Origin of the sequence: Xanthomonas sp. PPL134, assembly GCF_040595915.1 — a bacterium.
GTDB lineage: Bacteria > Pseudomonadota > Gammaproteobacteria > Xanthomonadales > Xanthomonadaceae > Xanthomonas_A > Xanthomonas_A indica.
Window position 1 is genome coordinate 1 of the sequence record NZ_JAMDLL010000018.1, and the last position, 57,671, is coordinate 57,671.

At 70.2% G+C, this 57,671-nt stretch carries 42 protein-coding genes (1 of these 42 running past the window's edge); 17 read left to right on the top strand and 25 right to left on the bottom strand.

Features of this window, described 5'->3' with window-relative positions:
- Window positions 1-510: 510 nt before the first annotated feature.
- Window positions 511-1,284 carry an SDR family oxidoreductase gene (locus tag M3U25_RS19130; protein ID WP_355503523.1) on the bottom strand — a complete coding sequence of 258 codons (774 nt, stop codon included), beginning with the start codon at window positions 1,282-1,284 and terminating at the stop codon, window positions 511-513.
- 87 nt (window positions 1,285-1,371) lie between these two features.
- Here M3U25_RS19130 and M3U25_RS19135 point away from each other — a divergent pair, with 87 nt between their 5' ends.
- A complete protein-coding gene (locus tag M3U25_RS19135) occupies window positions 1,372-1,578 on the top strand; it encodes a hypothetical protein (protein WP_355503530.1) in 207 nt (68 codons plus the stop codon).
- Between the two features lie 80 nt (window positions 1,579-1,658).
- Here the strand turns inward: M3U25_RS19135 and sppA are convergent, their stop codons facing one another.
- The 3 genes from sppA to M3U25_RS19150 form a co-directional block, all read right to left on the bottom strand.
- Entirely contained in the window at window positions 1,659-3,557 is a 1,899-nt protein-coding gene (gene sppA, locus M3U25_RS19140) for a signal peptide peptidase SppA (protein WP_160945578.1), read from the bottom strand.
- Window positions 3,558-3,633: 76 nt separating this feature from the next.
- A complete protein-coding gene (locus M3U25_RS19145; RefSeq protein WP_242160007.1) occupies window positions 3,634-5,004 on the bottom strand; it encodes an MATE family efflux transporter in 1,371 nt (456 codons plus the stop codon).
- A gap of 158 nt (window positions 5,005-5,162) precedes the next feature.
- Window positions 5,163-6,626 carry a hypothetical protein gene (locus M3U25_RS19150; protein ID WP_355503520.1) on the bottom strand — a complete coding sequence of 488 codons (1,464 nt, stop codon included), beginning with the start codon at window positions 6,624-6,626 and terminating at the stop codon, window positions 5,163-5,165.
- Window positions 6,627-7,236: 610 nt separating this feature from the next.
- Between M3U25_RS19150 and M3U25_RS19155 the strand changes: the two genes are divergently transcribed.
- The gene (locus tag M3U25_RS19155) at window positions 7,237-9,426 is read left to right on the top strand and encodes a primosomal protein N' (protein ID WP_355503518.1); all 2,190 of its coding nucleotides are present in this window, start codon (window positions 7,237-7,239) and stop codon (window positions 9,424-9,426) included.
- 353 nt (window positions 9,427-9,779) lie between these two features.
- On the opposite strand, the gene M3U25_RS19160 is transcribed toward M3U25_RS19155, so the two are convergent.
- Window positions 9,780-11,513 (bottom strand): VanW family protein, encoded by a 1,734-nt coding sequence (locus M3U25_RS19160; RefSeq protein WP_355503516.1) that lies wholly within the window; start codon window positions 11,511-11,513, stop codon window positions 9,780-9,782.
- A 195-nt stretch (window positions 11,514-11,708) separates the two neighbouring features.
- Between M3U25_RS19160 and M3U25_RS19165 the strand changes: the two genes are divergently transcribed.
- Window positions 11,709-13,013 carry an NAD(P)/FAD-dependent oxidoreductase gene (locus M3U25_RS19165; protein ID WP_355503514.1) on the top strand — a complete coding sequence of 435 codons (1,305 nt, stop codon included), beginning with the start codon at window positions 11,709-11,711 and terminating at the stop codon, window positions 13,011-13,013.
- A gap of 58 nt (window positions 13,014-13,071) precedes the next feature.
- On the top strand, window positions 13,072-13,689 hold the full coding sequence (locus M3U25_RS19170; protein ID WP_355503512.1) for a trimeric intracellular cation channel family protein: 618 nt from the start codon (window positions 13,072-13,074) through the stop codon (window positions 13,687-13,689).
- Window positions 13,690-13,815: 126 nt separating this feature from the next.
- Here the strand turns inward: M3U25_RS19170 and rpoH are convergent, their stop codons facing one another.
- From rpoH to rhlB, 6 genes are all read right to left on the bottom strand, one after another.
- The gene (gene rpoH, locus M3U25_RS19175; protein ID WP_355503510.1) at window positions 13,816-14,694 is read right to left on the bottom strand and encodes an RNA polymerase sigma factor RpoH; all 879 of its coding nucleotides are present in this window, start codon (window positions 14,692-14,694) and stop codon (window positions 13,816-13,818) included.
- Between the two features lie 220 nt (window positions 14,695-14,914).
- Complete coding sequence (gene ung / locus M3U25_RS19180; RefSeq protein WP_019796062.1) at window positions 14,915-15,646, bottom strand: uracil-DNA glycosylase; 732 nt, start codon at window positions 15,644-15,646, stop codon at window positions 14,915-14,917.
- Window positions 15,647-15,674: 28 nt separating this feature from the next.
- Window positions 15,675-16,517: a response regulator gene (locus M3U25_RS19185; RefSeq protein WP_160965925.1), complete on the bottom strand. Its 843-nt coding sequence runs from the start codon at window positions 16,515-16,517 to the stop codon at window positions 15,675-15,677.
- A 7-nt stretch (window positions 16,518-16,524) separates the two neighbouring features.
- Window positions 16,525-17,469 carry a permease-like cell division protein FtsX gene (gene ftsX / locus M3U25_RS19190; RefSeq protein ID WP_254460239.1) on the bottom strand — a complete coding sequence of 315 codons (945 nt, stop codon included), beginning with the start codon at window positions 17,467-17,469 and terminating at the stop codon, window positions 16,525-16,527.
- A complete protein-coding gene (gene ftsE / locus M3U25_RS19195) occupies window positions 17,466-18,152 on the bottom strand; it encodes a cell division ATP-binding protein FtsE (protein ID WP_242159999.1) in 687 nt (228 codons plus the stop codon). The genes ftsX and ftsE overlap by 4 nt, the downstream gene beginning before the upstream one ends.
- Before the next feature lie 73 nt (window positions 18,153-18,225).
- Complete coding sequence (gene rhlB / locus M3U25_RS19200; RefSeq protein ID WP_355503507.1) at window positions 18,226-19,983, bottom strand: ATP-dependent RNA helicase RhlB; 1,758 nt, start codon at window positions 19,981-19,983, stop codon at window positions 18,226-18,228.
- A gap of 202 nt (window positions 19,984-20,185) precedes the next feature.
- Here rhlB and trxA point away from each other — a divergent pair, with 202 nt between their 5' ends.
- The 3 genes from trxA to M3U25_RS19215 all read left to right on the top strand — a co-directional run bounded on the left by trxA (window position 20,186) and on the right by M3U25_RS19215 (window position 23,483).
- A complete protein-coding gene (gene trxA, locus M3U25_RS19205) occupies window positions 20,186-20,527 on the top strand; it encodes a thioredoxin TrxA (protein WP_017908556.1) in 342 nt (113 codons plus the stop codon).
- A gap of 242 nt (window positions 20,528-20,769) precedes the next feature.
- The gene (rho, locus tag M3U25_RS19210) at window positions 20,770-22,557 is read left to right on the top strand and encodes a transcription termination factor Rho (RefSeq protein WP_355503504.1); all 1,788 of its coding nucleotides are present in this window, start codon (window positions 20,770-20,772) and stop codon (window positions 22,555-22,557) included.
- Between the two features lie 125 nt (window positions 22,558-22,682).
- Window positions 22,683-23,483: a hypothetical protein gene (locus M3U25_RS19215; protein WP_355503528.1), complete on the top strand. Its 801-nt coding sequence runs from the start codon at window positions 22,683-22,685 to the stop codon at window positions 23,481-23,483.
- A 65-nt stretch (window positions 23,484-23,548) separates the two neighbouring features.
- On the opposite strand, the gene M3U25_RS19220 is transcribed toward M3U25_RS19215, so the two are convergent.
- The 7 genes from M3U25_RS19220 to M3U25_RS19250 all read right to left on the bottom strand — a co-directional run bounded on the left by M3U25_RS19220 (window position 23,549) and on the right by M3U25_RS19250 (window position 33,094).
- The gene (locus M3U25_RS19220) at window positions 23,549-24,457 is read right to left on the bottom strand and encodes an energy transducer TonB (RefSeq protein ID WP_355503502.1); all 909 of its coding nucleotides are present in this window, start codon (window positions 24,455-24,457) and stop codon (window positions 23,549-23,551) included.
- 61 nt (window positions 24,458-24,518) lie between these two features.
- Entirely contained in the window at window positions 24,519-26,258 is a 1,740-nt protein-coding gene (aceK, locus tag M3U25_RS19225; protein ID WP_355503500.1) for a bifunctional isocitrate dehydrogenase kinase/phosphatase, read from the bottom strand.
- A 297-nt stretch (window positions 26,259-26,555) separates the two neighbouring features.
- A complete protein-coding gene (locus M3U25_RS19230) occupies window positions 26,556-28,787 on the bottom strand; it encodes an NADP-dependent isocitrate dehydrogenase (RefSeq protein ID WP_242159993.1) in 2,232 nt (743 codons plus the stop codon).
- A gap of 490 nt (window positions 28,788-29,277) precedes the next feature.
- Window positions 29,278-29,802, bottom strand: a complete 525-nt coding sequence (locus M3U25_RS19235; protein ID WP_355503497.1) for a hypothetical protein — start codon at window positions 29,800-29,802, stop codon at window positions 29,278-29,280.
- Window positions 29,803-29,856: 54 nt separating this feature from the next.
- Window positions 29,857-30,150, bottom strand: a complete 294-nt coding sequence (locus tag M3U25_RS19240) for a LysM peptidoglycan-binding domain-containing protein (RefSeq protein WP_355503495.1) — start codon at window positions 30,148-30,150, stop codon at window positions 29,857-29,859.
- A 257-nt stretch (window positions 30,151-30,407) separates the two neighbouring features.
- Window positions 30,408-31,226 carry an NADPH-dependent 7-cyano-7-deazaguanine reductase QueF gene (queF, locus tag M3U25_RS19245; RefSeq protein ID WP_242159990.1) on the bottom strand — a complete coding sequence of 273 codons (819 nt, stop codon included), beginning with the start codon at window positions 31,224-31,226 and terminating at the stop codon, window positions 30,408-30,410.
- Between the two features lie 551 nt (window positions 31,227-31,777).
- Entirely contained in the window at window positions 31,778-33,094 is a 1,317-nt protein-coding gene (locus M3U25_RS19250) for a M20 family metallopeptidase (protein WP_355503493.1), read from the bottom strand.
- 288 nt (window positions 33,095-33,382) lie between these two features.
- On the opposite strand from M3U25_RS19250, the gene M3U25_RS19255 reads away from it, so the two are divergent.
- The 3 genes from M3U25_RS19255 (at window position 33,383) to M3U25_RS19265 (ending at window position 41,302) form a co-directional block, all read left to right on the top strand.
- Complete coding sequence (locus M3U25_RS19255) at window positions 33,383-34,621, top strand: efflux RND transporter periplasmic adaptor subunit (RefSeq protein ID WP_355503491.1); 1,239 nt, start codon at window positions 33,383-33,385, stop codon at window positions 34,619-34,621.
- A 188-nt stretch (window positions 34,622-34,809) separates the two neighbouring features.
- A complete protein-coding gene (locus tag M3U25_RS19260; RefSeq protein WP_355503489.1) occupies window positions 34,810-38,043 on the top strand; it encodes an efflux RND transporter permease subunit in 3,234 nt (1,077 codons plus the stop codon).
- Window positions 38,044-38,191: 148 nt separating this feature from the next.
- Complete coding sequence (locus M3U25_RS19265) at window positions 38,192-41,302, top strand: efflux RND transporter permease subunit (RefSeq protein WP_355503487.1); 3,111 nt, start codon at window positions 38,192-38,194, stop codon at window positions 41,300-41,302.
- A 154-nt stretch (window positions 41,303-41,456) separates the two neighbouring features.
- Here M3U25_RS19265 and M3U25_RS19270 read toward each other — a convergent pair whose 3' ends face one another.
- On the bottom strand, window positions 41,457-42,131 hold the full coding sequence (locus M3U25_RS19270) for a lectin (protein WP_355503485.1): 675 nt from the start codon (window positions 42,129-42,131) through the stop codon (window positions 41,457-41,459).
- Window positions 42,132-42,357: 226 nt separating this feature from the next.
- Between M3U25_RS19270 and M3U25_RS19275 the strand changes: the two genes are divergently transcribed.
- Window positions 42,358-42,864 (top strand): hypothetical protein, encoded by a 507-nt coding sequence (locus M3U25_RS19275; protein ID WP_355503483.1) that lies wholly within the window; start codon window positions 42,358-42,360, stop codon window positions 42,862-42,864.
- A gap of 87 nt (window positions 42,865-42,951) precedes the next feature.
- On the opposite strand, the gene hmgA is transcribed toward M3U25_RS19275, so the two are convergent.
- From hmgA to hppD, 3 genes are all read right to left on the bottom strand, one after another.
- Window positions 42,952-44,253, bottom strand: coding sequence for a homogentisate 1,2-dioxygenase (gene hmgA, locus M3U25_RS19280; protein ID WP_355503481.1), 1,302 nt, complete (start codon window positions 44,251-44,253; stop codon window positions 42,952-42,954).
- Window positions 44,250-44,663 (bottom strand): endonuclease domain-containing protein, encoded by a 414-nt coding sequence (locus M3U25_RS19285; RefSeq protein WP_355503479.1) that lies wholly within the window; start codon window positions 44,661-44,663, stop codon window positions 44,250-44,252. Before M3U25_RS19285 ends, hmgA begins: the two co-directional genes overlap by 4 nt.
- A gap of 96 nt (window positions 44,664-44,759) precedes the next feature.
- Window positions 44,760-45,827 (bottom strand): 4-hydroxyphenylpyruvate dioxygenase, encoded by a 1,068-nt coding sequence (hppD, locus tag M3U25_RS19290; RefSeq protein WP_242160115.1) that lies wholly within the window; start codon window positions 45,825-45,827, stop codon window positions 44,760-44,762.
- Between the two features lie 180 nt (window positions 45,828-46,007).
- Between hppD and M3U25_RS19295 the strand changes: the two genes are divergently transcribed.
- The gene (locus M3U25_RS19295) at window positions 46,008-46,490 is read left to right on the top strand and encodes a MarR family transcriptional regulator (protein WP_242159982.1); all 483 of its coding nucleotides are present in this window, start codon (window positions 46,008-46,010) and stop codon (window positions 46,488-46,490) included.
- A gap of 48 nt (window positions 46,491-46,538) precedes the next feature.
- On the opposite strand, the gene M3U25_RS19300 is transcribed toward M3U25_RS19295, so the two are convergent.
- The 3 genes from M3U25_RS19300 to M3U25_RS19310 form a co-directional block, all read right to left on the bottom strand.
- Window positions 46,539-47,138: a thioredoxin family protein gene (locus M3U25_RS19300; protein ID WP_242159981.1), complete on the bottom strand. Its 600-nt coding sequence runs from the start codon at window positions 47,136-47,138 to the stop codon at window positions 46,539-46,541.
- 10 nt (window positions 47,139-47,148) lie between these two features.
- Window positions 47,149-48,672, bottom strand: coding sequence for an oligopeptide:H+ symporter (locus M3U25_RS19305; RefSeq protein WP_355503476.1), 1,524 nt, complete (start codon window positions 48,670-48,672; stop codon window positions 47,149-47,151).
- A gap of 282 nt (window positions 48,673-48,954) precedes the next feature.
- Window positions 48,955-49,869, bottom strand: a complete 915-nt coding sequence (locus M3U25_RS19310) for a tryptophan 2,3-dioxygenase family protein (protein WP_355503474.1) — start codon at window positions 49,867-49,869, stop codon at window positions 48,955-48,957.
- Window positions 49,870-50,050: 181 nt separating this feature from the next.
- Here M3U25_RS19310 and M3U25_RS19315 point away from each other — a divergent pair, with 181 nt between their 5' ends.
- From M3U25_RS19315 to M3U25_RS19335, 5 genes are all read left to right on the top strand, one after another.
- Window positions 50,051-53,632, top strand: coding sequence for a lamin tail domain-containing protein (locus M3U25_RS19315; protein ID WP_355503525.1), 3,582 nt, complete (start codon window positions 50,051-50,053; stop codon window positions 53,630-53,632).
- 541 nt (window positions 53,633-54,173) lie between these two features.
- Entirely contained in the window at window positions 54,174-55,262 is a 1,089-nt protein-coding gene (pdhA, locus tag M3U25_RS19320) for a pyruvate dehydrogenase (acetyl-transferring) E1 component subunit alpha (protein ID WP_263392267.1), read from the top strand.
- Window positions 55,255-56,334: an alpha-ketoacid dehydrogenase subunit beta gene (locus tag M3U25_RS19325; protein ID WP_160945607.1), complete on the top strand. Its 1,080-nt coding sequence runs from the start codon at window positions 55,255-55,257 to the stop codon at window positions 56,332-56,334. Before pdhA ends, M3U25_RS19325 begins: the two co-directional genes overlap by 8 nt.
- Before the next feature lies 1 nt (window position 56,335).
- The gene (locus tag M3U25_RS19330) at window positions 56,336-56,686 is read left to right on the top strand and encodes an SH3 domain-containing protein (RefSeq protein ID WP_160945608.1); all 351 of its coding nucleotides are present in this window, start codon (window positions 56,336-56,338) and stop codon (window positions 56,684-56,686) included.
- On the top strand, window positions 56,683-57,671 hold the 5' portion of the coding sequence (locus M3U25_RS19335; RefSeq protein WP_355503471.1) for a dihydrolipoamide acetyltransferase family protein. It continues 451 nt past the right edge of the window; 989 of the gene's 1,440 nt are visible here — the first part of the coding sequence; its start codon is at window positions 56,683-56,685; its stop codon lies off the right edge, out of view. The genes M3U25_RS19330 and M3U25_RS19335 overlap by 4 nt, the downstream gene beginning before the upstream one ends.

Sequence of the window (57,671 nt, forward strand, 5' to 3'; positions counted from 1 at the left end):
CGGCTAAACGGCCTGCCGCACTCCGCTCTCACCTACAACGATAGACCCTCATAAGACACAAGCGGCTTCAGCCGCGACCGGGCGTTACCGGGAACGCCCGGTCGCGGCTGAAGCCGCTCCTACGGATTCCGCTGCATGCAGTTGCCTCGCTTGCACCACAGCCTGCAGCGCTAAAACCCCCCGTCCACCGCGATGCATTCGCCGGTGATGTAGCAGGCGCAACCACAGGAACCCGGCCGCAGCCGCCACTTCCTGGCGCTCGCCGCCGCCGGCCTACCACGGCGAGCGCGCGCCTTTGTGGGAGGGACTTCAGTCCCGACGACGTATCGCCCGGGATGCGCCGCAAGACGCCTTCGGCTGGCCGCCGGCAGGCACAGGACCCCGACCGCCGCCGGTCTAACACGGCGAGCGTGCCTTTGTGGGAGGGACGACGTACCGCCCGGGACGCACCGCACTGCGCCTTCGGCTGGAGCCCTGCTCGCACGCCGCCGCCATGCAGCCACCGAACCGTCAGAACCCGTAGCGCAAAAACCCCCCATCCACCGCGATGCATTCGCCGGTGATGTAGCTGGCCGCCGGCAGGCACAGGAACCCGACCGCCGCCGCGACTTCCTCCGGTTCGCCGATGCGGCGCATCGGCGTGCGCTCGATCACCTGCTCGTAGTAGTCCGGATCCGACAGCGGGCCGGAGGTGCGGCGGGTGCGGATGTACCACGGCGCCACCGCATTGACCCGGATGCCATCCTCGGCCCATTCGGCGGCGAGGTTGCGGGTGAGCTGGTGCAGTGCTGCCTTGGTCATGCCATAGGGCGCGCCGCTGCGCACGTGGGTCAGCCCGGACACGCTGCCGACGTTAACGATCGCCGAGGCCGCATGCTGCGCCAGCAGCGGATGCGCGTAGCGCGACAGCTCGAAGGCGGAGAACAGGTTGGTCTCGAAGATGCCGCGCCACTCGTCCTCGGTGTAGTCCACCGCGGCCTTGCTGACGTTGCCGCCGGCGTTGTTGATCAGCAGGTGCAGGCCGTCGGCATGGTCCTCGACCCAGTCCAGGATCTCGCGGCGGTCCTCGTCGTCGGCGACGTCGGCGGCCAGTGCCAGGATCTCGCGCTCGGGGAAGGCGTCGCGCAGTTCGTCGCGTGCGATCTCCAATGCATCGAGGTCGCGCGCCACCAGCAGCAGGTCGGCGCCGAACCCGAGCAGTTCGCGTGCGATCGCCAGGCCGATGCCGGCGCTGGCGCCGGTGATCAGCGCGGTCTGTCCGTCCAGTCGCCAACGGTGCTGCATGCGCGTGCCTGTCTGCTCACGTGAGAGGCGTAGGATGATACCTCCACCCTCGAGGAGGTCGCCGCCATGTCCGCACCACTGCGCAGGATGACGTTGGCATTGCCGTTGCTCGCACTGCTGGCCGCATGCAGGCCGGCGCCGCCGCAACCGCCCGATGCGCCGCCACCGCCGAAGGCCAGCGCGTTGCGCGCCGCCATCGCCCAGCCGCTGGACCGCGCCAGGCAGACCCAGGCCACGCTCGACCGCGCCGCGGCCACGCAGAACGCCGCGCTCGACGCCGCCACCGCGCAATGAAAAACGCCGGCCACGGGGCCGGCGTTGCAGGCACATGCGACGCGCCCGCGCGGGCGCGCCGCCACCGGCTCAGGGCCGGCTCACAGACCGCAGAAGCAGTAGGCCAGCGCCTTCACCGGTGCGCCCGGGCGGGTGTCGGCCGCGTCCTTGACGAAGCGCAACTGGGTGTCCAGCTCCGGCAGGCTGCGCGCCAGCAGGGCATGGCCCAGCGCCGAGTCGCTCAGCATCCACACGCCCAGGCGGCTGCCGGCGAACCCGCTGACGAACTGCGCGAACGGCGTGGCCGGCTTCTCGACGTAACGCACCCGGTACTTGTCCGGGCCGCCCAGCTTGGCGCGCGCGGCGGCATCGGCCACGGCATCCTTGAAGCCGCCGAACGCGTCCACCAGCCCGCGCTCCTTGGCCTGCGCACCGCTCCACACGCGGCCGCGCGCCACCTGGTCGATGGCCTCGACCGACTTGCCGCGCGCCTGCGCGACCTTGCCGGTGAAGTCGGCATAGCCCTTGTTGATCACCGACTGGATCAGCTGGCCCACCGCCGGATCCATCGGCCGGGTCATGTCGAACGCGCCGGCGAAGCGGGTGGTGCCCACGCCGTCGGTATGCACGCCGATCTTGTCCAGGGTGCGGGTGATGTTGGGGATCATGCCGAAGATGCCGATCGAACCGGTGATGGTCGACGGGTCGGCGTAGATGCGATCGGCGTTCATGCTGATCCAGTAGCCGCCGGACGCGGCCAGGTCCCCCATCGACACCACCACCGGCTTGCCGGCGGCCTTCAGCGCCACCACCTCGCGGCGGATCTGCTCGGAGGCGAACACTTCGCCGCCGGGCGAATCCACCCGCAGCACCACCGCCTTCACCGCGTCGTCGTCGCGCGCCTGGCGCAGCAGCGCCGCGGTCGACTCGCCGCCGATGCGGCCGGCCGGCTGTTCGCCGCCGCTGATCTCGCCCGCGGCGACCACCACCGCCACCTGCGGCCGCGAATCCACCGGCGAGCGGCGCAGGTCCAGCTGCTGCAGGTAGCCATCCAGGTCGACGTTGCGATAGCCGGTGTCGGCATCGTCGTCGGCCACGCCGCGCTTGGCCAGCAGTTGCTCGACGTCCTCGCGGGTCTTCAGGCCGTCCACCAGCTTCTGCTGCAGGGCGAACTTGGCCAGGTCGCCGCCGGCGGCGGCCACGCCCTCGGGCATGGTGTCGATGCCGGCGTTGATCTGCTCAGGCGCCAGCTTGCGCGCCTTGGCGATGTCGGCCACATAGCGCTGCCACACGTCGTTCATCCAGAACAGGTCGGCTTCCTTGGACGCCGGCGAGGCCGCGTCGAGCACGTAGGGCTCGGCGGCGGACTTGTACTCGCCGACCTTGAACAGGTGCACGTCCACGCCGAGCTTGTCCTGCAGGCCCTCGCGGAAGTACTGGCGGTAGCGACCCAGCCCTTCCAGGGTCATCGAGCCCATCGGGTCCAGGTAGACCTCGTTGGCCTGCGCGGCCAGCAGGTACTGCCACTGGTTCAGGTTGTCGCTGTAGGCGACGATCTGCTTGCCGGAGCTGCGCAGGTCCTGCAGCGCCTTCTCCACCTCGCGCATCGAGGCGAAGCCGCTGGGCTGCAGCTTGTCCAGGCGCAACGCCACGCGCTCGATCTTGGGATCGGTCTTGGCCGCCTCGATCGCGCGCACCAGGTCGCGCAACTGGATCTCCTGCGCGCCCTTGTCGTTCATCGCCTTGGCCAGCGCGCGGCTGACCGGGTCGGCACTGAACTGCTCGACCAGCTTGCCTTCCGGCGCGATCAGCAGCGTGGTGCGGTCGCGCAGCGCCTTGCCGCCGTCGCCGCGCGCCATGGCGAACACCATCGCCAGCAGGATCAGCAACAGGAAGCCGAAGAACACCAGGTTGAAGATCAACCGGCGGGTGAAGTTCATCACATCCCACAGGCCGACGAAGAAGTTGGCGACGGGGCTGCGACGCACGGGTTGGTTCATGGAAAACTCCGAAGGGAAGGCGTCTTGCGCCTGCGCAGCATACCGGCTGCGTCAGGCGCCGCACATGCGTCTGAAGTCAGGGGGCCGCCGGCGCGGCCAGCAGCCGCGCGCTGCTCCAGCGGAACCGCGCGCCCATCATCACCGCCGCCGCGGTCAGGCCCAGGATCAGGCCGATCCACATGCCCTGCGGCCCCCAGCCCAGCCACAGGCCGAGGCCGGCGCCCAGTGGCATGCCCAGGCCCCAGTAGGAGCACAGGGCCAGCAGCATCGGCACGCGGGTGTCCTTGAGGCCGCGCAGCGCGCCGGCCGACAGCACCTGCAGGCCGTCGGGGAACTGGAACGTGGCTGCGTACAGCAGCAGCGTGGAGGCCAGCGCGGCCACCGCCAGGTCGCTGGTATAGATGCCGACGATGGCGTCGTGGCCGAACAGCAATACCAGCGCCGACAGCGCCTGGGTGCCGAGCACGATCGCATAGCCGGCCCAGGCCGCACCGCGCACGCCCACCGCGTCGCCGGCACCGGCCGCGCGGCCGACCCGCACCGTGGTCGCCTCGGCCACGCCCATCGGCACCATGAAACACAGCTGCGCCACGTTGATCGCGATCTGGTGCGCCGCCGCCGGCACCTCGCCGAGCCGCGCGATCAGCAGCGCGGTGACGATGAACAGGCCGCCTTCCATCAGGATGGTCACGCCGATCGGCAGGCCGGTCTTCAGCAGCCCGGCGATCGCGCGCAGGTCCGGCGCCTCGAACTGCGCGAACAGGCGCAGCGGCGCGAAGCGCTTGGACCGCGCCAGGTAGAGGGCGAAGCACAGCGCCTGCGCCCACATCGTGATCGCCGAGGCCATGCCCAGGCCGCCGGCGCCGTGCTCGCGCAGGCCCCACAGGCCGAAGGTCAGCGCGTAGCCGAGCGGGGCCAGCAACAACAGGCCGCCGAAGCCGAGCAGCATGGTCGGCAGGGTCCAGTGCATGCCTTCGCTGAGGTAGCGCATGCAGAAATACAGCACCAGCGCCGGCACGCCCCAACGGATCGCGTGCAGGAAGTCGCGCGCGCCGGGCACGATCTCCGGGGCGATGCCCAGTTGCGGCAGCGCCATCGGCATCACGCTCAGGAACGCGAACATCAGCAGGCCCAGGCCCAGCGACAGCCACAGCGCCTGGCGGAACAGCGGCCCGATCTGCGCCTGGCGCTTGGCGCCGTCGAGCTGCGACACCGAGGCGGTCAAGGCGATCAGGGTGCCGATCGGGATCATCATCGGCAGCCACAGCAGAGCCGTGCCGACCGTCACCGAGGCCAGCGTGCGGGTGCCGTGGTGACCGGCGATCACGTTGTCGACGAAGCTGATCAGGCCGGTGGAGACGTGCCCCAGGACCAGCGGCAGGGCGAGCTGCGCAGTGGTGCGCAGTTCGCGGCCCCGGACCGTGGCCGGGGTGGAAGACGAAAACATTGCAAGACTCTGGCGATCTCGCCACTGCGGCCGCGCAGACAGCGCCGGACACCGGGTGGCGGAGTCCGCGCATTCTACCCGCTGCGACGGATGGCTGCTGGGAGCCACGCCCCGCGGCTGGGATCAGGCACCCACGAAAGCCAAGCGCAGCGCGCGCCTCAACGTGCGGCGCGCTGCTTCAGCCAGGCGCCGCGGCTGTCGGCGGCCTGGGCGAGCAGGTCGCGGCGCAGGGCCGCGCGGTCCTGCGGCGGGGTGCGTTGCGACAGCAGTGCCAGATGCTCGCGCTGATCCGCCGGCAGGCTGCGCAGCACGCCCAGCAGCGCCTGCCGCTGCGCCGCGGGCACGTAGCCGAGCAGCGGCTGCAGCGCCCAGAACTCGGCGCCCAGTTCCGGGCCGAGCAACCAGCCGTGGCGCTCCAGCGCGTCCATCTCGGCGAACTGCGCATGCAAGATGTGCTGCTGCTCGATCGGCAGGCCGGCAAAGGCCGCGGCGACCTGGCGCAGGCGCGCCTGCGCCGCCGCGGGCAGCGCGTCCCAGGCGGCCTGGCGCGCGCGCAGCTGCGCCGGGGTCAGCGCCGGTGGCGCGCTCGCCGCTGCGGCGGGCGCGATGGCCGGGGCCACGGCGGCGGCGGCGGCGGGCGGGTTTTCGGCCGCTTCGGCCAGGTCGGCGGCGCTGGGGGCGCTGCGCTCGATCCGCGGCGGCGGCGCACCGGCCGCGTACCACGCATAGAAATCCAGGTCGTAGATCGCCGGTTCCGGCAGCGGCGCCGGCGGGTCGGCCGGTAGCGGCTTTGCGCTGGCGGTGTCCGACTCCGGCGGCAGCACTTCCACCTGCACTGGACCGGTATCGCCCAACGCCAGGCTCGCGTCGCTGCCGCCGGCCGCGGCGGCGGCACGGGACCGATGCCAAGGCAGACGGTCCCAGAACACGGTCCCGACCAGGGCCAGGACCACGACGGCGATCACCGCACCGGCTAGGCGCGTGCGCAGGGCCGAGCGCGCGCCGCGGCGGCGCGGACGCGCGGCGGCCGTGTCCGTTGCCGGGGCCGGGGTCGCCGCCGGCGGGGCCGTGCTGCCGGCGATCGCCGCATCGCGCAGCTGCGCCAGGGCCTGCAGCCGTACCGGCGGCAGGTCGCGCAGGCACTGCTGTGCCGCATCGGCCAGCGCGCGCCAGCCCGCCGCATCCGGACGCCCGTCGGCATCGCGCGGACAGGCCCGCGCCAGCGCCTGCTGGTAGTCCTCGGTGGACAGCTGCAGCACCTGCGCGGCGAGCGGCTCGTCCAGCCCGGCCACGATACGCAGCAGCAGCGCCAGGCGGTCGGCCGGCTGCAGGGTGCGCAGGTGCGCCAGCGGCGCCGGCCAGGCGCCCCCGGCAGCCTCGGCCTGACGCAGGGTCGGCACCGCGCCGAGCAGCTTCCAGAACCGTAGCGGCCAGTCGGCCATCGGCAGGGCCGCGGCGTGGCTGCGGAACGCCCGCATCGCCGCCGCCAGGGCCGGCATGCCGCGTTCGGGCCGGCCGCTCTGCAGGTCGGCCAGGACCGCGGCGCGGCGTTCGATCCCGCGCAGGAACGCGGCCAGGGCGGGCGGGGCGGCCACGCCGTCGGAAGGGGACGTGGCGGTCATCGGAACTCCATCATCGGCGCGATGATAGCGAGGCCGCCGCCGCACCGCGCGCTTGACAGCGAGGCCGCGATCGGCTCACTGGCGGCCGTCGCGACGGCGGGTTGTGCACAGCACCGGAAATTGGCCCGGGACAGGTCTTGTCAAGCCCCCGCGAAACCATGTTGCATCTGTGTTTCACGGCCAACTTGTTGTTCTGCAAGCAATAAATGCGATTGGCGCTTTTTTGTCCAACTCGTGGCAGAGGCTTGTGAGTCCGTCTTCACGGCGTGGAGCATGCCCGTCATACACAGCTTTATCCACAGCAGATGTGGATAAATTCGATTCTCCAAGCGCGGCAGCTATTTACGACCGGTTTATCACTTTGCAGGCAGCAATCGCGCGCAACTCCCGGCACCCGGGACCCGCTTGCCACGGCCGCTAGGGCGTGTCACCAAGCCCCGAGCATGCCGCGCCGCGATTGCGCGTGCCTGTGGCAAGGAAGAGCGAGGACGTGGACGTGCGTCCACGCCCGAGCGATGACGCGGCCACGGGCGCGCGCAACCGCGGCCCTTCGGGTTGGGTCTGGCAGGCGGCACACTCGGGAATTGGTGGCACGCCCTAGACTAGGTGGATGCCCTCCCCCGCCGCCACGCTCCGCGTCGCCCTGCCCGTGCCGCTGCCGCACCTGTTCGACTACCTGCCGCCGCCCGGCGACACGGTCGCCGACGGCGATGTCGGCCGCCGCGTGCAGGTGCCGTTCGGCAACCGCGAACTGAGTGGCGTGGTGGCCGCGATCGGCCAGGTCGAGGACGCCGACGGCCTGCGCGCCGCGCTGGCCTGGCTGGACCCGACGCCGTTGCTGCACGGCGAACTGGCCGAGTCGCTGCGCTGGCTGGCGCGCTACAGCCACGCGCCGCTGGGCGAGGTACTGGCCACGGCGTTGCCGGTGCCGCTGCGCCGTGGCGAGCCGCTGCCCGACACCCACGCCTGGGCCTGGCGCCTGACCGAGGCCGGCGCCAGCCACCGTGCCCGTCCCGGCACCCGTCCGCATCGCTTCGCCGCGCTGCTGGCGGCCGGCGCCATGGACGAGGACCGGCTGGACCAAGCGATGGACGACTGGCGCAGCGCCGCGCGCGCGCTGGCCAAGCGGGGGCATGCCGAACGCATCGCGGTGCCGGCCAGCGCCGCGGCGCCGCAGCCGCAGCCCGGGCCGGTGCCCAATGCCGAACAGCAGGACGCCATCGACGCGGTGGTCGCCGCTGCCGGCTTCGCGCCGTTCCTGCTCGACGGCGTCACCGGCAGCGGCAAGACCGAGGTCTACCTGCAGGCGATCGCCGCCTGCCTGGCGCGCGGCCGCCAGGCGCTGGTGCTGGTGCCGGAGATCGGCCTGACCCCGCAGACCCTGGCACGCTTCCGCGCCCGCCTCGGGGTACCCGTGCATGCGCTGCATTCCGGGCTCAACGACAACGAACGCGCCCGGGTCTGGGCCGCCGCCTGGCGCGGCGAGGCGCAGGTGGTGGTCGGCACCCGCTCGGCGGTGTTCGTGCCGCTGCCGCGGGCCGGCCTGATCGTGGTCGACGAGGAACACGACGGCAGCTACAAGCAGCAGGACGGCATCCGCTACCACGCCCGCGATTTCGCCCTGGTCCGCGGCAAGGCGCTGGACGTACCGGTGCTGCTGGGCAGCGCCACGCCGTCGCTGGAAAGCCTGCACAACGCCGCCAGCGGCCGCTACGCGCACCTGCGCCTGACCCGCCGCGCCGGCGACGCCAAGCCGCCGACGGTGCGCGTACTCGACGTGCGCAAGCGCCCGCTGCAGGACGGCCTGTCGCCGGAGGTGCTGGCCGGCATCGGCACGGCACTGGCCGAAGGCGGCCAGGTGCTGGTGTTCAAGAACCGCCGCGGCTATGCGCCGGTGCTGCTGTGCCACGACTGCGGCTGGACCGCGCCGTGCCAGCGCTGCAGCACGCCGCTGCACGCCACGCCGATGACCGTGCACGCCGGCGGCCGGCGCCTGCAATGCCACCACTGCGGCGCGCGCCAGCCGGCGCCGCTGGCCTGCCCGGATTGCGGCAGCCTGGCGCTGCAGCCGCAGGGCATCGGCACCGAACGCCTGGAAGAACGCCTGGTGCAGGCATTCCCGGACGTCCCGGTGCTGCGCATCGACCGCAGCACCACCCAGCGCCGCGACGCGCTGGAGACGCAACTGGCCACGCTCGGCAGCGCGCCCGGCATCCTGGTCGGCACGCAGATCCTGGCCAAGGGCCACGACCTGCCGCAGCTGAGCCGGGTGGTGGTGGTGGGCATTGACGAAGGTCTGTTCTCGGCCGATTTCCGCGCCAGCGAGAAGCTGGCGCAGCAGTTGATCCAGGTCGCCGGGCGCGCTGGTCGCGCCGCCCGCCCGGGCGAGGTCTGGCTGCAGACCCACCACCCCGCACATCCACTGCTGCAGACCCTGGTCCACGGCGGTTACCACGCCTTCGCCGCCGCGGAACTGGAGCAGCGCGAGGCCGCCGGCTTCCCCCCGTTTGCGCACCTGGCGCTGCTGCGCGCCGAGGCCAAGCAGGTCGAACACGCCAACGCCTTCCTCGCCGCCGTGCGCGCGTTGCTGCCGGTGCAGGACGAGGTGCAGCGCTTCGGCCCGATGCCGGCGCCGATGCCGCGCCGCGCCGGCTTCCAGCGCACCCAGTTGCTGCTCTCGGCCAGCACGCGGCGCGCGCTGCACGCGTTGCTGGACACGGCGGTGCCGGCGATCCACGCGCTGCCGCAGGCACGGCGGGTGCGCTGGTCACTGGATGTGGATCCGCAGGATCTGTACTGAGGCGGGTACGTCACGCCCAAGACACCCGCCACAACGTCGACCAACGTCGCCAAGCCGATGATGTGCCCGTCGCGCATGGATGAAGCTGCAGATCGCCACACTCCAATGCGTGATTCCATTCCGCGCGATTCCGCGCGATCCGGTTCCGTAGGAGCGGCTTCAGCCGCGACGAGGCGTTACCGGGAAAGCCTGTCGCGGCTGAAGCAGCGCCTACGAGGCAATGGCGTGTGTTGCCAGCGCGCCGCAAAGGGAGTGCCCAGAGATTGCCTGAAAGCCGTTTCAAACGAGCAGCGCCTCAACGTGGCGAAGCAATCGCTGCCCCTGCAGGCGACTGCAACGCCCTTGCGTTTCGCTCAACCCGCCAGGCCCAATGCCTCCACCAATTGCGTGCGCAGCGCGGCGCTGTCACCGGCTTCCACGCAACGCCACGCGCCATCGTCCGCGGCCAGGCCGCAGGCGGCGGTGGCGATCACCGGTTTGCCCAGCGCCATGGCCAGCAGCAGCCCGCGCGGCTGCTGTTCGATCCAGGCCGGCAGCAGCACCAGCGTGGCCGCACGCACGCCCTCGGCCATCGAGGCGACGCGCTGCACGTCGACGCCGTTCCAGAAGTCCGGCGTTTCCTGCGCGCCGGGCGGCAGCAGCAACAGCAGCGGCAGGCCACGTAACGCTTCGCGCAATTCGTAGGCGCCTTTGCGCGCCAGCGCCGAGGCTGCCAACAGCACCCGCGGCGCGGTGTCCGCGATGGCGACCGTATGCCCTGCCGCGACCGCCGCGAGCGGCGGCCGTTGCCATGCCAGCGCGAGACCGCGGCTGCCGGCCAGCGCCAGCAGTTCGCGGTGCGGCGTGATCCAGTGCCGCGCCTGCGCCAGTGCCGCGCGCTCGGCGGCGACCAGCGCCGGATCGGCGCGGAAATCGCGCAGGGTGGGGCTGTGCGGATGCCGCTGCGCGGCCACGTCCAGGCGCGCCTGCAGCAGGTGCATCGGCAAGGCGGTCATGTACACGTCCCAGCGCCGCCCCTGCAGTTCGCCGGCCAGCCACAACTCCGGCAACAGGCTCTGCGGCACCACCAGGTCGACGTCGCGTGCGCCCAGCCGGCGCCGCAGCGCCTGCAGGCGGATGCGCTGCGCGCGCTGGCGCGCCTGCGGCAACGGCATGCCGCGCCACAGCCACCAGCGCCGCATCAGCGCGGCGTGCACCGCCGCGGCACTGGTGCGCGGCAACGCCAGCACCCGGTCGCCCGGCTTCCGCCGGCGCTGGCGGTCCTCGACGAACTCCGGCCAGTCCTCGTCCACCAGCCAGGTGCGGTGCAGGCCCTCGGGCACCGCCGCCACATGGCGATGGCAGGCGCTGCGGCCGCAGCGGGTGCAGTCGTTGGCGGCGTCGACGCCGGCGGGCGCGGTGCGGCGCTGCAGCGGCGGCAACGGCAATGCCGCCGGCGCCGCGGCACCGCCGCGGATGCGCACGTGCAGCGCCTCGCCGTCCAGCCACACCTCCAGCCGCCACGGCGCGGCGGCGCGCAGGCGCAGGTCCACGTAGTTCCAGAACACCACCGCATCGCGGTCGCGCTCGGCCAGGGAGCCGGCAATCACCTGGGTGTGGCGATGCCGCTCGACGATCTCCAGGCCCTGCCGCAGCGCCGCGTCGTAGATCGCATTGGACAGCTGGCACAGGCCGCCGCCGATCGACGGCACCAGGCAGCCCTCGCGCAGTTCGCGGCCGGCGACGAAGCCGCGACGACGCGTGGCACGGCCCAGTTGGCGCCAGAAACTGAAGGTCGCCCCGGCCGGCACTTCCACGCCGTGCAGCACACGCGCGGCCAGGCGCAGGTTGTGGATCTTGCCGGCCACCAGCTGCGCTGCGGTCTCCTCGGTGTTGGGCCACAGCGCGGTGACCGATTCGGCGCAAGCGGCATCGGCGATCGCCAGGCCGCCATCGCGGCGATGCCGGCGCGGGCCATCGCGCAGATCGTCCAGCGCGCGGCGCAATTGCAGCGCGCGGGTCTTGGCCCAGAACAGCAGGCTGCGCCAGCGCGACGGCAGCGGCGCCCGCAGCGGCACCGAAGCGCGCGGCTTCACTGTCGCTGACATGACCGTGCGTTTTCTCTGTCGCTGACCGCGCTTGGCATCGCGCTACTATACGAGCATGCAGGTCCGGCCTTCGACGATCGCGCAGCGCCCCATCGGCAGCGCGCGTTCCGGCGGATCGGTGCGCCGCGCGACTGCCACGCGACCGCCGCGCCGACACCGGACGCCTCCTCTCCCCTCCCCCTTCTGGAGTCCTGCATGGACGACACACGCGTGCCGCACCTGATCGTGATCGGCGGCGGCTTCGCCGGCTTGTGGGCCACCCGCGCCCTGGCCAAGACGCCGTTGCGCATCACCCTGATCGACCGCCGCAACCATCACCTGTTCCAGCCGCTGCTGTACCAGGTCGCCACCGCCGGCCTGTCGGCGCCGGACATCGCCGCGCCGCTGCGGCAGATCCTGCGCCACCAGGACAACGTCGAAGTGCGCCTGGGCGAAGTGGTCCACATCGACAAGCAGGCGCGGCAGGTGCGCCTGGCCGATGGCCAGGCCCTGGACTACGACTACCTGTTGGTCGCCACCGGCGCCACCCATGCCTATTTCGGCCACGACGACTGGGCGGCGCACGCGCCGGGCCTGAAGACCCTGGATGATGCGCTGCAGTTGCGCCGGCACCTGCTGCTGGCGTTCGAGCGTGCCGAAGCGGAAACCGATCCGGCCGCACGCGCGGCCTGGCTCAGCTTCGCCATCGTCGGCGGCGGCCCCACCGGCGTCGAGCTGGCCGGCACCCTGGCCGAGATCGCCCGGCACACGCTCAAGCACGAGTTCCGCCGCATCGACCCGGCCGAAGCGCGGGTGCGGCTGATCGAGGCCGGCCCGCGGGTGCTGTCCTCCTTCCCCGAGCACCTCTCGGCCAAGGCGCAGAAGCAGCTGGAAAAGCTCGGGGTGGAAGTGCTGACCGGGATACCGGTCGCCGACATCGACGCCAGCGGCTACCGGCTCGGCAGCACCTTCGTGCCGGCGCGCACCGTGGTCTGGGCCGCCGGCGTGGCCGCTTCGCCGCTGGCGAAGACCCTGCAGACGCCGCTGGACCGCAGCGGCCGCGTGCAGGTGCAGCCGGACCTGAGCGTGCCCGGCCATCCGGAGCTGTTCGTCGCCGGCGACCTGGCCGCGGTGCAGCAGGCCGACGGCCGCCCGGTGCCGGGCGTGGCGCCGGCCGCCAAGCAGATGGGCCGGCACGTCGCCGATACCCTGCGCCGGCGGCTGCGCGGCGACGCCCGCAGCACGCCGTTCCGCTATGCCGACTACGGCAACCTGGCCACCATCGGGCGCATGGCCGCGATCGTGCACCTGGGCCGGCTGCAGCTCTCCGGCGTGCTGGCCTGGTGGTTCTGGCTGGCCGCGCACGTGTTCTTCCTGATCGGCTTCCGCAACCGCGTGGTGGTACTGCTCAACTGGGCCTGGGCGTATTGGAGCTACCAGCGCGCCGCACGCATCATCCTCGGCGACCCGCCCGAGGCGGAGGACACGCAGGCACAGGCCGCGCCGCCCGCGGACAGGTGACACTGCAGGACGGGGCTGCGATCCTAGCCGGCCTTTTTGCTGCGGCGCAGTCCCCGTCTTGGCGACCTTCCTGTTCCTGCTCGACCTGCTGGGCACCTTCGTGTTCGCGATCAGCGGCGCCACCGTCGGCGTGCGCCATCGCCTGGACCTGTTCGGGGTGCTGGTGCTGTCTTGCGCGGCCGCGGTCTCCGGCGGCATCGCCCGCGACGTGCTGATCGGCGCCACCCCGCCGGCAGCGCTGGCCGACGTGCGCTATCTCGGCGTCGCCTGCCTGGCCGGGCTGCTGGCCTTCTACCGTCACCACACGGTCGAGCGCCTGCGCAATCCGGTGCAGATCTTCGATGCGATGGGCCTGGCGCTGTTCGCGGTGTACGGCACCAGCAAGGCGCTGGCCTTCGGCCTCGGGCCGGTCAGCGCACCGCTGCTGGGCATGCTCAGCGGCATCGGCGGCGGCATCGTCCGCGACCTGCTGGTGGCGCGTACGCCGGTGGTGCTGCAGGCCGAGCTGTACGCGGTGGCGGCCCTGCTCGGCGGCGGCGTGGTCGCCGCGGCGCAGGTGCTGCACCTGCCGCAGCCCTGGGGCCTGGCGGTCGGCGCGGTGCTGTGCTTCGGCCTGCGCTTCATGGCGATCCGCTACGGCTGGCACCTGCCGGTGGCGCGTCCGCCGGAGTCGTAGCTCGGCCGCTGGTACGGGTGCACTTGTGCACTCGGCAGGCGCCAGTCCGCAGTGGCCCAGCGACAAAAAGAAAGGCCCGGCAATGCCGGGCCTTTTCGCGCAATGCAAGCGATCGCCGCAGGCGACTCAGGCGACGAACAGCGCCTTCATCTTCTTCAGCGCGTTCGCCTCGATCTGGCGGATGCGCTCGGCCGACACGCCGTACTCGTCGGCCAGTTCCTGCAGGGTGATCTTGCTGTCGGCATCCAGCCAGCGGCGCTTGATGATGTCGCGCGAACGCGCATCCAGTTCCGCCAGGCCTTCGCGCAGCAACTGCAGCTGGTTGTCCTCGCTGTCGGCGCGCTCGTAGGCCTGCGAGGGATCTTCCTCGTTGGCCATCAGATACGCGGCCGGCGACGGCGGCGCGTGGTCGTCGTCCTCGTCGGACGGCGCATCGAAGCCGATGTCGCGACCGGACAGGCGCGACTCCATCTCCATCACCTCGCGCTCGGACACGTTGAGGTCCTTGGCCACCGCGGTGACCTCGGCCGCGTTCATCCAGCCCAGGCGGGTCTTGGACTTGCGCAGGTTGAAGAACAGCTTGCGCTGCGCCTTGGTCGTGGCGACCTTGACGATGCGCCAGTTCTTCAGGATGTACTCGTGCATCTCGGCACGAATCCAGTGCACCGCGAAGCTGACCAGGCGCACGCCCATGTCCGGGTCGAAGCGCTTGACCGCCTTCATCAGGCCGATGTTGCCTTCCTGGATCAGGTCGCCCAGCGGCAGGCCGTAGCCGTTGTAGCCGCGGGCCACGTGCACCACGAAGCGCAGGTGGGAGTGGACCAGTTCGCGGGCCGCGTCCAGGTCTTCCTGGTCGCGATACCGCACCGCCAGTGCATGTTCCTCGTCGGACGTCAGCACCGGGATCTGGTGCACGGCGCCGATGTAGGCATCCAGCGAACCGAGCGGACTGGGGATCGGGAGGTTGTTGGCAACCAATGCGTTGGTAGTAAGAGTCTGGCTCATAGGGCTCATCTTAGCAGTCTACTAATTGGACTGCTGGGTACAGTAAAAAGTTCCTGTGTTCTGTTTATGCAACATTCGACTCAGGAATGGCACTGCATCACAAGCCATTGAAACAATCGGGGTCGGCATCATCGTCCCGCTATCTGACCGCCAAGCTAGCATTCGGTTCGCGAAAATGGCGTCCACGGCCGGCGACAGCGCCGTTGCGTCCACCCGGGGTTCAGGCGCCGCGCAGGGCCGCCTCCAGTTCGGCGCGCGGCGGCAGGCTCCAGTCGATCGGGGTGGCGCCGCGCCGTCGCAGGTATTCGTTGGCCGCCGAGAAATGCTTGCAGCCGAGGAAGCCGCGGTGCGCCGACAGCGGCGAGGGGTGCGGCGCCTTGAGCACGCGGTGGCGACGGGTGTCGATGACCTTGCCCTTGGCCTGGGCGTAGCTGCCCCAGAGCAGGAACACCAGGCCCTCGCGTTCGCGGTTGAGGGTCTCCACGACGTGGTCGGTGAAGCCCTCCCAGCCCTTGCCCTGGTGCGCGCCGGCGCGGCCTTCCTCCACCGTCAGCACCGCGTTGAGCAGCAGCACGCCGCGCTGCGCCCACGGCAGCAGGCAGCCGTGGTCCGGCCGGCGGATGCCCAGGTCGTCCTCGATCTCCTTGTAGATGTTCAGCAGCGACGGCGGCACCGGCACCCCGGGCAGCACCGAGAAGCACAGCCCGTGCGCCTGGCCATAGCCGTGGTACGGGTCCTGGCCGAGGATCACCACCTCCACCCGCTCGAACGGGGTGGCATCGAAGGCGGCGAAGATCTGCCGCCCCGGCGGGAATACCCGCGCACCGGCGGCCTTGCGCTGGCGCAGGAACGTGGCCAGCTCGCGCATCTCCGGGCGCAGCAGCCAGTCGCCGACCTGCGCCTTCCACGACGGCTCCAGTTGGATCCGGCTTTCGTCTTCGTTGTTGCTCATCGCTTCCAGGCTCGGGACATCACATCGGTCAGAAGGTCACCGCGATCTCGTCGAGCCGGGCCAGGCGCAGCTGGAACAGCACCTTGGTGACCAGCAGGCGCTCTTCGATCGGTTTCTGCACCAGGTCGTTGGCGCCGGCGCGCAACAGCTCGGACTGGGTGTGCGGATTGCTGTCGCCGGTCATCACCAGCACCGGCATGCGCCGCTTGCCGTAGGCGAAGTCGACGCGGATGCGCTGGACCACGTCGCGGCCGTTGAGTTCGCCCTTGAGGGTGACGTCGGTCAGCACCAGGTCGATGCGCCGGGTGGTGCGGCCCAGCGACTCGGCGGTGAGCAGGGCGAACGCGTCCTCGGCGCTGAGCACGTGCACCACGTGCAGGTGCTGGCGTTCGAGCATGCGCTTGGTCGCCTCGGCCACCACCCGGCTGTCCTCGACGTAGAGCACGGTGGCGCCGGCCACCGGCTGCGGCTGCACGTAGCCGCGGATGAAGGTCGCCAGCGCCTCGTGGCCAAGCGCCTTGTCGAAGTAGTCGGTGACGTACTCGGTGAAACGGCGCTCGACCAGGTGCTGCTGGGCGTCGCCGGAAACCACGATCACCGGCACGTAGGCCTGGCCGGCGGCCTCGCGCACGCTGCGCGCCAGGGTCAGGCCGTCGCCGTCGGGCAGCCCCAGCGAGGTGGTGACCAGGTCGACCGGGCCGGCCTCCAGCGCGGCGCGCGCCTCGGCGATGCTGGCGCAGCCGACCACGGTCACGTCGGGCAGTTCGCGGTGCAGCACGTCGGCGATCAGCTTGCGCACCAGCTTCGAGCCATCGACCACCATCACCCGCGGGGCGGCGCTGATCAGATGCTTGAGCTCGTGCCCGGCCATGTGCGCCTCAGGTGTCGGTGGGCCGCGTCTGGCGCAGGAAGTGGCCGGTCACCAGCCAGGCGCCGAGCCAGCCCAGCAGCAGGGTGCCGAGCAGCACCAGCCCGGCGTGCAGCGCGTCCAGCCCGTGCAGCACGAAATGGCTGCCGTAGCTGTCGGCCAGCGCCGCCAGCGGCTGGCCCAGGGCCATCCCGGAGGCGGCGAGCAGGCCCAGCGCCAGCACCCCGGCGCCGAAACCGTACCAGGCGCCCAGGTACAGGAACGGGCGGCGGATGAAGCCGTCGCTGGCGCCGAGCAACTGCAGCACGCCGATCTCCTCGCGCCGCGACTGGATGTCCAGGCGCACGGTGTTGCCGACCACCAGCACCGCACCGGCGCCGAGCAGCAGCGACAGCACCTGCACCAGGCGTTCGCCGAAATGCAGCCAGCCGTCCAGGCGCTTGCGCCACAGCGCGTCGTGCTGGACCAGGTCGGCCTGCGGCAGCGCGGTCAGCGCGGTCGCCAGCGGGGTGTCGTCGGCCGCGGCCGGGGTGACGATCAGCAGCGTCGGCAGCGGGTTGTCCTGCAGCGCGTCCAGCGCTTCGCCGAGGCCGGCGCTGTCGCGCAGCTCGGCCATGCCCTCGGCCGGCGTGCGCAGCGTCACCGCGGCCACGTCGCCACGGCCGCGCAGGGTCTGCGCCAGCGCCTGCGCCGCGGCGGCGTCGACGTCGGTCTTCAGGAACACGTTGATGTCGCGCGACTGCTGCACGCTGCCGGCGAACTGCTTGAGGTTGTCCAGGGCGATCGACAGGCCCAGCGGCAGGGTCAGCGCCAGCGCCATCACCGCCATGGTCAGCAGCGTCGCCCACGGCTTGCGCATGGCGCGGCCGAGGCTGTAGACGATGCTGTGCAGGTGGTGGTCCCACCACACGCCCAGCCGCGAGGGCGCCGCGGCGCCGGCATTGCGCGCGCTCATTCGGCCAGGTCCTGCGGCGAGATGTCGTCGACCAGGCGGCCGTGGTCCAGGATCAGCACGCGCTTGCGCATCTGCTTGAGCAGGGCCAGGTCGTGGCTGACCACCAGCACGCTGGTGCCGCGCGCCGGCAGTTCGGCGAACAGTTGCATGATTTCCGCGGCCAGGGTCGGATCGAGATTGCCGGTGGGTTCGTCGGCGACCAGCAGCCGCGGCTCGCCGACCATCGCCCGGGCGATGCCGACGCGCTGCTGCTCGCCGGCCGACAGCTGCGAGGGCAATGCCTTCTCGCGGTGGCCCAGGCCCATGCGCTCGAGCACCGAGCGCACGCGCTTGCCGATCTCGGCGCGGCGGGTGCCGCGCAGGATCAGCGGCAGGGCGACGTTCTCGGCGATGCTGCGGTCGGTGAGCAGGCGGTGGTCCTGGTAGACCACGCCGACCTCGCGCCGGTGCAGCGGCACGCGGCGGCCGCGCACCTTCAGCAGGTTGCGCTCGCCGAACAGCACGGCGCCGCGCGAGGGCCGCTCGCTCAGGTGGATCAGCTTGAGCAAGGTGCTCTTGCCGGCACCGGAATGGCCGGTGACGAACAGCATCTCGCCCTCCTCGACCTCGAAGCTGACGTCCACCAGGGCCGCGTGGCCGCCGGCGTACTGTTTGCTGACATTGTCGAACCGCAGAACGCTCATCCGGCGATTATGCCGGAGCGGCTGGGGTATTCGTCCACCGCGCGCGTCGCACGCGGCGGACGGCCGGCCCGGCTCAGGAGCTGGACACCAGCGAGCGCAGCTTGCGGCCCAGGCGGGTCAGGAACGAATCGTTCTTCGCCGCCGCGCCGCGCTCGGCCTGACGCGCGGCCTTGACCGGGGTGGCCACGACCTGCACCGGCTTGGCCGGGGCCGCGGTCGCCGGAGCGGCGCTGCCGTTGCCGGCCGGTGCACCCTCGGCACCTTCCAGCGGGCGCCCGCCGCGACGGCGACGGCGTTTGCGCGGCGGACGCTCGCCCTCGACCGCGGGCGCTGCGCCCTCGGCCGGCGCAGCACGCGGCGGCTTGGGGGCAGGCGCCGGCGCGGCGGCAGCCGGCGCAGTGCCGTCGGCCGCCGCGGCCGTGGCCTCGGCCGGACGCGGCGTGCGCGGACGCCGCGGCTTGCCGTCGGCGCTGCGCGACTCGCCACGGCCGCCTGGGCCGCTGCGGCCGCCGCCGGGCTTGCCGCGACCGCCGCCACGACGCTGTTCGTCGGCTTCGCGCTGGGCGCGGGCTTCGCGGAAGATCTCGCCGATGCTCTCGTCGCCGTCGGCCTCGGCGGCCTCGCCCTCCACCGGCGCGCGCGGGGTGCGCGGCAGCGCCACCAGCAGTTCGGCGGTGACCGGCTCGACCGGGATCTTCTGCTCGATGTAGGCCTCGATGTCCGGCAGGCTCATCGCATAGCGCTCGCAGGCGAAGCTGATCGCGTCGCCCTCCTCGCCCAGCCGCGCGGTGCGGCCGATGCGGTGCACGTAGTCCTCGGCGTCGAACGGCAGGTCGTAGTTGTAGACGTACTTGACCCCGTCGATGTGCAGGCCGCGCGCGGCCACGTCGGTGGCCACCAGGATCTCCAGTTGGCCCTTCTGGAAGCGGTTGAGCAGGGTCTCGCGCTTCTTCTGCGGCACATCGCCGGACAGCACGCCGACCCGGTAGCCATTGCGCTCCAGCGCGCGCGCCACGCGCTCGACGAACGCCTTGGTGTTGACGAACACCATGGTCCGCGCGCCCTCGCTGCGCGACAGCAGGCCCAGCAGCAGGGTCAGCTTCTCCTCGTCGGAGGGGAAGTAGATGCGCTGGCGCACGCGTGCGGCGGTGATGCTCTCGGTCTCGACCACGAGCTTTTCCGGCTCGTTCATGTGCTCGTAGGCCAGCTCCAGCACGCGGTGGCTGAGGGTGGCCGAGAACAGCAGGGTCTGGCGGGTGCCGCGCTCGGGCATGCGCCGCAGCAGGAAGCGGATGTCCTTGATGAAGCCCAGGTCGAACATGCGGTCGGCTTCGTCGAGCACGCAGATCTCGCAGGCGTGCAGCGACACTACCTTGTGCTGCTTGACGTAGTCGATCAGGCGGCCGGGGGTGGCGATGATCACGTCCACGCCCTGCTGCAGCAGTTCGCGCTGCTTGTCGTAGTCCACGCCGCCGTAGACCAGGGCGAAGCGCAGGCCCAGCTCGGAGCCGAACTTCACCGCGTCCTTGTGGATCTGGATCGCCAGTTCGCGGGTCGGGGCCAGGATCAGCGCGCGCGGATCCTCCGGCTTGCGGTCGGCCAGCGCCGGGCGGCTGAGCAGGCGGTTCATCACCGCCACCAGGAACGCCAGGGTCTTGCCGGTGCCGGTCTGGGCCTGGCCGGCCACGTCGCGGCCGGGAAGGGCCACCGGCAGGGTCAGCGCCTGGATCGGGGTGCAGCGGGTGAAGCCGGCGCTTTCGAGCCCTGCGAGCAGCGCAGGATGCAGGTCGAACGCGGAAAAAGTCACATCGGTCAGCGGTTTGTCGCTCATCATTCCATCTTCGTGAGGCCACCCCGCCCGAAGCGTAAGGTCGCGGCTTGCATCGGTCCCGGCAGCGTCGCACACTGGCGTCTTCCATGCCGGGTCGCGCGACAGGGGGAATCCCTTGAGTTCGCCGCGCAATGCCCCAGTTTACCGCAATGCGGCGGCCACCCGGTCCGGCCAGTCGCATTGGCCCAGGAGAACCCTCAAAGTGAGCGACAAGGTCCTTTACGTCGGCGACGCCGATTTCGATGCCACGGTGCTGCAGTCCGACGAGCCGGTCCTGGTGGACTTCTGGGCCGAGTGGTGCGGCCCGTGCAAGATGATCGCGCCGGTGCTGGACGACCTCGCCGACGCCTACGACGGCCGCCTCAAGGTCGCCAAGGTCAACGTGGACGAGAACCGCGCCACCGCGATCAAGTACCACGTGCGTTCGATCCCGATGCTGCTGCTGTTCAAGAACGGCCAGATCCAGGCCACCCAGATCGGCGCGGTCGGCAAGGGCCAGCTGACCCAGATGATCGACAAGACCCTGGGCGGCAGCGCCGCCTGACGCCTGCTGCCGGCGCCCGCTCCGCCACCGGAGCGGCGCCGCGGCACCCCGGCCGGCCTTGCGCCGCCGGCGGCTGAATCGCCCGCCAACGCCTGCTTGCCGTGCTTGCGCGGCGGTGATAGTGTCGATGCATCCGGTGGCATTCGCACACCGCACCCCCTCTGGAAGATTCTCTCCCAGACCTCCTCCCAACCCCGTATGCCCCCACGCTGGGCGCTCGCACTCTTAGCGAGGAACACCACTTGTCCGATCACACCATGTCCGAACCCGGGAGCGCCGACGCCCCCGCCGAGAAGCGCGTGCGCAAGCCGCGCGTCAGCAAGGCCGCGAGCGGCGCGGAAGGCGCCGCCGAGCACGGCGCGCCGGCGCAGCCGACCCTGCCGCTGAACCCCGCGCCGGCCCAGGCCGAGGCGCCGCGCGCCGCAGCGCCGGAGTCCGCCCCGGCCCCGGCCGCGAGCGGCAACCAGAGCCACGGCGGCGGCGACGCGCCGGCCCCTCAGGGCGGCGGCCAGGCGTCCGACGGCGGCGAGCCGCGCGAAGGCCGTGAGCCGCGCGACGGCGGCAACAACAACCGCTTCAACAATCAGAACCAGAACAACCAGAACAACCAGCAGGGCAACCGCCGCGACCGCTTCCGCAATCGCCGCGACCGCGACCGCAACCAGCGCGGCGGCGACCGCTTCCAGGACAACGGCCTGCCCAGCGACAACGGCGGCAACGAGCCGTTCGTGCCGCGCCCGCACGCCAGCGTGCCGGAAGGCTTCCCGATCTACTCGCTGAGCGACCTGAAGAAGATGCCGGCGCAGAAGCTGCTGGACATCGCCGAGCAGCTCAATATCCAGGACGGCGTGGCCCGCGCGCGCAAGCAGGACGTGATCTTCGCCCTGCTGAAGGTGCTGACCCGCCACGGCGAAGGCGTCGCCGCCGACGGCGTGCTGGAAATCCTGCCGGACGGCTTCGGCTTCCTGCGCGCGGCCGAGGCCAGCTACCTGGCCGGCCCGGACGACACCTACATCTCGCCCAGCCAGATCCGCCGCTTCAACCTGCGTACCGGCGACCACCTGTCCGGCCGCATCCGCTTCCCGAAGGACGGCGAGCGCTACTTCGCGCTGTCGATCGTCGACACCATCAACGGCGAACCGCTGGAAGCGAGCAAGAACAAGGTCCTGTTCGAGAACCTGACCGCGCTGTTCCCGCGCAAGCGCTTCACCCTGGAGCGCGGCAACGGTTCCTCGGAAGACATCTCCGGCCGCATCCTCGACCTGATGGCGCCGCAGGGCAAGGGCCAGCGCGCGCTGATCGTGTCCCCGCCCAAGGCCGGCAAGACCATGCTGATGCAGCAGGTGGCCACGGCGATCACCACCAACCATCCGGACGTGCACCTGATCGTGCTGCTGATCGACGAGCGCCCGGAAGAAGTGACCGAAATGCAGCGCACCGTGCGCGGCGAGGTCATCTCCTCGACCTTCGACGAGCCGGCCGCGCGCCACGTGCAGGTCGCCGAGATGGTGATCGAGCGCGCCAAGCGCCTGGTCGAACACAAGAAGGACGTGGTGATCCTGCTCGACTCGATCACCCGCCTGGCCCGCGCGTACAACAACGTGGTGCCGTCCTCCGGCAAGGTGCTCAGCGGCGGCGTCGACGCCAACGCCCTGCACCGCCCGAAGCGCTTCTTCGGCGCGGCGCGCAATGTCGAGGAAGGCGGCTCGCTGACCATCATCGCCACCGCGCTGGTGGAGACCGGCAGCAAGATGGACGAGGTGATCTACGAAGAGTTCAAGGGCACCGGCAACAGCGAAGTGCACCTGAACCGCCGTATCGCCGAGAAGCGCGTGTACCCGGCCATCGACATCAACCGCTCCGGCACCCGCCGCGAGGACCTGCTGATCGAGCCGGAACTGCTGCAGAAGATCTGGATCCTGCGCAAGCTGCTGCATCCGATGGACGAGATCGCGGCGATGGAATTCCTGCTGGACAAGATGAAGAACACCAAGTCCAACGACGAGTTCTTCGGTTCGATGAAGCGCTGAGTCCAGCGCCGGTTCGACCGCAACGCCCCGCTTCGGCGGGGCGTTCGCGTTTATGGCGGCGGTGCGGCGCTACCTGCGCCTGACCGCGCGGGGTCCGACGGTCTTTCGACGTGGCCGCGGGTGAGATGGGCGGCATTCGCCCCGCCGCGTCCGCCGCCATGCACACCACTGCCACGACCGCCGTCAGCAAGGTCGCTCCGGTCACCCTCGGCTTCTGGGTGATGAAGATCTGCGCCACCACCCTCGGCGAGACCGGCGGCGATCTGCTGTCGATGACCCTGGATGTCGGCTATGCGCTGAGCAGCGTGCTGCTGCTGGCGGTGTTCCTGGTCTCGCTGTGGGCGCAACTGCGCGCGCGGCGGTTCCAGCCGTGGCGGTACTGGTGGGTGATCCTGACCACCAGCACCGCCGGCACCACGCTGTCGGACTATATGGACCGCAGCCTGGGGCTGGGTTACGCGCAGGGCACGCTGCTGCTGGTCAGCCTGCTGGCCGCGGTGCTGGCGACGTGGTGGCTGTGCGAACGCAGCCTGTCGGTCGCGCGGATCGGCAGCGGCCGCGCCGAGGCCTTCTACTGGCTGGCGATCCTGGTCTCCAACACCCTGGGCACCGCGCTGGGCGATTACCTGGCCGACAGTTCCGGGCTGGGCTTCGCCGGCGGCACGCTGCTGATCGCGGCGTTGCTGGCGGCGATCGCCCTGGCCTATGCCTTCACCCGCATCTCGCGCACGGCGCTGTTCTGGGCGGCGTTCGTGCTGACCCGCCCGTTCGGCGCCACCCTCGGCGATCTGCTGAGCAAGCCGGCCGGCAAGGGTGGCCTGGACCTGGGCACGGTCGGCGCGTCGTTGCTGCTGGCCGGGCTATTGCTGGCGGTGCTGGTCGTCTCGACACGCCGCCGCGACGACGAACGCCGCGCGGCGCGCTAGCGTCGACCGGTCGCCGACCCAGGCCACCTGGCCGTCCCGGCCACCAGGCGACAGGCGGTCGCCGCTCAGCCGCCCTGCAGCGGCGTCAGCAGGCGCGGGCCGGCGCCGTCGGCCATGTACACGCCACCGGCCGGCAGCAGGTCCGGCGAGAAGCCGGTCGCGTCTTCGCCGGTGATCCAGGGAGCGCGCTGGCGCGGGCCGGGGATGTAGCTCATCCAGCGGCCGTAAGCCGACGGCGCACCCTGGCGGGACTGGTCGAGCAGCGCGTAATCGACCGGCACGCACACGGTCCAGTAAGGCGCATCCACGTCCTTGCCTTCGCTCGGCGGGCGGAAGGTCCACTTGCGCGCCGCACCCAGCGCGCTCTTGCCCAGCACGTCGCGCAGTTGCTGCATCTGCCGCTCGGACGCCACCACGCGCAGGTTGACCTGCTCCACCGCGGCGTCGGCGACGCGACCATCGCGGCCCACCTTGAGCACCAGGTATGCCGATCCCGCGGCACCGACGCTGTAGGCGGCTTCCGGATAGGTCGGCGGCTTCATCTGGATCGAGGTGACCACGCTGCGGTCGTTGGGATCGTAGTGGCTGAAATCGGCGCCGCGGATCTCGACCTGGTAGTCGTCGCCCTGCTGGCGCTTGGCGACCAGGCGCAGGGTCATCGGCGCACGCGCCGGAACGGGCTTGCCATCGCGCATGCCGGGCGCGAACGTCCACTGCATCACGGTGCTGCGGACGAAATCGACCACGCCCTTGGGCAGACGCTCCTGCTGGTCCAGCGCCAGCGCCGACACCTTGCCGCTGGGCTCGATATCGATGGTCCCGCTCACCAGCATGCTGCTCTCGATCTGCTTGCGCACCGCGCCGGGACCGACCCCGTCGGCGGCGACGGCGACGGCGACGGCGGCAAATGCCAGCAGCAGCAGCGACAGCAGGGCGCTCCAGCGCCGCCACGAACAGAGAGATCGACGGTGCATCGCGCATTCCTTTGCCTGAGATGAGGCGCCGATTACACCGCAGTGGCGGCCCACCGGCAACTCAGGCCAGGCGCAGCGCGTCCGGGTAGGGCGGCGCGTCCGGATAATCGTCCTCGCGCAGCCGCGCCTGCAGATCGCGCCACCATTGCGGATCGAACAATTCGCCATGGGCATGGCGCACCGCCTCCAGCGAAGCGGCAGGCAGGCCCATGAACATCGCGAAGCGCTCCGGGAACACGTCGCGCGGGGCGACGTGGAACCAGGGTTCGGCGGACATCGCCTCCTCCTCGTTGCGCGGCTGCGGCCAGTCGCGGAAGTTGCAGTCGGTGACCAGGCACAGTTCGTCGTAGTCGTAGAACACTGCCCGGCCCTGCCGCGACACGCCGAAGTTCTTCAGCAGCATGTCGCCGGGGAAGATGTTGTTGCGGGCCATGTCCTTGATCGCCTGCGCGTAGTCGAGCGCGGCCTCGCGCGCGGCCTCGGCGCCCTGCTCGCGCAGGTACAGGTTCAACGGGCGCAGGCGCCGCTGCACGTAGCACAGCTCGACGATCAGGTCGTCGCCGTCCTCGCGCAGGCTGCGCGCGCAGCCCTCCATCAACTCTTGCAGCAGCGCCGGGGCGAAGCGCACACGCGGGAAGCGCAGCGAACGGTACGGCTGCGCGTCGAGCAGGCGGCCGACCCGATCGAGGTTGAACACCAGCGCATACTTCTCCTCCACTTCCTCGCGGCTCATCGTCTTCGGATAGGCGAAGCGGTCGCGGATCAGCTTGAACACCAGCGGATAGCTGGGCAGGGTGAACACCGCCATGACCATGCCCGGCGTGCCCTCGGCATGCACCAGTTGTTCGTTGGGATGCGCCTGGAAGTGGCGGAAGAAGGTGCGGAAGCGTTCGGTCTTGCCCTGCTTGGCGCGGCCGAGCATGGTGTACAGCTCGTCGATCGGCTTGTGCGGCAGCAGGCTGCGCAGGAACACCACCGCATCGCCGACGGTGGACAGGTCGGCCTGGAAATAGCTGCGCGAGATGCCGAACAACTGCGCCACGTCGTTGCGCTTGGTCAGCACCGCTTCGGCGCGCAGGCCCTGTTCGTCGTTGACCAGGGCGATCACGCACGGCGAGAAGCGGTGCTCGCCGAACACGCGGCCGATCAGGTAGGCGCGGCGCTCGCGGTAAAACACCGTCTCCAGCAGTTCGATGCCGCGTACCGGATTCTCGCCCCAGTGGGCGAGGTCGTCCTGCAGCCGCACCGCGATGGCGGCCGCGCAGCGCGTGCGGTGCGCGTACGGCACGTCGAACGGATAGTCTCCGAGCACGCGCACGAACGCGTCCACCGGCCGCGCCTCGGACACCACGTAGTTGTGCCGTGCCACCGGATGCGTAATGGCGTCAGTGGGCTCGATGTCCAGCGCCACGAACTCGATCTGCGCATCCACGCCCTGGGTGCGGAAGAAGCGCCGGGTCAGGGTGTTGTAGAAGGTCTTGTACAGCTCCTGGTCGATCAGCGCGGCGATCAGTTCGGCGTAGTGGTCGCGTGCGCGGATCCACAGCGCACGATCGTGCGCCTGGCCGAGCAGCACCGCGCGCAGGCGCAGCATGCATTCGGCGATGCACTGGTCGTACAGGGCGATGCGTTCGATCGCATCCTCGCGCGCCGCGCTCCAGTCGCGCGCCTCGAAGCGCTGGCGCGCACGCGCGGAGATCTGCGCGAAGCGCGCGTGGTAGTCCTCGAATGCCTCGAAGACGATGCGGCCGATGACCTGGGCACGGCGTTCGGACGGCAGCGGCAGCGGCGTGGACGGCATGCCCGCAGTGTACCCAGGTGGCGGCGTCAGGCGGGCGCCGGGCGGAGCCGGCGACGCATCCAGGAAAACCACCAGCGCCTGGATACTGCCAGGATCTGCGTCATGGACATCTCCAGCGACCTATTTCGCCAAGGTCAAGCCAGACGCAGGTTGCCCGTAGGAGCGGCTTCAGTCGCGACAGGCTGGCCGGGAACGCCCGGTCGCGGCTGAAGCCGCTCCTACCGGACGTTTCCTGCGCCGGAAACGCAAAGGGCCGCCCCGAGGGGCGGCCCTTTGCGTCACGCTCGGCTCGAGCGATCAGGCACTCAGCGTCGCCAGGGCGTCGTTGAGGGTGTTGCTGGGGCGCATCGCCTTGCCGACCAGGTCCAGGTTCGGGCGGTAGTAGCCCTGGATGTCGACCGGCTGGCCCTGCACGCCGTTGAGCTCGGCGACGATGGTCGCTTCCTGCTCGGTCAGCAGCTTGGCCAGCGGGGCGAAGCGCGCCTTCAGCGTGGCGTCCTCGTCCTGCGCGGCCAGCGCCTGCGCCCAGTACAGGGCCAGGTAGAAGTGGCTGCCGCGGTTGTCCAGCCCGCCGACCTTGCGCGAGGGCGACTTGTCGTTGTCCAGGAACTGGCCGTTGGCCTGGTCCAGGGTGCGCGCCAGCACGCCGATGGCGGCGTCGTGGTGGCGCTGGCCCAGGTGCTCCAGCGACGCGGCCAGGGCCAGGAACTCGCCCAGCGAATCCCAGCGCAGGTAGTTCTCTTCGACGAACTGCTGCACGTGCTTGGGCGCCGAACCGCCGGCACCGGTCTCGAACAGGCCGCCGCCGGCCATCAGCGGCACGATCGACAGCATCTTGGCGCTGGTGCCCAGCTCCATGATCGGGAACAGGTCGGTCAGGTAGTCGCGCAGCACGTTGCCGGTGACCGAGATGGTGTCCTCGCCCTTACGGATGCGCTGCAGCGAGAACGCGGTGGCTTCCACTGGCGGCAGGATGCGGATGTCCAGGCCATTGAGGTCGTGATCCTGCAGGTAGCGCTCCACCTTCTGGATCATCAGCGCATCGTGCGCACGCTGCGGATCCAGCCAGAACACCGCCGGGGTGGCGCTCAGGCGCGCGCGCTCGACCGCCAGCTTGACCCAGTCCTGGATCGGCGCGTCCTTGGTCTGGCACATACGCCAGATGTCGCCGGCTTCCACCGCATGCTCCAGCAACACCGTGCCGCCGGCATCGGTGACGCGCACGGTACCGTCGGTGGCGATCTGGAAGGTCTTGTCGTGCGAACCGTATTCCTCGGCCTTCTGCGCCATCAGGCCGACGTTGGGCACGCTGCCCATGGTCGCCGGGTCGAACGCGCCGTGCAGCTTGCAGTCCTCGATCACCGCCTGGTACACGCCGGCGTAGCAGCGGTCCGGGATCACCGCCTTGGTGTCCTGCAGCTTGCCTTCGGCGTTCCACATCTTGCCGGAGTCGCGGATCATCGCCGGCATCGACGCATCGACGATCACGTCGCTGGGCACGTGCAAATTGGTGATGCCCTTGTCGGAGTTGACCATCGCCAGGCCCGGGCGCTGCGCGTACAGCGCCTGCAGGTCGGCCTCGATCGGCGCACGCTGCGCCTCCGGCAGACTGGCGATGCGCGCGTACAGATCGCCGATGCCGTTGTTGGCATCGAAGCCCACCTGCTTGAGCGTGGCGGCATGCTTGTCCAGCACGTCGCGGTAGAACGCCTCGACCACCACGCCGAACATGATCGGGTCGGAGACCTTCATCATCGTCGCCTTCAGGTGCAGCGAGAACAGCACGCCCTGCTGCTTGGCATCGGCGATCTGCGCCTGCACGAAGGCGGCCAGCGCGCGCTTGCTCATCACCGCCGCATCGATCAGCTCACCGGCCTGCACCGCGGTCTTTTCCTTCAGCACCGTCACCGTGCCGTCCTTGCCGACCAGCTCGATCTTGACGTTGCCGGCCTGCGCGATCAGCGCCGAGCGCTCGCTGCCGTAGAAATCGCCGGCATCCATGTGCGCCACGTGCGACTTGGACTCGGCGCTCCAGGCGCCCATGCGGTGCGGGTGCTTGCGCGCGTAGTTCTTCACCGAGGCCGGCGCGCGGCGGTCGGAATTGCCCTCGCGCAGCACCGGGTTGACCGCGCTGCCCTTGACCTTGTCGTAGCGCGCCTTGGCTTCCTTCTGCTTCTCGTCCTTCGGCTCGTCCACGTAGTCCGGCAGCGCATAACCCTGCTGCTGCAGTTCCTTGATCGCGGCCTTGAGCTGCGGCACCGAGGCGCTGATGTTGGGCAGCTTGATGATGTTGGCTTCCGGCGTGGTCGCCAGCTGGCCAAGTTCGGCCAGGTCGTCGGCGATGCGCTGGTCCTCGCGCAGGTATTCGGGGAACTGCGAAATCAGGCGGCCGGCCAGCGAAATGTCGCGGGTCTCCACGGCGATGCCAGCGGTGCCGGCGAACGCGGAGACGATCGGCAGCAGCGACTGCGTCGCCAGGTACGGGGCTTCATCGGTGAGCGTGTACAGGATCTTGGGCGTATTCGACATGACGCGACGGATGACCTCTGGCAGGGGGAAATAGGCAGCACCGACAGTACGGCGGCGTATTGTTTCTTGTAGGTTTCGCGATGCCGCCAACCGCCGGGCATCGGCCGTCCATTGTCGCGTGTCTGCCGGCTGTGGGCAAAGCGCGGGGTTTGCCTTCGGCGAGCGCCGTGCAGCAGTGCGGCGCCAGTCTGAGGCTCACCCACACTGGCACCGCACCTGTGGGCGGCACGGATGATGACTGTCCTGGAAGACAGCCGACGGCGTCGCGCAACACACCGTGCTGCATGCGATGCCGTCCAAACCGCGATGCAGCGATGGCGCGCGCGCTCGGCATCGGGTACGCACCTTCGACCGGAGTGCCCACTTCCTGCCACTCGGGGCACACGCGGACCAGCCATAAAAAAGGCGCAGCCTCGCGGCTGCGCCAGCGTGTCGCACGTGCCGGGAGAGAGGCGGCGCGTGCGACCCGTGACCCGGGCTCAGCCCTGGATCACTTCACCTCGAACGTCTGCGGCGTGCCCGCCGCCTGGCCGTTCACGGTGACCTCGGCCTTGTACTGGCCGGCCGGCCAGCCCTTGGGATTGGTGAACTCGAAGTTGGTGGTGTCGGCCCCGCTGGTGTTGAGCGTCTCGGTGCGCTCGCCGGCGGTCTGGCCGTCCTGGAACACCAGCTTGGCGCCGACGTTGGCGTTGGTCGCCGAGCCCTCGGTCTTCACCGAGACGATGATCTTGTCCTTGCTGCCGAGCGTGGTCAGCGGCGCGACCGACTTGTCCGCGGCCGCGGTGTTGCCGACGGCGACCGCGGCGACATTGACCGCGTTGGCGCCCGCGGCGGCCGGCGCCGGCTGTTCCGCCGGCGCGGCGGCCGGACCCGGCATCTGCTCGGTCGGTGCGGACGAGGTGGGATCGGGCGACGTGGTCTGCTGCTGTTCCTGCTTCTTGCAGCCGGCCAGCGCCAGCGCACCGACCATGGCGATCAGCAGCGGCGAAAACGGGGAGATCGAACGGGTCTTCATCGGGAACAGACTCCTGTCAGAATGGCGAAGAGGGGGTGGTGGGGTCGCGCCTTGTCAGGCGCCGGCGGGCAACCTGAGCGTCTGGCCCGGATAGATCTTGTCGGGGTCGGCGAGCACATCGCGGTTGGCCTCGAAGATGCGTGTCCAGGCATTGCCGTCGCCGTAATGCAGCTTGGCGATCTTGGACAGCGAATCGCCGGGCTTGACCACATACACCTGCTGCACCTGCTCGGCCGTGCTGTCGACCTTGCTCTGCACGGCGGAGAAATCCGCCTTCTGCACGACGTCGGCCGTGGTATCCACCTTGGCGGTGACTGCCGAGAAGTCGGCGCGTTTTTCGCTGTTCATCGCGTTGCTCCCTGCGTGATGGGACGCTGCCACGGTGTCACAGGATTTGTTAAAAAAGGATCGCGCGGCCGTGAATCGCGCAGACGCGGTTCAGGCGCGCGACGTGCATCGAACGTGACGACAGGGGGCTGTCTTCCAAGCAGTCGGGACCTGTGCGCAACACGCGCATCGCACGCACGCTGCAGCCGCCGAGCGCAGGCGAGCGCAGATGTCGACAGCGCCGCACGATCGCGGTGACGGCGCGGTGTCCGAGTCGGTTACTGGCGCAGGTCGCGCAGGAAGCTCAGCGGTTCGGCCACGTCCGGGGTGGCACGCCAGGGATTGATGTCCAGGCCGCCACGGCGGGTGTAGCGCGCCTCCACCTGCAGCGACTGCGGGCGGCAGCGCGTCATCAGGTCGTGGAAGATGCGCTCGACGCACTGCTCGTGGAAGCCAGCATGCTCGCGGAAGCTGATCAGGTAGCGCAGCAGGCCCTCGCGGTCGATGCGGCCACCGCGGTAGCGCAGGTGCAACGACGCCCAGTCGGGCTGGCCGGTGACCGGGCAGTTGGACTTGAGCAATTCGCTGGTCAGGGTCTCTTCGACCACCTCGCTGTCGGCGGCGGACAGGAAGTTCGGACGCGGCGGGCCGTAGCAGTCGATGGCGATGTCCAGCGCGTCCAGCGACTCGCCCTCGCCCAGCGTGTCGATCGGCGGCAGGCCGAATTCCATCGCCACGTCGGCGCCGGCACGCGCCGATAGGTCGGTGACGATGCAACTGCGCAGCGCCTCGGCGCTGTTGAAGCGCATCGCGTTGAGCGAGTTGAGATAGAGCTTGAGCGACTTGGATTCGATCAGATTCGGCGAGGCGCACGGCACCTGCAGGGTCGCGGTGGCGACGCAGGGCTTGCCCTGCGCATCGAGCCAGCTCAGTTCGTAGGCATGCCAGCGGTCGACGCCGAAGAACGGCAGCGCCGCGGGGTCAAGACCGATCTCGGTACGCGCCGCGGCGCGCGGGATGGGAAACAGCAGCGCGGGATCGTACTGCGACGGGTAGGCGACCTCGCGGCCGAGGCTGGAATCCTGGGGGGTGTTCATGTGGTGCAGTGTAGCGGGCGCGTTCTGGCTGGGAGGTGTATGGGCGGGGAGTGGGGAGTGGGGATTCGGGATGGGCTGAAGCGATGCTGCACGTGCTTGCGTCGAGGTGCTTGCGTCGCTGCAAGGCTTCATGCGTCGCGACTGAAGTCGCTCCCACAGAGGCGATCCAGCGCGGCGCGCGTAGGAGCAGCTTCAGCCGCGACAGTCTTCCCGGTAACGCCCGTCGCGGCTGAAGCCGCTCCTACGGGGAAAGGGCGCAGGGCACATGCGCGCGTCTGGAAGGGCGGCCACGATTGGTGCCGAAGGAATCCTTCGGCTCAGGGCTTCGCGCGTCGCGACTGACGTCGCTCCCACAAGAGGCGATCCAGCGCCGCGCGTCGTAGGAGCGGCTTCAGCCGCGACAGCCTTCCCGGTAACGCCCGTCGCGGCTGAAGCCGCTCCTACGGATGTCCATCTGTCCATCGCTGCCGGGCCGACGCACGATGCCGTTACGGGGCTGCGGGACTGCCGCTTTTACCAATCCCCACTCCCGATTCCCCACTCCCGCCCCTTCAGGCCTCCGGCTTCATCCCCAGATAATCCAAGGACACCTGCAGCATCGCGCGCAGGCCGACGTCCAGGGCGGTCTCGTCGAGCAGGAAGTGCGGCGAGTGGTTGCTGGGCGCGGTCGCGGGGTCGATGCCGGGGCCGGTGGCGCCGACGAAGAAGAACATCGACGGCACCTGCTGCGCGTAGTACGAGAAATCCTCCGCGCCCATCTGCAGCGGCGGTTCGTAGACGTTGCCGGCGCCGACCACCGCCTGCAGGCTGGGCAGCATGCGCGCGGTCAGTGCCGGGTCGTTGACCGTGGCCGGGTTGCCGTCCTGGTCGGGTACGTGCGCCTCGGCCTTGGCGCCGTGCGCGGCGGCGGTGTGCTCGGCCACGGTCTTGAGGTCGGCGAAGATCTGCTGGCGCATGCCCTCGTCGAAGGTGCGGATGGTGCCGACCATCTCCACGTCGTCGGGAATGATGTTGTAGCGGATACCGCCCTTGATCGCGCCGAAGCTGAGCACCGCCGGCTGCTTGGACAGGTTGGCGCGGCGGCTGATCACGCTCTGCGCGGCGCCGATCAGGTCGGCACTGGCCACGATCGGGTCGATGCCGTTCCACGGCGCCGAGCCGTGGGTCTGGCGGCCGACCACCTTGATGCTGAAGCGGTCCGAGGCGGCCATCAGCGGGCCGCCGCGCACCGCGATCTTGCCGGCCTGGACGCTGGAGAACACGTGCAGGCCGAACATCGCCTGCGGCTTGAAGTCGCGGAACAGGCCTTCCTTGAGCATCAGCGAGGCGCCGCCCTCTTCGTTGCCCGGCGCGCCCTCCTCCGACGGCTGGAACACCAGCATGACCTCGCCCGGCAGCTGCGCGCGCATCGCCACCAGGGCCTCGGCCACGCCGAGCAGGATCGCGGTGTGCGCGTCGTGGCCGCAGGCGTGCATCACCCCCACGGTCTCGCCGCGGTACTCGCCGGTGGCCTTGGAGGCGAACGGCAGGCCGGTCTGCTCGGTCACCGGCAGCGCGTCCATGTCCGCGCGCAGGGCGATCTTCGGCCCGGGCAGCGCGCCTTTGACGATCGCCACCACGCCGTGGTGGGCGATGCCGGTCTGCGGCTTCAGGCCCAGCGCGCGCAGCCGCTCGGCGACCTTGGCGGCGGTGCGCTCCTCGCGATTGGACAGCTCCGGGTGCTGGTGGAAGTCGCGCCGCCACTCCACCACCTTGGCCTGCAGCCTGGCCGCGGCAGCCGCCACCTCCGGGCGCTCGGCGCTCTGCCCCCAGGCCAGGGCGGGGACGGCGAACAGCATCGCGGACAGCAGGCGGGACAGGCGCGGCATGGCAGGACTCCAGGTCGGGACGCAACAGGCGTTCAGTCAATGTAGTGCATCGGCGGCCGGCCGGGGGCGGCCGTGGATCCCGCCGCGGTGAAAAAACCCTTGCGAATCCGTGTCAACCGATGCGCCGCCGGTGCGTTGCGAGAGCGAACGACCGGCCTCGCCCGCCCGCGGGGTCTGTCCCTTCAGTCATGGTCCAATCGCAACGCGCCGGCGATATGCTTTCGCGACCGTTGCACCAGCCACTGCGGGAGGGTCCTCCACCCCGCCTCGCCACAGGAGTTTCCCCGGATGTCGCGTTTCTGGAAGATTGCGCTGCTGATCCTCGCAGCGGTGGCCTTGGTGGTGGTGGGCACGCGTTTCATGCGCGGCGGCGGGCATCACAAGGGTGGCGACGCCGGCATGGGCGACGACAGCGACAACACGCCGGTGCCGGTCACGGTAGTCGCCGCCAGCAGCCAGGCGGTGCCGATCTACGCCACCGCCACCGGCACGGTGACCGCGCTGAGCACCGTCACCGTCAGCCCGCAGGTCGGCGGCCAGCTGATGAGCCTGAACTTCCGCGAAGGCCAGGAAGTCAAGAAGGGCGAGCTGCTGGCGCAGATCGACCCGCGCTCGCTGCAGGCCAGCTACGACCAGGCCGCGGCGAGCAAGCGCCAGAACCAGGCGCTGCTGGCCACCGCGCGCTCCACCTTCCAGCGCTCCGACTCGCCGGCCTACCGCCAGTACGTGGCCAAGACCGACCTGGACACGCAGCGCAATCAGGTGGCGCAGTACGAAGCGGCGGTCGCCGCCAACGACGCGCAGATGCGCGCGGCGCAGGTGCAGTTGCAGTACACCCGCATCCTCGCCCCCAGCGACGGCATCGCCGGCATCCGCGGGGTGGACGTGGGCAACATCGTCAGCACCAGCAGCACCATCGTCACCATCACCCAGGTGCACCCGATCTACGTCACCTTCAACCTGCCCGAGATCCAGCTGCAGGACGTGCGCCAGGCGCAGGCGGCGGCGCCGCTGCCGGTGGCCGCGCTGGACCGCACCGACGCGCATCCGATCGCCGCCGACGGCCAGGTCGACGTGATCGACAACCAGATCAGCGCCGACACCGGCACCTTCAAGGTCCGCGCGGTGTTCCCGAACAACGACCGCGCGCTGTGGCCGGGCCAGTTCGTCAACGTGCGCCTGACCCTGCGCACCGTGCCCGACGGGGTGGTGGTGCCGACCCAGGCGGTGCAGCGCGGCCCCAACGGCGACTACGTGTACGTGGTGCAGGCCGACAACACGGTCAAGATGCAGACGGTCAAGCAGGGCGCGGAAGTCGGCGACAGCCAGGTGCAGCTGACCGAAGGCCTGAAGGCCGGCGAGCGGGTGGTCACCGAAGGCCAGTTCCGGCTCAAGCCCGGCACCAAGGTGACCGCGCTGAAGCCGGGCGAGGCGCCGCCGGAGCCGACCGAGGCCGAACTGAAGGCCGCCGAGGGCAAGCAGCAGCAACGCGGCGGTGGACGCCGCGGCGGCGGCGGGCCGCGCTGAGCGCGCCGCGCGCCCTGGCGAGAGCCGTGCCGCGCCCGCGCGGCCGGCCGCGACTGGGGCGCCTGCAGGCGGCGGCGTCGCCATGCCGCGCCGCGATCGCGGCGCGGGGCCACGGCCGCCGCTGATTCCGCCGTTTTCCCCGGCGCCGGCGCGGCCGCGCCGGACTCTCACCAGCAAGGATCTTCCCCGTGGGCTTTTCGACGATCTTCATCCGCCGCCCGATCGCCACCACCTTGCTGATGGCAGGCGTGCTGCTGCTCGGCATCCTCGGCTACCGGCAGCTGCCGGTGTCGGCGCTGCCGGAAATCGACGCGCCCAGCCTGGTGGTGACCACGCAATATCCCGGCGCCAACGCCAGCACCATGGCCTCGCTGGTGACCACGCCGCTGGAGCGGCAGCTCGGGCAGATCTCCGGGCTGCAGATGATGACTTCCGACTCGTCGGCCGGCCTGTCCACGATCGTGCTGCAGTTCGCGATGGACCGCGACATCGACATCGCCGCGCAGGACGTGCAGGCGGCGATCCGCCAGTCCACCCTGCCCTCCTCGCTGCCCTACCAGCCGGTCTACAACCGGGTGAACCCGGCCGACGCGGCGATCCTCACCCTCAAGCTCAGCTCCGACACGCTGCCGCTGCGCGACGTCAACAACTACGCCGACTCGATCCTGGCCCAGCGCCTGTCGCAGGTGCCGGGCGTGGGCCTGGTGTCGATCGCCGGCAACGTGCGCCCGGCGGTGCGCATCCAGGTCAATCCGGCGCAGCTGTCGAACATGGGCCTGACCATGGAGGCGCTGCGCAGCGCGCTGACCCAGACCAACGTCAACGCGCCGAAGGGCTCGCTCAACGGCAAGACCCAGTCCTACAGCATCGGCACCAACGACCAGCTGTCCAGCGCCGCCGAGTACCGCGACACCGTCATCAGCTACAAGAACGGCGCGCCGGTGCGGCTGTCGGACGTGGCAAAGGTGGTGGACGGGGTGGAGAACGACCAGCTTGCCGCCTGGGCCGACGGCAAGCCGGCGGTGCTGCTGGAAGTGCGCCGCCAGCCCGGTGCCAACATCGTGCAGACGGTGGAGCAGATCCGCGCGATCCTGCCGCAGCTGCAGGGCGTGTTGCCCGCCGGCGTGCACCTGGACGTGTTCTCCGACCGCACCGAGACCATCCGCGCCTCGGTGCACGAGGTCAAGTTCACCCTGATCCTGACCATCGGCCTGGTGGTGGCGGTGATCTTCGTGTTCCTGCGCCGGCTGTGGGCCACGGTGATCCCGTCGGTGGCGGTGCCGCTGTCGCTGGCCGGCACCTTCGCGGTGATGGCCTTCGCCGGCATGTCGCTGGACAACCTGTCGCTGATGGCGCTGGTGGTCGCCACCGGCTTCGTGGTCGACGATGCGATCGTGATGATCGAGAACATCGTGCGCTACATCGAACAGGGCAAGAGCGGCCGCGAGGCCGCGGAGATCGGCGCACGCCAGATCGGCTTCACCGTGCTGTCGCTGACCGTGTCGCTGGTGGCGGTGTTCCTGCCGCTGATCCTGATGCCCGGCGTCACCGGCCGCCTGTTCCACGAGTTCGCCTGGGTGCTGAGCATCGCGGTGGTGATCTCGATGCTGGTGTCGCTGACGCTCACGCCGATGATGTGCGCCTACCTGCTCAAGCCCGACGCCCTGCCCGAGGGCGAGGACGCGCACGAGCGCGCGGCGGCGGCCGGCAAGACCACGCTGTGGTCGCGCACCGTGGGGCTGTACGAACGCAGCCTGGACTGGGTGCTGGGCCACCAGAAGCTGACCCTGCTGGTGGCGCTGGCGACCATGGTGCTGACCGTGCTGCTGTACGTGGTGATCCCCAAGGGCCTGCTGCCCGAGCAGGACACCGGGCTGATCACCGGCGTGGTCCAGGCCGACCAGAACGTGGCGTTCCCGCAGATGGAGCAGCGCACCCAGGCGGTAGCCGAGGCGTTGCGCCGCGACCCGGCGGTGACCGGCGTGGCCGCCTTCATCGGCGCCGGCTCGATGAACCCCACGCTCAACCAGGGCCAGCTCAGCATCGTGCTGAAGCCGCGCAGCGACCGCGACAGCCTGGAAGACCTGCTGCCGCGGCTGCAGAAGGCGGTGGCCGGGCTGCCCGGCGTGGCGCTGTACCTGAAGCCGGTGCAGGACGTGACCCTGGACACCCGCGTGGCCGCCACCGAGTACCAGTACTCGCTCTCGGACGTGGACAGCACCGAACTGGCGACTCAGGCCATGCGCCTGACCGAGGCGCTGCGCAAGCGCCCGGAACTGGCCGACGTGGACAACAACCTGGCCAACCAGGGCCGCGCACTGGAACTGCGCGTGGATCGCGACAAGGCCAGCGCCCTCGGCGTGCCGATGCAGACCATCGACGACACGCTGTACGACGCCTTCGGCCAGCGCCAGATCTCCACCATCTTCACCCAGCTCAACCAGTACCGCGTGGTGCTGGAAGTGGCGCCGGAGTTCCGCACCAGCACCGCGCTGCTGAACCAATTGGCGGTGGCCAGCAACGGCAGCGGCGCGTTGACCGCCAGCAACGCCACCAGTTTCGGCCAGACCACTTCCAGCAACTCGTCCACCGCCACCGGCATCGGCGCGCAGAACACCGGCATCACCGTCGGCAGCGGCGGCACCGTGCCCTTGGCGGCCGTGGCCGAGGCCAAGCAGTCGACCACGCCGCTGGTGGTCAGCCACCAGCAGCAGCTGCCGGCGGTGACGGTCTCGTTCAACCTGGCGCCGGGCTATTCGCTGTCGCAGGCGGTGGCGGCGATCGAGGAGACCCGCGCCCAGCTGCAGTTGCCGCCGCAGCTGCATGCCGAGTTCATCGGCAAGGCCGCCGAATTCACCGGCAGCCAGACCGACGTGGTGTGGCTGCTGCTGGCCTCGGTGGTGCTGATCTACATCGTGCTGGGCGTGCTCTACGAGAGCTACATCCACCCGCTGACGATCATCTCCACCCTGCCGCCGGCCGGCGTCGGCGCGCTGCTGGCGCTGATGCTGTGCGGGCTGAGCCTGTCGGTGGACGGCATCGTCGGCATCGTGCTGCTGATCGGCATCGTCAAGAAGAACGCGATCATGATGATCGACTTCGCCATCGACGCGCGCCGCGAGGGCGCCAGCGCCCACGACGCGATCCGCCGCGCCTGCCTGCTGCGCTTCCGCCCGATCATGATGACCACCGCCGCGGCGATGCTCGGCGCGCTGCCGCTGGCGCTGGGCGACGGCATCGGCTCGGAACTGCGCCGCCCGCTGGGCATCTCCATCGTCGGCGGCCTGCTGCTGTCGCAGCTGGTCACCCTCTACACCACGCCGGTGATCTACCTGTACATGGAACGCGCTTCCGAGCGCGTGCGGACCTGGCGCGAGCGGCGCGCGGCGCGGCACGCGACGGCGGCGGAGGGGCGGGCGTGAGAGGCCGGGAATCGGGAATCGGGAATCGGCAATCGGAAAGCGCCGTGTCCGCGCGCTGCCGACTCGTTCACTTCATGCCGGATCCCCGGAAGACTGACACCGGGCGCGTACTGCGACTCCCGATTCCCCATTCCCCATTCCCGGCCCCATGAACATCTCCGCGCCCTTCATCCGCCGTCCCATCGGCACCGCGCTGCTGGCCATCGGCCTGTTCGTGATCGGCATGATGTGCTACCTGCGCCTGGGCGTGGCGGCGCTGCCGAACATCTCGATTCCGGTGATCTTCGTGCAGGCCAGCCAGGCCGGCGCCGATGCCGCGACCATGGCGTCCACGGTCACCGCGCCGCTGGAACGGCACCTGGGCCAGGTGCCCGGCATCGACACCATGCGGTCCTCCAGTTCGGAGGGGAACAGCCAGGTGTTCATGGTGTTCCAGAGCAACCGCAACATCGACTCGGCGGCGCAGGACGTGGAGAGCGCGATCAACGCCGCGCAGGCCGACCTGCCCTCCGGGCTGGCCACGCCGCGCTACCAGAAGGCCAACCCCAACGACGACCCGGTCATCGCCATCGCCCTGACCTCGGACACGCAATCGGCCGACGAGCTGTACAACGTCGCCGATTCGCTGCTGGCGCAGCGCCTGCGCCAGATCAGCGGCGTGTCCTCGGTGGACATCGGCGGCGCCTCCACCCCGGCGGTGCGGGTGGACGTGAACCTGCGCGCGCTCAATGCCATGGGCCTGACCCCGGACGACCTGCGCAATGCGGTGCGCGCGGCCAACGTCACCTCGCCCACCGGCTTCCTCAGTGACGGCACCACCACCACCGCCATCGTCGCCAACGACGCGGTGGCCAAGGCCGCCGACTTCGGCCAGGTGGTGATCAGCCAGCAGCAGGGCCGCACGGTGCGCCTGCGCGACATCGCCAACGTCTACGACGGCCAGCAGGATGCCTATCAGGCGGCCTGGTTCGGCGGCAAGCCGGCGGTGGTGATGTACGTGTTCACCCGCGCCGGCGCCAACATCGTGGAGACGGTGGACCGGGTCAAGGCCGAGATCCCGATGCTGCGCACCTACCTGCAGCCGGGCACCAGGATGACGGCGTACTTCGACCGCACCCCGACCATCCGCGCCTCGCTCAACGAGGTGCAGGCCACGCTGATGATCAGCCTGGCGATGGTGGTGCTGACCATGGCGCTGTTCCTGCGCCGGCTGGCGCCCACGCTGATCGCCGCGGCCACCGTGCCGCTGTCGCTGGCCGGCGCGGCGCTGGCGATGCACGTGATGGGCTTCACCCTCAACAACCTGAGCCTGCTGGCGCTGGTGATCGCGATCGGCTTCGTCGTCGACGATGCGATCGTGGTCATCGAGAACATCATGCGCCACCTCGACGAAGGCATGTCGCGGCTGGAGGCGGCGCTGGCCGGTGCGCGCGAGATCGGCTTCACCATCGTCTCGATCACCGCCTCGCTGGTGGCGGTGTTCATTCCGATCCTGTTCGCCAGCGGCATGATCGGGGTGTTCTTCCGCGAGTTCACCGTCACCCTGGTGGCGGCGATCTGCGTCTCGGCGGTGGTCTCGCTCACGCTCACCCCGGCGCTGTGCAGCCGCTTCCTGTCCGCGCACGCCGAACCGGAACGCCCCAGCCGCTTCGGCGCCTGGCTGGAGCGCATGCACGAACGCATGCTGCGCGTGTACACCGTGGCCCTGGACTTCGCGTTGCGCCACGCGCTGCTGCTAGCACTGACCCCGCTGCTGCTGATCGTGGCCACGGTGTTCCTGGCCGGCGCGGTCAAGAAGGGCTCGTTCCCCGCGCAGGACACCGGCCTGATCTGGGGCCGCGCCACCTCCAGCGCCACCGTGTCCTTCGCCGACATGGTCAGCCGCCAGCGCCGCATCACCGACATGCTGATGTCCGACCCAGCGGTGAAGATCGTCGGCGCGCGCCTGGGCAGCAGCCGCCAGGGTTCCAGCGCCAGCTTCAACATCGAACTCAAGCGCCGCGACGAAGGCCGCACCGACACCACCGCCGAGGTCCTGGCGCGGCTCAGCGCCAAGGCCGACCGCTACCCCGACCTGCAGCTGCGCCTGCGCGCGATCCAGGACCTGCCCAGCGACGGCGGCGGCGGCACCAGCCAGGGCGCGCAGTACCGCGTCTCGCTGCAAGGCAACGACAACGCGCAGCTGCAGGAGTGGCTGCCGAAACTGCAGGCCGCACTGAAGCAGAACCCCAAGCTGCGCGATGTCGGCACCGACGTGGACAACGCCGGCCTGCGCCAGAACATCGTCATCGACCGCGCCCTGGCCGCGCGCCTGGGCGTGTCGATCGGCGCCATCGACGGCGCGCTGTATGGCGCGTTCGGCCAGCGCCAGATCTCCACCATCTACTCCGACCTCAACCAGTACAGCGTGGTGGTCAACGCGCTGCCGGACCAGACCGCCACGCCGGCGGCGCTGAACCGCATCTACGTGCCCACCCGCAACGGCACGATGATCCCGCTGACGGCGGTGGCGCACCAGGTGCCGGGCCTGGCGCCGTCGCAGATCACCCACATGAACCAGTACACGACCATGGACCTGAGCTACAACCTGGCCCCTGGCGTGAGCACCGGCGAGGGCGATGCGATCATCGCCGCCACCGTGGCCGGGCTGCGCATGCCCGGCGACATCCGCATCGCCGATGGCGGCGGCTTCGGCGTGCAGCTGCAGCCGAACTCGATGCTGGTGCTGGTGCTGGCCGCGATCGTGGTGGTCTACATCGTGCTGGGCATGCTCTACGAGAGCCTGGTGCACCCGGTGACCATCCTCTCCACCCTGCCGGCCGCCGGCATGGGCGCGCTGCTGGCGCTGTGGGTCACCGGCACCGAACTGTCGGTGATCTCGATGATCGCCCTGGTGCTGCTGATCGGCATCGTCAAGAAGAACGCGATCATGATGATCGACTTCGCCCTGGTCGCCGAGCGCGAGCACGGCAAGACCCCGCTGGAGGCCGCGCGCGAGGCCTGCATCGTGCGCTTCCGCCCGATCATGATGACCACGATGGTGGCGATCCTGGCCGCGGTGCCGCTGGCCGTGGGCCTGGGCGAAGGCTCGGAACTGCGCCGCCCGCTCGGCATCGCGATGATCGGCGGCCTGCTGATCTCGCAGAGCCTGACCCTGCTCAGCACCCCGGCGCTGTACGTGATCTTCTCCTGCCTGCGCGAACGCTGGTACGCCCGCCGCGCGCGGCGGCGCGAGCGGCGGCAGCTGCGGGTGGCCTGAAGGCCGGGAATCGGGAATAGAGAATGGGGAATCGGAAACGAGAGGAGCAAAGAGCGGTCATGCGCCGGTGAGGTGACAGCGGCAGAAACTGCATCAGTCACTCAACCCTCAAGCTGTTCCCATTCCCCATTCTCGATTCACCATTCCCAGCTGTTCAACCACAGCCCTCCACGTAATCCACCTGCGGCGGCAGGCCCACGCGCCAGGCGATGGCCTTGCCGGCGGCGTCGGTGTCGAACACCAGCACGCCCGGCTGGCCGGACTCGCCGCGCACGCGCAGCACCTTCGCGCCTTCGACGTACTTGTGCGGCTGTTCCTCCAGCCGGCCGGCATACAGCGCGCGCAGTTGCGCCAGGTCCATGCCGACCTTGCCGCCGCCGGGCGCGGTTTCCTTGGCGGTGCGCACGTCGTAGCGCACCAGCGTGTCGTCTTCGACCATCAGGCCGAACTGGTGGTTGCCCTTGGCCCAGCGCGGACGCAGCACGTAGCAGCTGCTGCCGGCGCTGGGCTGGCCGTCGAGTTCGCCGCCCCAGGCCGCACGTGCCTGCGCCGCGCTCATGCCCAGGCGCAGGTCGCCGTAGCCGTCGATGCGCGCCAGTTGCCGGTCCCCCGCCGCCAGCTCCGGCGGCAGCGCCGAGGCCGGGGCCCGTGCCGGCGGCACGTCGCCGTCGGGCTGGTCGATCTCCGGCGGCGGCAAGGCGCCATCGTCGGCCACGGCAGCGGCAGGCGCCGATGGCGCGGGAGGCGCGGCCGGCGGCGATGGCGGCGGCCGGTCGCAGGCGCCGAGCGCGAGCAGCAAGACCGCCACGCCTGGTTGAATCGGCTTCATCGCAGTTCCTCGCTGGACCAGCGCATAGGCTAGCGTGCATGCCCTCGCACTGCACGGCGGCGGCGACACGCCGCCGAGCACGCGCGGCTGCGCACCGCGTCCCGGACCAGGCGCTCGACCGTGCCGACGGCAAGGCGACTGTCGGCACCGACACGCCAGCGCATCGCACCTGTCATCGGCATTTCACCGCCGCGGGCCAAGCTGCGCGCCTACCGACCCCGCCGCCATGCACCCGCGCAAGACCGCCCTCGCCCTTGCGGCACTGCAATCGCACGATGCGCCGCTGGACATGCGCCAGCGACGCGTGCTGATCCTGGCCGACGGCCAGCGCAGCGTCGAGGAACTGACCACGCTGGGCGGCCGCGGTGCCGATGCGATCGTGCTGGTCCTGCTGCAGCAGGGCTACCTGGACGATGGCCGTGGCAGCGTCGCCATGCCGGTGGCGACAAGCGCGCCGCCGTCATCGACGGACCCGCGGCGCGCGTTGCTCAATGCGCGCATGTATCTGCTGGACCTGCTGCAACTGCAGCGGCATCCGGCCTCGCCGGCGGTGCAGCAGCAGTTGCGCGCCGCACGCGAGGAACAGGACACCCTGTGCGCGATCGCGCTGGCGCTGCGCACGATGCCGGAGATGACCTCCGAGCGCTACGCGCAGCGCATCCGCGAGCGCGTGCTGGAGATCCTGCCGGCATCGCTGCACGGCGCGCTGACGGCGGCGGCGGAGGCCGCCTGAGCGCAGCGCCGCCGCCCAGGGCACCGGCAGCAACGGCAGGGGCAGCCTCGGCACCAGCCTGAGTGGCGCAGCCGCGCCGACGCCCGCTCAGGGCGCGCGGAACTGCCGGCGCAGGCCCTGCCAGCACTGCTGGTAATCGCGCTGACGATGCGCGGCATCCAGCGCCTGCGCGGTCGGGCGCAGCACCGCACGCGTCTCGAACATGAAGGCCATGGTGTCGGCGATGATGTCCGGCCGCGACAGATCGGCCTGCGAGGCCTTGTCGAAGGTGGCCGCGTCCGGACCATGCCCGCTCATGCAGTTGTGCAGCGACGCCCCGCCCGGGGCGAAGCCGTCGGCCTTGGCATCGTAGACGCCGTGCACCAGGCCCATGAACTCGCTGGCGACATTGCGGTGGAACCACGGCGGCCGGAAGGTGTGCTGCGCCACCAGCCAGCGCGGCGGGAAGATCGCGAAATCCATGTTGGCGGTGCCGGGCGTGTCGCTGGGCGCGGTCAGCACGGTGAAGATGCTCGGATCGGGATGGTCGAAGCTGATCGAGCCGATGGTGTTGAAACGGCGCAGGTCGTACTTGTACGGGGCGTAGTTGCCGTGCCAGGCGACCACGTCCAGCGGCGAATGCCCGATCGGCGCGCGCCACAGATGGCCCTGGAACTTGGCGATCAGTTCGAACGCGCCCTCGTTCTCCTCGTAGGCGGCCACCGGGGTGAGGAAGTCGCGCGGGTTGGCCAGGCCGTTGGCGCCGATCGGCCCCAGGTCCGGCAGCCGCAGCAGGCCGCCGAAGTTCTCGCACACGTAGCCGCGCGCGGGGCCATCGGGCAGTTCCACGCGGAAGCGCACGCCGCGCGGGATCACCGCGATCTCCTGCGGCGCCAGCTCCAGCGTGCCCAGTTCGGTGCACAGGCGCAGTTGGCCGAGCTGCGGCACCAACAGCATTTCTGCATCGGCGTTGTAGAAAAACCGGCCCTGCATCGAGGCGTTGGCCGCATACAGGTGCACCGCCACGCCATGCTGCGCTTCGGCCGAGCCGTTGCCGGCCATCGCGTACAGGCCATCGACGAAGTCCACCGGCGTCTCCGGCAGCGGTAACGGACTCCAGCGCAACTGATCCGGCGGCACCGGGCCGCGCTGGAAATCGTTGTGGAACGCGGCCGCGCGGTCGTAGGCGACGAAGCCGCCATGCATCACCGCCGGGCGGATGCGGTACAGCCAACTGCGCCGGTTCACGCCACGCGGCGCGGTGAACGCGGTGCCCGACAGTTGCTCGGCATACAGGCCGTGGGCCACGCGCTGCGGCGAGTTCTGCCCGACCGGCAACGCGCCGGGCACCGCCTCGGTGGCGAATTCGTTGCCGAAGCCGGACATGTAGCCGTTGGGTTGGATGTTCATGACAAGGGCTCTTCTGCTTGAAGCCCCTCTCCCACCGGGAGAGGGGTTGGGGTGAGGGTACGGGCACCGACGAAGTACAGAATCGACTCCAGGACCGCATCCGCTTGCAGCATCACATCGTTGTTCCAGAAACGCAGTACGTACATTCCTTGCGACTGCAGGTAACGCGTTCGCTCGGCGTCGGCCGCTTCCAAATGTTGCGATCCATCCAGTTCAACGACAAGCTTCAACGCCTCGCAATAAAAATCGACGACGTACGGCGGCATTGGATGCTGCCTACGGAATTTCAGGCCAAGCAGGCCTCCGTTTCGCAGGTGGCGCCAGAGTTTTCTTTCGGCATCGGTCATGTCACGGCGCAAACCGCGGGCGTTTCTCAATGTGGTTGTGGGCAATGGCGGCTTGAGTTCCATGCCCCCCACCGTACCCTCACCCCAACCCCTCTCCCGATGGGAGAGGGGCTAATGCCGCTGTCCGAACTCTCCGCGCTGCGCTGTCAGCATCCGCCGTCAGAGCACGCCGCGCTTCATCTGGTCGCGCTCGATGCTCTCGAACAGCGCCTTGAAGTTGCCTTCGCCGAAGCCTTCGTTGCCCTTGCGCTGGATGATCTCGAAGAAGATCGGGCCGATGCAGTTCTGGGTGAAGATCTGCAGCAGCTTGCGCTGCTTGGTTTCCGGGTCGGCGTCGATCAGGATCTTGTTGCGCGCCAGCCGCGGCACGTCCTCGCCGTGGTTGGGAATGCGCTGGTCGATCACCTCGAAATAGGTGTCCGGCGTGTCCAGGAACGCGACGCCGGCCGCGCGCATGCGCTCGACGGTCTCGTAGATGTCGTCGGTGAAGCAGGCGATGTGCTGGATGCCCTCGCCGCGGTAGGCATCCAGGTACTCGTTGATCTGGCTCTTGGGATCCGACGATTCGTTGAGCGGGATGCGCACCACGCCGTCCGGTGCGGTCATCGCCTTGGACACCAGCCCGGTCTTGGCGCCCTTGATGTCGAAATAGCGGATCTCGCGGAAGTTGAACAGGCGTTCGTAGTAGTCCGACCAGCGCTGCATGTTGCCGAAGTACAGGTTGTGGGTCAGGTGGTCGATGAAGGTGAGGCCGAACCCGGTCGGATGCTGCTCGGCGCCGGGCACCGGCTCGAAATCTGCGTACACCGAGCCCTTCTCGCCGTACTGGTCGACCAGGTAGAGCATGCAGTCGCCGATGCCCTTGACCACCGGCGCCGGCACCGCGCGGGTGTCGGCCTTGTCGGCGATGGCTTCGCCGCCGTTCTCCAGCACCTTGGCGAACACCTCGTCGGCCGGATGCCGGAAGCGGATAGCGAAACCGCAGGCGCAGGGGCCGTGCGCGGCAGCGAAATCGGCGGCGAAGGAATTCGGTTCCTCGTTGACCAGGAAGTTGACCCCGCCCTGGCGGTACACGGTGATCGCGCGCTGGCGATGACGCAGCACCGCCGTGAAGCCCATGCTGCGGAAGTACGCATGCAACTGCTCGCCCTGCCCGGCCGGCGCGGCGAATTCCACGAACTCGAAACCGTCGATGCCCATCGGGTTCTCGAAGGTGGTGACCTGCATGCCGAGGTTGGCCGGCTGCGACGGATGTTGCGGTTGTGCACTCATGACGCGTCTCCTGGAGGACGGGGTGCGGCGGCCGGGCCGAAATTTCGGGTGCGGACGGACGCCAGACTCGCGAGAATGGCCGTAGTATCCTCCGTTGTAGTTACAAGTGAAACCACCAGCAAGGTGCAATGCAGCATGACGATCGCCACGCCCGCCCCGACGCCCGACCCGCCCTCCCTGGATCTGGAACGGTTCCTGCCGTACCGGATCAGCGTGCTGTCCAACCGCATCAGCAGCAACATCGCCCGCGTCTACGGCGAGCGCTACGGCATGGCGGTGACCGAATGGCGGGTGATGGCGGTCCTGGCGCTGTATCCGGGCCTGTCGGCCGGCGAGGTCTCCGAGCGCACCGCGATGGACAAGGTGGCGGTGAGCCGGGCGGTGGCGCGGCTGCTGGAGCGCGGGTTCATCCAGCGCGAGACCCATGGCGACGACCGCCGCCGCTCGGTGCTGCACCTGACCCCTGCAGGGGTGGAGGTCTACCAGGTGGTGGCGCCAATGGTGCTGGAATGCGAACGGCGCCTGCTGGCGCCCTTCAGCGAGGACGAGCAGCGCCTGCTGAACCGGCTGATCGACCGCCTGGCGGCCGAGGGCCTGCCGAGCATGACCGGGCGCTGAGGCGCCGGGGCCCGTAAAACTTAGGCCTTAAAACACCGTAGGAGCGGCTCAGGGCTTGGGCGGCGCCCATTCCTTGAGGAAGTCCGAGAACTTCTTGCGGTCGTAGCCCTTGTCCTTCTGCAGGTCGCCGACCACCTGCGAGTGCAGCAGCTTGCCGTCGGCGTCGAGCACCAGCAGGTGCGGGAAGTCGACGATCTTCGGGTACTGCGCCATGAACGCCTCGTTCTTGTTGGCGTCGCTGACGTTGACCTTGACCCACACGAAGTTGGCGTCGCGGAAGCTGCGCAGTTCCGCGTCGCCCTCGATGAAGGTGTCCAGGGTGTGGCACCAGTCGCAGGCCTCGTTGCCCACGTCGAGCAGGATGCGCTTGCCGCCGCGCTTGGCCTCGACCATGGCGGTGTCCAGGTCGTCGGCCGGGTTGCGCTGCGGGTCGAACTGTGCCCCCAGCGCCTTGGCCGCGGCGATGTCGGCGGCGGCCGGGGTATTGCCCGAGGCCACCGGCTGGTTGGGATCGGCCACCGGCGGCTTCTGCACCGAGGTATCCAGTGGCTTGGCCGGCGCCTGCGCATCGGGCGGCGCCGTCTGGCTGCAGCCGCCCAGGGCCAGCACCGCCGCCAGGGCGGCGCAGATCGTCTTGTTCATCGTCATTGGCACGTCCTCACTTCACACCATGCATCAGCTTGCTGATCAACGGCGCGATCAGGAACAGCACCACGCCGGCGCCCAGCAACGCCCAGAAGCCGAAGGTATACCCGCCCAGCGCGGAAGACACGGTCATGCCGCCTTCGCCGCTGACATGGCTGGCGAAGATGCCGGACAGGTTGTTGCCGATGCCGGTGGACAGGAACCAGCCGCCCATGCCGAAGCCGACCAGGCGCACCGGCGCCAGCTTGGTCACCATCGACAATCCGATCGGCGACAGGCACAGCTCGCCCACCGACTGGATGACGTAGACCATGAACAGCGTCCAGAACGGGATCTTGCCGGCGTCGTTGACCAGGCTCGACAGCGCAAACATCAGCAGCAGGAAGGCCAGGCCGTTGAACATCAGGCCCAGCGCGAACTTGCGCGAGATCGACGGATTGAAGCGGCCGGCCTTGACCCAGATCCAGGCGATGACCGGGGCCAGGGTGATGATCGCCAGCGAGTTGACCGACTGGAACCACGCAGTCGGGAAGGTCCAGTCGCCGAACTGGCGGTTGACGATCTCGTCGGCGAGGAAGGTGAAGGAGCTGCCGGCCTGTTCGAAGAACATCCAGAACAGCACGTTGAAGGCGAAGATGATCAGCATCGCGATGACCTTGTCGCGCGCCACCTTGCCGTTGCGGATGCCCTCCACCAGCAGCATGATCGCCAGCGCCACGAACATGGTGCTGAGGATCCACTGCAGCACTTCGGCGCCGGCGGCCAGCGCCAGGTACACCGCCGGGATCGCCACCAGCATGCCCAGCAGCACGTAGACCACGCGCATGTTGCTTGCGCCGCCCGGCAACGGCGCGCCGATGCCCTTGAGCTGGCGGCGGCCGAACCAGAACCACACCAGGCTGATCAGCATGCCGATGCCCGACGCGATGAACACCATCTTGTAGGACGGCATCGCTTCGGTGCCGAACACCTTTTCGGCCAGCTGCTGGGTCAGCCACGGCGCGATCATCGCGCCCAGGTTGATGCCCATGTAGAAGATGGTGAACCCGCTGTCGCGGCGCGGATCGGCGGCGCTGTACAGCTTGCCGACCATGGTCGAGATGTTGGGCTTGAACAGGCCGTTGCCGACCACCACCGTGGCCAGGCCCAGCTCGAAGATCTGCGGGTTGGGCACGGAGATCAGGAACAGGCCGGTGGACATGACCGCGGCACCGACCAGGATCGAACGCTGGTAGCCGAGCACCCGGTCGGCGATATAGCCGCCGAAGATCGCCGCCGCATACACCAGCGCCAGGTACGCTCCGTAGGTGGCGCTGGCCGAGGCCTGGCCCGTGCCCTGGCCGCCATGGAACTGCGCCACGATGTACAGCACCAGCGCCCAGCGAATGCCGTAGAACGCGAAGCGCTCCCAGAACTCGGTCATGAACAGCATCCACAGCGGACGTGGATGGCCCAGCAGGGTCTTGAATTCGGGCGGTTGCGCTGACGGCGGCTGCGGTGAGGCGGGGTGGTTCGACGCGACGACGTCAACGCTCATGCGGTGTTCCCTTGCGTATTCAGGATGGGCTGGGGCGGTGCGTCCGGCCAGGCCGGGCAACGCGCGAGGATCACCGAGGGACGGCGTGGCGTCAAATCCCGGACGGCCCGCGCGTCGCGATTTCCGGGCCTGCGCCCTGCAAAACGGTGGCCTTGGAGCGGCGCCGCGATGGCCGCGCACGCGCGCCTTGCTGCACGCGAACATGGCCGGGCGACGCCTGGATCGGCACCGCTTCGGTCCGTCTCCACGCAGGTGCGCGCGCGTCTGCGGCGCGCCGGCACGCTACTGCGAGGACGATCCCTGCGTGGCCGCAGTCGCATCGCCGGCCTGCGGACCGCGACCCTCCAGCCCCACCGAGGTCCGTACCTCGAACAGTTCCGGGAAGAAGGTCAGCGCCAGCGCCTGCTGCAGGAAGCCGACGCCGCTGGAGCCGCCGGTGCCGCGCTTGAAGCCGATCACCCGCATCACCGTGCGCATGTGGCGGAAGCGCCACAGCTGGAACTGGGTCTCCAGGTCCACCAGGTCCTCGCACAGCGCGTACTCGCGCCAGTAGCGGTCGGTGTTCTCGTAGATGCGCTCGAACACCGGGCGCAGCAGCGGGTCGCTGACGTGCGGCTGGCGCCAGTCGCGGGCGTGGTACGGCGCCGGCACCGCGTGGCCGAAGCGGGCCAGGTAGCGCAGGAACTCCTCGTACAGGCTGGGCGCCTCCAGCACCGCCTGCAGCGCCGCCTGGCCCTGCGGGTCGTGGTCGAACACCGGCAGCATCTGCGCGTTCTTGTTGCCGAGCATGAATTCGATGGTGCGGTATTGCAGCGACTGGAACCCGGAGGACGGGCCCAGCACGTCGCGGAAGCCCATGTACTCGGACGGGGTCAGGGTCTCCAGCACCGACCACTGCTCGGTCAGCAGGCGCAGCACCTGCTTGCTGCGCGCCAGCACCTTGCGGCACTGCCACACCTGGTCGCGCTGCAGGTGCGCGATCGCCGCGCCCAGCTCGTGCGCCAGCAGCTTCAGCCACAGTTCGGAGGTCTGGTGCTGGACGATGAACAGCAGTTCGTCGTGGTGCGGCGGGTTCGACAGCGGCTGCTGCGCCGACAGCAGCCGGTCCAGGCGCAGGTAGCCGCCATAGGTCAGCCGGCCTTCCAGGTCGGTATGGATGCCGGCTTCGAGCGGGCGCTGGTTCTGTTCGACGGGCATGGGCAGCAGGCGTGGGGGCGGCGCGGGTGTTCCGGGCCGGCAAGGGTACCGCAGCGACGAATGTCACACATTGGTCAGCACCGGCTGACAAACTCCGGCACAATCGTCGGCGGCGCCTGGGGGGCGCCGTCAAAGTCATCTGCGTTAGTCCACGTCTTCAAGGATTGGGGAGATCTTGTTCATGCGAACCATGCTGCTTCGAGCTGCAGTGTTGTCGTGCGCGCTGGGTGGTGCCGGGTACGCCCAGGCCCAGGTGGTCATCAGCCAGGTCTATGGCGGTGGCGGCAACAGCGGCGCCACCTACAAGAGCGATTTCGTCGAATTGCACAACAACGGCAGCGAGGCGGTGAGCCTGGCCGGCTGGTCGGTGCAGTACGCCTCGGCCGCCGGCAGCAGCTGGCAGGTCACCCCGCTGAGCGGCAGCATCGCGCCCGGCGGCTACTACCTGGTCAAGCAGGCCGACGGCAGCGGTGGCAGCACCGCGCTGCCCACGCCCGACGCCACCGGCACCATCGCCATGAGCGGCACCGCCGGCAAGATCGCGCTGAGCAAGGCCAGCGCCGCGCTGAGCGGCGCCTGCCCGGCCGGCAACGCCGACTTCGTCGGCTACGGCAGCAGTGCCAGCTGCGCCGAAGGCAGCGCCCCGACCGCCGCGCCCAGCAACACCCTGGCGGTGCTGCGCGGCAACGGCGGCTGCACCGACAGCGACAACAACAATGCCGACTTCGCCACCGGCGCGCCGACCCCGCGCAACAGCGCCGCGGCGGTCAGCCTGTGCGGCGGCGGCAACCTGCCGGTGGCCAGCGTAGCCAACGTCAGCCGCGCCGAAGGCGACAGCGGCAGCACCGCGTTCGTGTTCACCGTGACGCTGAGCCAGCCGGCCGGCAGCGCCGGCGTGAGCTTCACCGCCGCCACCCGCGACGGCACCGCCAGCGCCGGCAGCGATTACCAGGCGCTGGCCGCCACCCAGGTGACCATCCCGGCCGGCGAGAGCAGCGCCGAGGTACGCGTGCTGGTCAACGGCGACACCAGCAACGAACCGGACGAGACCTTCTACCTGGACATCAACGGGGTCAGCGGTGCGCTGCCCTCCACGCTGACCGCCAGCGGGGTGATCCTCAACGACGACTTCAACCTGGTGCCGATCCACAGCATCCAGGGCAGCGGCGCGCGCTCGCCGCTGGTCGGCCAGGTGATCGCCACCAGCGGCATCGTCACCGCGCGGCGCAGTGCCGGGTTCTTCCTGCAAACGCCCGACGCCCAGGCCGACGCCGACCCGCTCACCTCCGAGGGCATCTACGTCTACACCGGCAGTGCGCCGCCGGCCGAGGCCGCGGTGGGCAACGCGGTGCGGGTGCAGGCCACGGTGGTCGAGTACGTGCCCAGCACCGACCCCAGCCAGCCGCCGCTGACCGAACTGACCTCGCCGACGGTGCTGCTGCAGTCCACCGGCAATCCGCTGCCGGCCGCGGTCGAGCTGACCACCCGCTTCCCCGACCCGAACGGCGCCTACGACCAGCTCGAGCGCCTGGAAGGCATGCGTGTCACCGTGCCCAGCCTGACCGTCAACACCCCGACCCTGGGCAACGTCAACGAGACCAACGCCAGCGCGACCAGCAACGGCGTGTTCCATGCGGTGGTCACCGGCCTGCCGCGCGCCTGGCGCACCGCCGGCGTGCAGCAGCCCGACGCGCTGCCGGCCGGCTCCCCGGCCGACGTGCCGCGCTGGAACACCAGCCCGCAGGTGATCGCGGTCGGCAGCGCCGGCCTCGGCGGCCAGCGCATCGACGTGGCTTCCGGCTGCACCGTGCTCGACGTCAGCGGTCCGCTGGACTACAGCTTCCGCCGCTACACGATCTACCCGGAAACCGCGCCCACCGTGCAGTGCAACGGCGCCGACCAGCCCAGGCCGGCCCCGGCGCCGCAGGCCGACGACGTCAACATCGCCACCTACAACATGGAGCGCTTCTTCGACGACCAGAACGATCCGGCGATCGGCGAACCGGTGCTGACCGCGGCCGCCTACCAGGCCCGCCTCAACAAGGCCTCGCTGGCGATCCGCAACTACCTCAACACCCCCGACATCCTCGGCACGGTGGAGATCGAGAACCTGAGCGTGCTGCAGACCCTGGCCGACCGCGTCAACCGCGACGCGGTGGCCGCCGGCCAGCCCGATCCGCAGTACGTGGCCTACCTGCAGGAAGGCAACGACGTCGGCGGCATCGACGTCGGCTTCCTGGTCAAGACCGCGCAGATCGGCGCCGGCCTCGCTCGCGTCGAGGTGGTCTCGGTGAGCCAGGAAGGCAAGGCCGCCACCTGGACCGAGCCCAGCGGCACCGTGAGCCTGCTCAACGACCGTCCGCCGCTGCTGCTGAAGGCGGTGGTGCATTTCGCCGACGGCCGCGCGCTGCCGCTGACCGTGGTCGAGGTGCACCAGCGCTCGCTCAACGGCGCCGAGACGGACGACGCCAGCGGCCAGCGCATCCGCGCCAAGCGCCAGGCGCAGGCGGTGTTCCTGGCGAACCTGCTGCAGGCGCGCCAGGCCGCCGATCCCAGCGAGCAGTTGCTGGTGATGGGCGACTTCAACGCCTTCGAGTTCAACGACGGCTACGTCGATGCGATGGGCACCATCACCGGCCTGCCGGCGCCCGACGCGCAGACCGTGGTCGGCGGCGACGGCGCCACCCTGGTCGACCCGGCGCTGTACAACCTGACCCTGCTGTCGACGCCGGACCAGAGCTACTCCTACGCCTACGACGGCAACATACAGTCGCTGGACCACATCCTGGCCAACCGCGCGCTGATGCGCTCGGCGCAGATCGCCGGCCTCAGCGAAGGCCATGCGCGGCTCAACGCCGACTTCCCGGCCGTGGCGCGCAACGACGCCAACTCGCCGGCACGGCTGTCCGACCACGACCCGGCAGTGGTGCTGATCAAGCTCAAGCCGCTGGAACGCGCCGACCTGAGCCTGCGCGTGAGCGCCGCCAACGCATCGGTCTATGCCGGCGACACCATCCGCTACAGCGTGGAACTGGCCAATGCCGGTCCGGACGCGGCGCGCGCCGCCGCGGTGGCCTTCGCCCTGGACGCGGCGGTGACCCCGAGCGTGACCGCCGCCCCGGGCTGGGATTGCGCCGCGCCGGAGGTGGCCGCGCAGACCGTGGTCACCTGCAGCACCGCGCAGTTCGCCGCCGGCGCCACGCCACGCTTCGAGGTGGCGGTACCGGCCGGCACCGCCCTGGTCGGGCGCAGCCTGAGCCTGGCCGCGTCGGTGGCCTCGCAGACCGAGGACCCCAGCCCCGGCGACAACGGCGGCAGCGCCACGGTGGCGGTGCAGGCGCGCCCGGCCGGCGACCTGGCGGTGTCGATCGATGGCCCGGCCACCCTGCCGTTCCTGGCCTTCTTCGCCGACTACCGCATCGACGTGCGCAACCACGGCAACGCGCCGGTGCAGGGCGCCAGCCTGGAGATCGACGGCAGCACCCTGTCGGCGCTCACCGCGCTGGTGCCGCCGCGCGGCTGGCAGTGCGTGCGGCAGAACCATGGCCTGCGCAGCGCGCGCTTCCAGTGCCGCAGCGGCGCCGACCTGGCGCCGGGCGCCAGCGCCGCGTTCCGCCTGAGCCTGGCGACGCGGCCGCTGCCGGCCGACCGCCAGATCGTGATCGGCGCCAGCGCCGGCTCGACCTCGGCCGACGCCGACCCCAGCGACAACAGCGCGCGCTTCAGCACCTACGTGGAAGGGCTGCGCCTGTTCGGTCGCTGATCGCGGCAAGCGGTGCAAGTGCGAGGGCGTGGCCGCGAGGCCACGCCCTTTTTGTTGGGGCAACGCCGACCCGTCACCGATCATGTGCTGCCGGTATTGAGCGGCCATCCGCGATATCGCGTAGGAGCGGCTTCAGCCGCGATGGGGCGTCCCGGGAACGCCCGTCGCGGCTGAAGCCGCTCCTACGAAGTCAAGTCCATGCAGCTCGAGGGTGGCGTAGCGGGCGCTGGGGACGCCCTCGCGCCACGCTTGCACGCCGACGGCTTTCGCCCTTGTTCACTGCTCTCGCCTTGCGACGCGCGCGCCGCATTGCGGGCATCTGCCACAGCCACCGGTGGACACCCACGCGCACATGAACGGCATGCATCGCAGTGCAACATTGGCGATACCCAACGCCATCAATCGGCAACGCGGCGCGACCAGGCTTTTCTTGTGCGATACGGCATCAGCACGTGCTGCGGTGCACGACGGCTTTTGTGCACGGCTTCCTTAACATGCCGACTCATATCATTTGAAACTTGTTGTCGAGAGCGCCATCGCCATGCCCATCGCCGCCCAGTTCGAAATTGAGTTCCTGCAATACCTCGACGCGGGCGGCCAGCCGGTCCGCGACGCGCTTCCGGCCGATTCGGCCAACCCGCAGACGCTGCTGGCGCTGTTCAAGCAGATGCTCTACGTGCGCACCTTCGACAGCAAGGCGGTGGCCCTGCAGCGCACCGGCAAGCTGGGCACCTACGCCTCGTGCCTGGGCCACGAAGCCACCCACGTCGGCATCGGCGCCTCGATGCGCCGCGGCGACGTGCTGGCGCCCAGCTACCGCGAGTACGGCGCCATGTTCATGCGCGGCGTTCGCCCGCGCGAGATCCTGCTGTACTGGGGCGGCGACGAGCGCGGCAGCGACTTCCAGCGCGATTCCGACGCCGCCCGCGACTTCCCGATCTGTGTGCCGATTTCCACCCAGTGCCTGCACGCCGCCGGCGCCGCGCTGGCGTTCAAGCTGCGCGGCGAGGCGCAGGTGGCGGTGGCCACCTGCGGCGACGGCGGCTCGTCCAAGACCGACTTCTACGCCGCGCTCAACTCCGCCGGCGCCTACCAGTTGCCGCTGATCCTGTGCGTGATCAACAACGGCTGGGCGATCTCGGTGCCGCGCACTGCGCAGACCGGCGCGCAGACCCTGGCGCAGAAGGGCCTGGCCGGCGGCCTGCACTGCCTGCAGGTGGACGGCAACGACCTGATCGCGGTGCTGGAGGCGATGCGCCAGGCGCGCGAGCGCGCGCTGGCCGGCCAGGGCGGCACGGTGATCGAGTTCATGACCTACCGCCTGTCCGACCACACCACCGCCGACGACGCGCGCCGCTACCGCGACGATGCCGAGGTCAAGCAGGCCTGGGAACGCGAGCCGCTGCTGCGCCTGCGCGCCTGGCTGAGCGCGCAGGGCCTGTGGAGCGAGGACGAGGAAGCGGCGTGGAAGCAGGAATGCGCGCGCCTGGCCGACATCGAGCTCAACGCCTACCTGGAGACCCCGGTGCAGCCGGTGGAAGCCATGTTCGACTACCTGTACGCCGACCCGCCGCCGGACCTGCTCGCGCAGCGTGCCGAGGCCATCGCCCTGGAGCAGCGCCATGGATGAGCTCAGCCCTCGCCTCGCCGACCACGCGGCCGCGTCTGCGGCCGGCACCGCCCACAGCGCGGCGACGTCGCGCGGAGACACCCCGATGACCAGCACGCCCATTACCTTGATCGAAGCGGTGACCCAGGCACTGGCCTGGGAACTGCAGCACGACCCATCGGTGCTGGTGCTGGGCGAGGACGTGGGCGTCAACGGCGGCGTGTTCCGCGCCACCGCCGGCCTGCAGCAGCGCTTCGGCGCGCAGCGCGTGCTCGACACCCCGCTGGACGAGACCACCATCGCCGGGCTCAGCGTCGGCCTCGCCGCGCAGGGCATGAAGCCGGTGGCCGAGGCGCAGTTCGACGGCTTCGTCTACCCGATGGTCGATCACCTGATCTGCCACGCCGCGCGCCTGCGCACCCGCACCCGCGGCCGCCTGCACTGCCCGATGGTGCTGCGGGTGCCGTGGGGCGGCGGCATCCGCGCGCCGGAACATCACAGCGAGGCCAACGAAGCCATCTTCACCAACGTGCCAGGCCTGCGCGTGGTGCTGCCGTCCTCGCCGCAGCGCGCCTACGGTCTGCTGCTGGCGGCGATCCGCGAGCCCGATCCGGTGATCTACATGGAGCCCAAGCGCATCTACCGGCAGTACAAGGAAGTGGTGGCCGACGACGGCGAGGCGCTGCCGCTGGACGTGTGCTTCGTGCTGCGCGACGGCACCGACGTGACCCTGGTTGCCTGGGGCGCGCAGGTCAAGGAAGCACTGGAAGCGGCCGACCGGCTCGCCGCCGACGGCATCAGCGCCGAAGTGATCGACGTGGCCACGCTGCGCCCGCTGGACTTCGACACCATCGCCGAGTCGGTGGCGCGCACCGGCCGCTGCGTGATCGTGCAGGAGGCCCCGCGCAGCGCCGGCTTCGGCGCCGAGATCGCCGCGCGCCTGGCCGAGCAATCGATGTACGACCTGGTCGCGCCGGTGCAGCGCGTGACCGGCTACGACACCCACATCCCGCTGTTCCGGCTGGAAATGAAATACCTGCCCAGCACCGACAAGATCGTGGCGGCGGCCAAGCGGGCGATGGCCGCGGGTTGATATGCAGGCACGTTTGATCAGCGATTACCGCGCCGCCTATCCGCATCCGATCCGCATCGCCGCCGGCGAGCGGGTCGCGCTGGGCGTGCGCGACGAAGAGTGGCCGGCGTTCGTCTGGATCACCGGCGCCGCCGGCAGTGCCGGCTGGGCGCCGCTGGCCTGGCTGCAGCCGACCGGCGACGGCCATGCCGTGGCGCTGCGCGATTACGACGCGCGCGAACTCGATGCTGCGCAGGGCGACACCGTCGTCCTGCATCACGAATACGGCGACTGGTGGTGGGCCGAGCGCGCCGACGGCACGCAGGGCTGGCTGCCGGCACGCGACCTGGAACTGCTGGAAGAGACCACATGAGCCAAACCAAGAACTTCAATCTGCCCGACCTGGGCGAAGGCCTGCCCGACGCCACCATCGTCGAATGGTTCGTCAAGGAAGGCGACACCATCCGGCTGGACGAGCCGCTGGTGTCGATGGAAACCGCCAAGGCGGTGGTCGAAGTGCCCTCGCCGGTCTCCGGCAAGGTGCTGAAGCTGGCCGGCGCGCCAGGCGACATCGTCGTCACCGGCAGCATGCTGGCGCAGTTCGCGCCCGACCCGAACCTGCCGCAGCGCGCCGAAGGCCAGGATACCGGCCATCACCACGGCGGCGCGGCGCCGGCCGCGGCCGGCAAGGGCGCCGGCGCGGACACCGCCGCGGCCGACGACCGCGTGGTGGCCTCCGACGACGGCGGCGAGCTGCACGACGCCGACAACGCGCAGGCCGCCGGCGAGCGTGACGATGCCGGTACCGTGGTCGGTGCGATGCAGAGCTCCAACACCGTGCACAGCGAGCAAGCCGTGTCGGTCGGCGGCGTACGCGCGATGCCGGCGGTACGTGCCCTGGCCAAGAAACTGGGCGTGGACCTGGGCCGCGTGCGCGCCAGCGGCGCCGACGGCGCGGTCACCCTGGCCGACGTCAAGCAGGCCGCCGCGGATGGCTCGGCGAAGGCGGGTGCGACTGCGGGGGCGGCTGTCGCCGCGACCGCACGGCGCCCTGCCGTCGCGGCTGAAGCCGCTCCTACGAACGCCCCCCCGTCAGCCGCACCCTCCACGCGCACCCCGCTCTCCGCCGCCGGCAAGCCGATGCGCACGCAGCCGCCGGGCGTGGCCGTGCAGGGCCAGCCCGAGCCGCTGAAGGGCGTGCGCCGCAACATGGCGCGGGTGATGGCCGAGGCGCAGCGCCAGGTGGTGCTGACCACGCTCAACGACGACGCCGACCTGCACGCGTGGACGCCGGGCAACGACACCACCGGGCGCCTGGTGCGCGCGATCGTCGCCGCCTGCCAGGCGGTGCCGGCGCT

What these genes read in the sequence shown, in the direction of transcription:
- M3U25_RS19185 (WP_160965925.1), bottom strand. Translation starts at nt 16,517, where the DNA reads ATGGCCGGGCACGAGCTCAAGCATCTGATCAGCGCCGCCCCGCGGGTG.
- M3U25_RS19130 (WP_355503523.1), bottom strand. Translation starts at nt 1,284, where the DNA reads ATGCAGCACCGTTGGCGACTGGACGGACAGACCGCGCTGATCACCGGC.
- M3U25_RS19330 (WP_160945608.1), top strand. Translation starts at nt 56,336, where the DNA reads ATGCAGGCACGTTTGATCAGCGATTACCGCGCCGCCTATCCGCATCCG.
- ftsE (WP_242159999.1), bottom strand. Translation starts at nt 18,152, where the DNA reads ATGAGCGTTCTGCGGTTCGACAATGTCAGCAAACAGTACGCCGGCGGC.
- M3U25_RS19135 (WP_355503530.1), top strand. Translation starts at nt 1,372, where the DNA reads ATGACGTTGGCATTGCCGTTGCTCGCACTGCTGGCCGCATGCAGGCCG.
- M3U25_RS19160 (WP_355503516.1), bottom strand. Translation starts at nt 11,513, where the DNA reads ATGTCAGCGACAGTGAAGCCGCGCGCTTCGGTGCCGCTGCGGGCGCCG.
- ftsX (WP_254460239.1), bottom strand. Translation starts at nt 17,469, where the DNA reads ATGAGCGCGCGCAATGCCGGCGCCGCGGCGCCCTCGCGGCTGGGCGTG.
- queF (WP_242159990.1), bottom strand. Translation starts at nt 31,226, where the DNA reads ATGAACACCCCCCAGGATTCCAGCCTCGGCCGCGAGGTCGCCTACCCG.
- M3U25_RS19155 (WP_355503518.1), top strand. Translation starts at nt 7,237, where the DNA reads ATGCCCTCCCCCGCCGCCACGCTCCGCGTCGCCCTGCCCGTGCCGCTG.
- M3U25_RS19235 (WP_355503497.1), bottom strand. Translation starts at nt 29,802, where the DNA reads ATGAAGACCCGTTCGATCTCCCCGTTTTCGCCGCTGCTGATCGCCATG.
- hppD (WP_242160115.1), bottom strand. Translation starts at nt 45,827, where the DNA reads ATGCAGGTCACCACCTTCGAGAACCCGATGGGCATCGACGGTTTCGAG.
- M3U25_RS19310 (WP_355503474.1), bottom strand. Translation starts at nt 49,869, where the DNA reads ATGCCCGTCGAACAGAACCAGCGCCCGCTCGAAGCCGGCATCCATACC.
- M3U25_RS19230 (WP_242159993.1), bottom strand. Translation starts at nt 28,787, where the DNA reads ATGTCGAATACGCCCAAGATCCTGTACACGCTCACCGATGAAGCCCCG.
- M3U25_RS19145 (WP_242160007.1), bottom strand. Translation starts at nt 5,004, where the DNA reads ATGTTTTCGTCTTCCACCCCGGCCACGGTCCGGGGCCGCGAACTGCGC.
- M3U25_RS19255 (WP_355503491.1), top strand. Translation starts at nt 33,383, where the DNA reads ATGTCGCGTTTCTGGAAGATTGCGCTGCTGATCCTCGCAGCGGTGGCC.
- rhlB (WP_355503507.1), bottom strand. Translation starts at nt 19,983, where the DNA reads ATGAGCGACAAACCGCTGACCGATGTGACTTTTTCCGCGTTCGACCTG.
- M3U25_RS19285 (WP_355503479.1), bottom strand. Translation starts at nt 44,663, where the DNA reads ATGGAACTCAAGCCGCCATTGCCCACAACCACATTGAGAAACGCCCGC.
- M3U25_RS19265 (WP_355503487.1), top strand. Translation starts at nt 38,192, where the DNA reads ATGAACATCTCCGCGCCCTTCATCCGCCGTCCCATCGGCACCGCGCTG.
- M3U25_RS19220 (WP_355503502.1), bottom strand. Translation starts at nt 24,457, where the DNA reads ATGCACCGTCGATCTCTCTGTTCGTGGCGGCGCTGGAGCGCCCTGCTG.
- M3U25_RS19165 (WP_355503514.1), top strand. Translation starts at nt 11,709, where the DNA reads ATGGACGACACACGCGTGCCGCACCTGATCGTGATCGGCGGCGGCTTC.
- aceK (WP_355503500.1), bottom strand. Translation starts at nt 26,258, where the DNA reads ATGCCGTCCACGCCGCTGCCGCTGCCGTCCGAACGCCGTGCCCAGGTC.
- M3U25_RS19150 (WP_355503520.1), bottom strand. Translation starts at nt 6,626, where the DNA reads ATGACCGCCACGTCCCCTTCCGACGGCGTGGCCGCCCCGCCCGCCCTG.
- M3U25_RS19315 (WP_355503525.1), top strand. Translation starts at nt 50,051, where the DNA reads ATGCGAACCATGCTGCTTCGAGCTGCAGTGTTGTCGTGCGCGCTGGGT.
- M3U25_RS19250 (WP_355503493.1), bottom strand. Translation starts at nt 33,094, where the DNA reads ATGCCGCGCCTGTCCCGCCTGCTGTCCGCGATGCTGTTCGCCGTCCCC.
- M3U25_RS19270 (WP_355503485.1), bottom strand. Translation starts at nt 42,131, where the DNA reads ATGAAGCCGATTCAACCAGGCGTGGCGGTCTTGCTGCTCGCGCTCGGC.
- sppA (WP_160945578.1), bottom strand. Translation starts at nt 3,557, where the DNA reads ATGAACCAACCCGTGCGTCGCAGCCCCGTCGCCAACTTCTTCGTCGGC.
- hmgA (WP_355503481.1), bottom strand. Translation starts at nt 44,253, where the DNA reads ATGAACATCCAACCCAACGGCTACATGTCCGGCTTCGGCAACGAATTC.
- rpoH (WP_355503510.1), bottom strand. Translation starts at nt 14,694, where the DNA reads ATGAGCCAGACTCTTACTACCAACGCATTGGTTGCCAACAACCTCCCG.
- M3U25_RS19305 (WP_355503476.1), bottom strand. Translation starts at nt 48,672, where the DNA reads ATGAGCGTTGACGTCGTCGCGTCGAACCACCCCGCCTCACCGCAGCCG.
- ung (WP_019796062.1), bottom strand. Translation starts at nt 15,646, where the DNA reads ATGAGCAACAACGAAGACGAAAGCCGGATCCAACTGGAGCCGTCGTGG.
- pdhA (WP_263392267.1), top strand. Translation starts at nt 54,174, where the DNA reads ATGCCCATCGCCGCCCAGTTCGAAATTGAGTTCCTGCAATACCTCGAC.
- M3U25_RS19295 (WP_242159982.1), top strand. Translation starts at nt 46,008, where the DNA reads ATGACGATCGCCACGCCCGCCCCGACGCCCGACCCGCCCTCCCTGGAT.
- M3U25_RS19300 (WP_242159981.1), bottom strand. Translation starts at nt 47,138, where the DNA reads ATGACGATGAACAAGACGATCTGCGCCGCCCTGGCGGCGGTGCTGGCC.
- M3U25_RS19215 (WP_355503528.1), top strand. Translation starts at nt 22,683, where the DNA reads ATGGGCGGCATTCGCCCCGCCGCGTCCGCCGCCATGCACACCACTGCC.
- M3U25_RS19240 (WP_355503495.1), bottom strand. Translation starts at nt 30,150, where the DNA reads ATGAACAGCGAAAAACGCGCCGACTTCTCGGCAGTCACCGCCAAGGTG.
- M3U25_RS19275 (WP_355503483.1), top strand. Translation starts at nt 42,358, where the DNA reads ATGCACCCGCGCAAGACCGCCCTCGCCCTTGCGGCACTGCAATCGCAC.
- M3U25_RS19325 (WP_160945607.1), top strand. Translation starts at nt 55,255, where the DNA reads ATGGATGAGCTCAGCCCTCGCCTCGCCGACCACGCGGCCGCGTCTGCG.